Below are 55,708 nucleotides of genomic sequence, written 5' to 3' on the forward strand. Positions count from 1 at the left end.
CACGGTGACAGTCGATAGCAGCAAGCGCCCGCTGTTCATTCTGCTCGATGCGACCTGGACGGAGGCGCGCAAGATCTTTCGCAAGAGTCCGTATTTCGACCGCTTGCCGATCCTCAGCCTGCTGCCCGACAAACTCTCGCGCTATCGCTTGCGCCGTTCGACCCGCAGCGAGCACCTGTGCACCGCCGAAGTCGCGGCGTTGTGCCTGGAACTGGCCGGTGACAGCGAAGCCGCTTCGGCGCTGGACGCCTATTTCGATGTGTTCAGCCAGCATTACCTCGGTGCCAAGCAGCAACTGGACATGAATGAATCGACGCCCGCCCATGCCGAGCTGCTGCCCTATATACGAAAGCCGCAGCCGGCGTTGGCCCGATAGTGGCCCATACTGTCGACAGCGCTGGCCATCTTGCTTGACCACCCCGGCTGCGCTGGGCATGCTTGGCGCCGATTAGGGTGCGGCCAAGGTTTGAGACGCCGTGTTTGCTGTTGATTGGCGTCGAACGTGCCCCTGTGGATATCGCTTCCAAGCGTTGTCTCGAGTTGCTTTGGCCAGGCCGGAATCTACCGCGTCTGCCATCAAAAACAGGATCATTTGAAAAATGGCCACATACGACATCCTGATTGCCGATGATCACCCCCTGTTTCGCAGCGCCCTGCACCAAGCGGTGACGCTGGGCCTTGGCCCGGACGTGCGACTGGTGGAGGTGGCGAGCATTGCCGAACTGGAAGCTCGCCTGACTGAAAAGGCTGACTGGGATCTGGTCCTGCTGGACCTGAACATGCCCGGCGCCTACGGTTTTTCCGGGCTGGTGCTGCTGCGCGGGCAGTATCCGCAGATTCCGGTGGTGATGGTCTCTGCCCAGGAAGAAGCCTCGGTGATGGTCAAATCCCGCGAGTTCGGCGCCAGTGGTTTCATTCCCAAGTCCAGCGATCTGAGCGTGATTCAGGAAGCGGTGCGCAAGGTGCTCGATGGCGACGTGTTCTGGCCGCCGCAAGCGTTCGAAGCAGTCAGCGTGTCGGATGAGGCCAAAGCTGCCAGTGATGGCCTCGCCAGCCTGACGCCGCAACAGTTCCGGGTGCTGACCATGGTCTGCGAAGGTCTGCTGAACAAGCAGATCGCTTATGAGCTGAGCGTGTCGGAAGCGACCATCAAGGCCCACGTCACGGCGATCTTTCGCAAATTGAACGTGCGCACTCGCACGCAAGCGGCTTTACTGCTGCAACAACTTGAGTCAATTCCGAGCCAGTGATGGCTGGCGGTTTCACGCTTTTTTGACTTTCGTTGATCTAGCTTCCCCACACCTTTTTGGCTGGTTTCTTTCTTATGTCACCTTTCAAGGGCCAGACCGGCCTGAAACGCATCCTCAACGCGTCCGGCTATTCGCTCGATGGCCTGCGCGCCGCCTTCACTGGCGAAGCGGCATTCCGCCAACTGGTGCTGCTCAACGTGGTGCTGATTCCGCTGACATTCTTCCTCAATGTCAGCCGGGTCGAGCAGGCGGTGTTGATCGCGGTTTGCTTGCTGGCGCTGATTGTCGAGCTGCTCAATTCGGCGGTGGAAGCGGCCATTGACCGCATCTCGCTGGAATTGCACCCGCTGTCGAAGAACGCCAAGGACATGGGCAGCGCCGCGCAGTTCGTGGCGCTGAGCATGATCGGACTGGTGTGGGCGGTGATTCTGCTTTAAGCGATGGTCGGCAAGACGATCTCGTCGCTGCGCTGCACCCCGGCGGTGAACGCGCGACACAGCTCGAGAAACTCGCGCATGGCCGAGGTCTGGTATTTCTGTTTGTGCCAGATGAAATAGAACTGCCGGGCCAGGTCCAGATCCGGCGTCTCCACCGGCACCAGACTGCCGCGCCGGAAGGCATCGCGCAGCGCCAGCCGCGAAATGCAGCCAATCCCCAGCCCTGATTCCACTGCGCGCTTGATCGCTTCGGTGTGTTCCAGCTCGAGACGAATATTCAGCGCGCTGCGATGGTGACGCATAGCCTGGTCGAAGGTCAGCCGCGTGCCGGAACCCTGTTCCCGCAGAATCCATGCCTCATGGGTCAGCTCTTCCATTGTCGCACTGCCGCGTTTGGCCAACGGATGCTGCGGCGCGCAAAACACCACCAACTCATCCTCGACCCAACTCTGCACTTCGATGTCCGGGTGGCTGCAATCGCCTTCGATTAGACCCAGATCAATTTCGTAGTGGGCGACCTGCTGCACGATATTGGCAGTGTTCTGCACGTGCAGCTTGACCTGACTTTCGGGGTGGCGCTGCATGAAACTGCCGATCAGCAGGGTGGCCAGATAGTTGCCAATGGTCAGCGTCGCCCCCACTGATAACGAGCCGAAACCGGATTTGCCATTAAGCAGGTCTTCGATTTCCTTGGCCTGGTCGAGCAGGGCCACCGCTTGCGGCAACAGTTGTTTGCCGAGGGCGTTGAGGCTCAGGCGTTTGCCGGCGCGGTCGAACAGCTGGCAACTGGACTGGCGCTCAAGCTCGGTGATCGAAGTACTCGCCGCCGATTGCGAGAGGTTGAGCAGACCCGCAGCACGGGATACGCTTTCCTGCTGGGCGACGGCGACGAAGACTTGCAGTTGACGGAGAGTAAATCGCATATCGATATAACCGATAACCCTTATCTTAATAATCCAGTTAACAGATATTGTCGTCGCTATTAGAATGCGATGCAATTGCGCACGTTGAGCCTCATTGAGCCGCGCAGACCAATCTCCAGGAGTCAAACGTACATGAGCAACATGAACCACGAGCGTGTCCTCAGTGTTCATCACTGGAACGACACTCTGTTCAGCTTCAAGTGCACCCGCGATCCGGGCCTGCGCTTCGAGAACGGTCAGTTCGTGATGATCGGCCTGCAACAGCCCAATGGCCGCCCGCTTATGCGCGCTTACTCGATCGCCAGCCCGAACTGGGAAGAGCATCTCGAGTTCTTCAGCATCAAAGTGCAGGACGGTCCGCTGACCTCCCAATTGCAGCACTTGAAGGAAGGCGACGAGATCATCATCTCGAAGAAGCCTACCGGCACGCTGGTTCTTGATGACCTGAACCCGGGCAAGCACCTGTACCTGCTGAGCACCGGCACCGGTCTGGCGCCTTTCATGAGCGTGATTCAGGACCCGGAAACCTACGAGCGCTTTGAGAAAGTGATCCTGGTTCACGGTGTGCGCTACGTCAACGAAGTCGCTTACCGCGAATTCATCACTGAGCACCTGCCGCAGAACGAGTTCTTCGGCGAAGCGCTGCGTGACAAGCTGATCTACTACCCGACCGTGACCCGCGAGCCGTTCGAGAATCAGGGACGCCTGACTGACCTGATGCGCAGCGGCAAGCTGTTCAGCGACATCGGCCTGCCACCGATCAACCCGCAGGACGATCGCGCGATGATCTGCGGCAGCCCGAGCATGCTCGACGAGACCAGCGAAGTGCTCGACAGCTTCGGCCTGAAAATCTCGGCGCGGATGCGCGAGCCGGGTGATTACCTGATCGAGCGTGCGTTCGTAGAGAAGTAAGCGCCACAGAGAGCCCCCATTGCCTTGGCAGGCAATGGGGGCTTTTTTATGCCCGAAGCATTTCCTTCATGCCTGCCACGATCCAAGGAGCTGCCGAAGGCTGCGATCTTTTGATCTTGCTTTTTAAAATCAAGATCAAAAGATCGCAGCCTTCGGCAGCTCCTACACTGGGCGCGGTTTCAGGCTGTGGCCGGGATGACTTCCAGCACGCGGATCTGTTCGGGCGTCGGGTAATGCCAGCGCACGTCCAGATCCCAGAACTGCGCACCATATTCACGTTCCGGCGCCGGTGTCTGATACGCCGGACGCGGATCCTGAGCCAGACATTGTTCAATCAGCTCAACCAATGGCTCTTCAAGCCGCTGAGCGTGGGTGTGCGCTTGTTTCAAGGCTGACTCCGCCCACTGCACGTCGATCAACTGCGGCGCGGCGCTGGCGATGTCATTGGTCGCCCCAGGGATGATGTCGGCATACGGCACATACGGTTTGATATCCAGCACCGGTGTGCCGTCGAGAAGATCGATCCCGGAGATAAACAGCCGATTACCTTCGACCCTGTCCAGCTTCACCACCGACTGGCCAATGCCGTTCGGCCGGTGCGTGGCGCGGGTGGCGAACACGCCCATCGACTTGTTGCCGCCCAGGCGTGGCGGGCGCACTTTCAGTCGCGGTTTGTCTTCCAGGGCTTGGTGGAACAGAAACAACAGCCACACATGGCTGACCTGCTCCAGCCCCTGCACGGCGTCACCCTGGTCGAACGGCGCGACCAGTTCCAGCACGCCACGGGCGGCCGGGGCCAGTTGTGGCTGGCGGGGGATGGCGAACTTCTCCTTGAAGCAGGAGCGCACGAAGCCGATGGGGGAGACGCTGTAAGTCATGGTCTGGGATCGAAGCGGGTAGGGCGGGCATGATAACCCGGCTCGCTTCAAGTCTGGTGGTGACAGGGCGGACGCCATCGCTGGCAAGCCAGCTCCCACAGGTTTTTGAGTGAACCCGGATTGTTCAAACACCCAAGAACCCTGTGGGAGCTGGCTTGCCAGCGATAGTCACACCGCCGATGTCAGAGGCTGAACCCACCATCAAGAGGAATGATATTCCCGGTCATATAAGCCCCCGCCGTACTCGCCAGGCTGATCGCCAGCGCCGCCATCTCTTCCTCACGCCCCCAGCGCTTCATCGGAATCAGCGCAGTATCCTCAGCCAATGCCTGTTCATCATTACCAATATGGTGGGTCATCTTGCTCGGAAAGCGACCCGGCGCAATCACGTTGACGTTGATGTGCTGGCTCACCAGTTCTCGCGCCAGAATGCGCGACAACTGATGCAGAGCGGCCTTGCTCGGCCCATAGGCATATGCCTGCTCGCCAAACGAAGAAATCCCCGCCACCGAACCGATATTGATGATCCGCGCCGGATTCGCCGCCGAACCAGCCTTGCGCAGTAACGGCAGAAACTGCTGGATGCAACTGAACACCGACGTCACGTTGAGCTGCATGACCTTTTCCCAGCCCTTGACCGGATAGCTCTCCAGCGGCGCGCCCCACGTGGTGCCGGCATTGTTCACCAGAATGTCCAGATGAGTGATCTGCTCACCCAGGCGCGCGGCCAGTTCCTGCACGCCTTCTTCAGTGGCCAGATTCGCCGCCACGCCGTGGCAAGTGCCGAAGGCACTGAGTTCTTGCGCCGTTTGATGACAGGCTTCGGCGTCGCGGGAGCAGACGAACACTCGGGCGCCAGCCTCGACAAAGGCCTTGGCGATCATTTTGCCGATACCACGGGTGCCGCCGGTCACCAGAGCGGTGCGGCCTTGCAGGGAAAAGTACGGGTGCATGGCGAATCCTGAGGGCTAGGGGTCAATACACCCTAGTCGCCAGCCGCAAAAAACGGAGCCACTATTTTCGAAGGGAATGAACGGTCATGCGCTGCGGTGGCGACCATCAGTCGCCACCGCAGAAGGGCATCAGGCCGGGCGAACGCGCAGGGTCAGACCCTTGAGGAAGTTACGCAGCAACTGATCGCCACACGGCCGATAGTTGGTGTGGCCGACCTTGCGGAACAGCGCGCTCAGTTCAGGCTTGGATACCGGAAACTCGGCGGCCTTGAGGATCGCGTGCATGTCGTCTTCTTTCAGTTCGAAGGCCACACGCAGTTTTTTCAGGATGATGTTGTTGGTCACCGGCACTTCGATCGGCTGCGGCGGACGGCTTTCGTCCTTGCCGCGTTTGAAGATCACCAGACCGTCGAGGAAGTGCGCGATGACTTCGTCCGGGCAGCGTACGAAGCCTTCTTCGTCTTCTTCTTTCTTGTCGAGCCAGGTGATTACATCGGCGAGCGTGACGTCCATGCCGCCCAGTTTGATGATCTCGACAACTTTCTTGTCGCTGATGTCGAGCATGTAGCGCACGCTGCGCAGTACGTCGTTATGAACCATGTCGGTATTCCTGATGCGTTGTGGGCAGCGCTCGCGGGCGCTGCCGGAATGTGTGGCGGCAATGGAAGTTCTAGAACTTCTCTTTGCCGGACAGGTAGCGCCATTGGCCAACCGGGACCTTGCCGATCGAGACGCCGCCGATGCGGATGCGGCGGATGCCGATGACCTTCAGGCCGACCGCTTCGCAGAACTGCGCGATGATTCCCGGCTGCGGGTTTTTCATAGCGAAGCGCAGGCGGTTTTCGTTCTGCCAGCTGGCCTTGACCGGCGGCAGCTCCTTGCCCTTGTGCGTCAGGCCATGTTGCAGGCGGTTGAGGCCGTGGGCAGCCATCTCACCTTCGACTTCGACGATGTATTCCTGCTCGATCTTCGCCGCGTCGGCGGTGAGTTTGCGCAGGATTTTCCAGTCCTGGGTGAACACCAGCAGGCCGCTGGCCTTGGGCTGCAGGTCGGCGCTGGCGGTCAGGCGCAGGAAATGCCCGCGCAACGGACGCTTGCCGTAGCGATGCTCTTCGCTGAGGGTTTCGGCGCTGAGCGATTGCATGGCGCTGTCGACATCCATGCCGGCGGGCGCGTTAAGCAGGATGGTCACCGGCTCCGGCGCGGTGGCCTTGGCGTCCTTGTCGAGCTCGACCTTTTGCTCGCCGACCTTGAATTGCGGCTCATCGATGACTTCGCCGTCCACGGTGACCCAGCCGCCCTCGATGAACAGCTCGGCCTCCCGGCGGGAGCAACCGACCAGTTCGATGAGGCGTTTGGAGAGGCGGATCGGGTCAGTCATGACGGGGCCGTAACAAAAAAGGGGTGGGCATTGTACCTGTGTGGAAGCGGTTAAGCCCGGTTCCATTTGCAGGCGCTGTATTCAATGTGGGAGCGAGCCTGCTCGCGAAGGCGTTCTGCCAGTCAATGTTTGCATTGACGGGTACACCGCATTCGCGAGCAGGCTCGCTCCCACAGGGGTTTCATGGTGTGTCAGCCGTTGCCTGAGCGCTGCTGGGACTGCCGCAAGCGCATATGCAGCAACGGATACGGCTGGCCCATGCCGTCGACCTCGGAGCGGCCGATCACCTCGAAGCCCTGTTTCTCGTAAAAACCCAAGGCTTGCGGATTTTGTTCGTTGACGTCGAGTTCATCGGCGTTGAGCCGTTCGATCGCATAGCGCAGCAACTGCTTGCCCAGTCCCTGACCACGATGGTCAGGATCGATGAACAGCATTTCAATCTTGCCCGCCGCCACACCGGCAAACCCGGTGATGCGCTGCTGGCGGTCCTTGGTGCAGATCAGCATTACCGCGTCGAGATAGCGGGTGAGCACCAGATTGCGCAGCAGCTCGATATAGCTGTCCGGCAGGAACCGATGAGTTGCACGGACCGAGGCCTCCCAGACCCGGGTCAGTTCTTCGTAATCGCTGATTTTCGGTGTGTGGATGACCGAATGCTGACGCATGTGCGTGTGCCTCTTGTGCGGTTCAAGGGAGTCCGTCCCCCGCTAAACGATAGCCGCAAAAAAGCCCCGTATCTCGGAAAAGAGCGGGGCTTTTTGGATTTGTTGCGGTGTCTGGCTGGCTATTTCTGTCGCCAGCAAGATCTCTCCCCCTCACCCCAACCCTCTCCCCCAGAGGGGGCGAGGGGGAAGGGAGCTGATCTTCGTGCTGTTCAAAGCCTGAGTTCGACTCGATATTTCAAGTCGCCGTCATTCTGAAGAGCACCTCGATCAGTCCCTTCTCCCCCAGAGAGGGCGAGGGGGAAGGGAGCTGAACTTCGTGCTTTTCGAACCTGAGTTCGACCGGATAGCTCAGGTCGATGTACCTAGAAAGAACAACACGGTCAGCTCCCTCTCCCTCTGGGAGAGGGCTGGGGTGAGGGGCTTTTGATCTTCAGATCAGATCTGCTCAGCCCACAGATCATATTCGTCAGCGTCAGTCACCTTGCACCAGACCTTGTCGCCCGGCTTCAGGTTGCTGCCGTTGTCGATAAACACGTTACCATCGATTTCCGGGGCGTCGAAGAAGCAACGGCCGACCGCGCCTTGCTCGTCCACCTCATCCACCAGCACTTCAATCTCACGACCAATGCGCATCTGCAGGCGTGCCGAGCTGATCGCCTGCTGGTGCGCCATGAAGCGCTCCCAACGATCCTGCTTGACGTCGTCCGGGACCACTTCCAGATCCAGATCGTTGGCCGGTGCGCCATCCACCGGCGAGTACTGGAAGCAGCCGACGCGGTCGAGCTGGGCTTCGGTCAGCCAGTTGAGCAGGTACTGGAAGTCTTCTTCGGTTTCGCCCGGGAAGCCGACGATGAAGGTCGAACGGATGATCAGGTCCGGGCAGATTTCGCGCCAGTTCTTGATGCGTGCCAGGGTCTTGTCTTCGAACGCCGGACGTTTCATCGACTTCAGGACTTTCGGGCTGGCGTGCTGGAACGGGATATCCAGGTACGGCAGGATCTTGCCGGCGGCCATCAGCGGGATCAGCTCGTCGACGTGCGGGTACGGGTAAACGTAGTGCAGGCGCACCCAGACGCCCAGCGTGCTCAGCGCTTCGCAAAGCTCGGTCATGCGGGTTTTCACCGGCGCGCCGTTCCAGAAGCCGGTGCGGTATTTCACGTCGACGCCGTAGGCGCTGGTGTCTTGCGAGATCACCAGCAGCTCTTTGACTCCGGATTTGACCAGGCGCTGCGCCTCGTCGAGCACATCACCGACCGGACGGCTGACCAGTTTGCCGCGCATCGACGGGATGATGCAGAACGAGCAGCTGTGGTTGCAGCCTTCGGAAATCTTCAGGTACGCGTAGTGGCGCGGGGTCAGTTTGATGCCTTGCGGCGGCACCAGGTCGATCAGCGGGTTGTGATCCTGACGCGGCGGCACCACTTCGTGCACGGCGTTGACCACTTGCTCGTACTGCTGCGGACCGGTCACGGCCAGCACGCTCGGGTGTACGTCGCGGATGTTGCCTTCTTCCACGCCCATGCAGCCGGTAACGATGACCTTGCCGTTTTCCTTGATCGCTTCGCCGATCACTTCCAGCGACTCAGCCTTGGCCGAATCGATGAAACCGCAGGTGTTGACCACCACGACGTCGGCGTCCTGATAGGTGGACACCACGTCATAGCCTTCCATGCGCAGCTGGGTCAGGATGCGCTCGGAGTCGACCAGTGCTTTCGGGCAACCCAGAGATACAAAGCCAACCTTTGGATTGGCCGGCGCAGGAGTGGTGGACATGTCTAACCTCGGTGTTTTGTGACGTCGCTTGCTTGGTGCGCAAGCCGACGGATGGGCGCTTAGGGCGCGCCTCTGATCAAAAAGTGCGCAATTCTAGCGGCGGGCAACGCACTTGACCAGCTTTATACGGGGAAATACGACGAGTGCTGCGCTATGCTTCGCGCCGTTGAGCTTTACCGATTTCTTGCAGTCAATCATTGGTCTGTAACAACAGGTAAAACAGCGCATGCTGCAACTCAAAGCATAGTGCTTCCTTCAAAGAAGCCGGTATCGAGATCAGGAGTGTTGGATGGGTCAGGCAAGTAGTCATGCGGCGGGCGCCGAGGGTTCGGCAAGCAGACCGCTGAGCATGCTGGTCGCGGCGGTCGGGGTGGTTTATGGCGACATCGGCACGAGCCCGTTGTACACCCTCAAGGAAGTGTTTTCCGGCGGTTACGGTGTGGCGGTCAATCACGACGGCGTGCTGGGCATTCTGTCGTTGATCTTCTGGTCGCTGATCTGGGTGGTATCGATCAAGTACATGATGTTCGTCCTGCGCGCCGACAACCAGGGCGAGGGCGGCATCATGGCCCTGACCGCACTGGCTCGGCGGGCAGCGGCGGGGCGCAAGCGCCTGCGCACGCTGTTGGTGGTGTGCGGGCTGATCGGCGCGGCGCTGTTCTATGGCGACAGCATGATCACCCCGGCCATTTCGGTGCTGTCGGCGATCGAAGGCCTTGGCCTGGCGTTTGACGGCATTGATCACTGGGTGGTGCCGCTGTCGCTGGTGGTGCTGGTCGCCTTGTTTCTGATTCAGCGCCACGGTACCGCGCGGATCGGTATTCTGTTCGGGCCGATCATGGTTACCTGGTTCCTCGTCCTCGGCGCGCTCGGTGTGTACGGCATCAGCCACACGCCGGAAGTGCTGCATGCGCTTAACCCGATGTGGGCGGTGAATTTTTTCGTCGTGCACCCAGGCATGGGCGTAGCGATCCTCGGCGCGGTAGTGCTGGCGCTGACCGGCGCGGAAGCGCTCTACGCCGACATGGGCCACTTCGGTCGCAAGCCGATCGCCCGCGCCTGGTTTCTGCTGGTGCTGCCGGCCCTGGTGCTCAACTACTTCGGCCAGGGCGCATTGCTGCTGGAAAACCCGGACGCCGCGCGCAACCCGTTCTATCTGCTGGCGCCGAGTTGGGCGCTGATTCCGCTGGTCGGCCTGTCGACCCTGGCCACGGTGATCGCTTCGCAAGCGGTGATTTCCGGCGCGTTCTCCCTGACCCGTCAGGCGATCCAGCTCGGTTACATCCCGCGCATGTACATCCAGCACACCTCCAGCGACGAACAAGGCCAGATCTACATCGGCGCGGTGAACTGGGCGCTGATGGTCGGCGTGGTCCTGTTGGTGCTGGGCTTCGAATCCTCCGGTGCACTGGCCTCGGCCTACGGCGTGGCAGTGACCGGCACTATGCTGATGACCACCATTCTGGTGTCGGCGGTCATGCTGCTGCTGTGGAAATGGCCACCGATCCTTGCGGTCCCGGTGCTGCTTGGCTTCCTGTTGGTGGATGGTCTGTATTTCGCTGCCAACGTACCGAAGATCGTCCAGGGCGGCGCTTTCCCGGTGATCGCCGGTATCGCCCTGTTCGTGCTGATGACCACCTGGAAGCGCGGCAAACAGCTGCTGGTCGAACGCCTCGACGAAGGCGCGCTGCCGCTGCCGATCTTCATCAGCAGCATCCGCGTGCAACCCCCGCATCGGGTGCAAGGCACCGCGGTGTTCCTCACCGCGCGCTCCGACGCCGTGCCGCATGCCCTGTTGCACAACCTGCTGCATAACCAGGTGTTGCATGAGCAAGTGGTGTTGCTGACCGTGGTCTACGAAGACATCCCGCGCGTACCGCCATCGCGACGCTTCGAGGTCGAGGCCCACGGCGAGGGCTTCTTCCGGGTGATCCTGCACTTCGGCTTCACCGACGAGCCAGACGTGCCGCAAGCGCTGAAGCTGTGTCATCTGGATGATCTGGACTTCAGTCCGATGCGTACCACCTACTTCCTCAGCCGTGAGACGGTGATTGCCTCGAAACTGGAAGGTATGGCCCGTTGGCGTGAGGCGCTGTTTGCGTTCATGTTGAAGAATGCCAATGGCAATTTGCGGTTCTTTAATCTGCCGCTGAACCGAGTGATTGAGTTGGGGACGCAGGTGGAGATGTAAGCCTGGCCTCAACTGAAAAGCCCCCGTCAGCCTTGTGGTTGGCGGGGGCTTTTTTGTGCCTGTGCCCAATCCCTCAAACCACCGCTGATTCCCTGTGGGAGCGAGCCTGCTCGCGAAGGCGTAGTGTCAGTCGAAGCATGTGGTGGCTGAACCACCGCATTCGCGAGCAGGCTCGCTCCCACAGGGTATTGGGTTGAATCAAGAGGTGCGTTCAGACAGATCAGCTTCAGATTCAGTCTTCGTCCGCGCAGGTCGTGGGATCAGCGCTTGGATCACGTCATCAACCAAGGCTTTGCCCATCACGGTCAGGTAATGCGCGGCCCAGGCATGGCGGTCGGTGTCTTTGATGAAGGCAGCGTCCTCGGCGAAGGATTTGGCGAGGGACAGCAGGTCGGAGGATTGGGACAAGGCATTCATGATCGGGACGCCGGAGCGGACGTTGAAGAACGCTTGATCCGAGTTGTAGAGGAAAGGGGTGAAGCCGATTGTTGTAAGGTCTGAAGGCGTTGACGGAATTTCTTTGCTCATTGTTTTGCTCCCTAAAACGAGGAGCTGCCGCATTCGTTACCACACGAATGGGTGGCAGCTGTACGCAGGGTGGTAAACCGGGAGAGCAAAGAAACCGGCAGACCCGAAGGTCTCCCACGTACAGCTGCCATGACAGTAAATTACAGGCGTAAAAGAACGCCTGATGTCGTGATGGAGGCACTGTTGCACTTTGCTTAACCGGGTTACCACACCCGATCGCTGAATGGGTCAGCGACGTCCGGAGAGTATCCCGTCGAAAAACAGCGCAATAGAGCGGCACAGCGCCCCAACAAGAGTTTCGGAGTTTGCCTACAAGGTCTGTGGGCGTCATCTGATATTGCGAGACCGGAAGTAAACGAAACTAAACGTTGCTGGCGATTTTGTGGGTATTTGTTCGGTAGATGAATGAGTGTGGAGTTGACGATTCGATAATGCCAATTAAGCAGGTGTCCACGTTTTATGGAATGTGGGCATTTGGTGATTTTAGTTTCCTGAAGAGTCAAGAAATTTACGAGCCTTGCCACAAAACCGCTGAATCCAGCGCAATTCCCCTGTGGGAGCGAGCCTGCTCGCGAAGGCGTAGTGTCAGTCGCCGAATCTGTAAACTGACCCACCGCTTTCGCGAGCAGGCTCGCTCCCACAGGGATTTTGGTGGCTGTTGGGATGTAAAAAGCCCCCGCAACCGTGAAGTTGCGGGGGCTTTTTGTGGATGCGCTTCAGATCACTCTTCGGCGACCGAGTCCTTGCTCTGGCGCTTCTGAATCAAGTCCACCAAACGCTTGGCCAGCGCTGGATAGTTCTCATCGAAGTGATGCCCGCCGGGCAGTTTCACCGCTTCGCCGACAGCAGTCTTGTCGGTGCAGCCACTTTCATCCGTCTCTTCTTCGCCATAGATGCACACAACCTTGGCCGCTGGCAGCTTGGCCATTTCCGGGCCGGTCGCGGCTTCTTTGCCGGCGTTGCCCAGCCAGCCTTCGACTTCGATTTCGAAGCTGCCGGTGCGGGCGAAGGCGAGCAGGATGATCGCGTCGACGCGTTGCTGTTCGTTCTCTGGCAGGCGGTTGTAGATCGCCGGCAGGACGTCAGCGCCGAACGAATAGCCGGTGAGGATGAAGCGCTTGGTGCCCCATTTCTGCCGGTAGTGCTGCATCAGTTCGGTGAGGTCGAGTGCGCTTTGCTCCGGGCTCTTGTGCTGCCAGTAGTAGCGCAGGGTGTCGATGCCGACCACCGGGTAGCCGATCTTGGCCATTTCGCCCGCCACGTCGCGGTCGAGGTCGCGCCAGCCGCCGTCGCCGGAGAGGAACAGGGTGACGGTGTCGTTGGCCTGACCGGCCGGCACTTCAACTACCGGGATCGCCAGGCCGCCGTTGGCCTTGTCGCCACCGACGAGGATTTTGCGCAGTTCGTTGTTCAGCACTTGCGACAGGTTGATGTCGTAGTCGCTGATGCTGGTTTCTGCGTTCGGCTGATCGCGCACGAAGCCTGCGCTGGCATCGTCCGGGTTGTCGTTCCACGCCACCAGCCAGTGGCCGTGGGCGGCGGATTTCGGCAGCAGGTGGGTGCAGCCGGGTTTTTCCAGGGCCAGATCGACGGAGACGGCCTGGGCCTTGTCGTCTTTCTGTTCCGCCAGCCAGCGCCACGCCAGCACAGCGCCCGGGCCGATGCCGCTGACCAGGGTGGCCGGGCCATTCAGTTCACGCAGGCCCGACTGCAGGGCGCGGCTTTGCAGCAGGCAGTCCTTGGGCAGAATCACCTGAACGATCTGCGCCGAAGCGCTGCGGCTGAGGGTGGTCAGTTGTTTCTCGGAAAGCTTCTGTTCGTCGGTGACGGCCACCAGCACCTGAGCCTTCGGCTTGTTGCCGGGGATCACGCGGGTCATGGCCGTGCCATCGGCGGGTTTCAGTTGTTCGACGGTCGGTTCCGGTGCCGGACGTTTGAGGTACCAGTAACCGCCGCCGGCAATCACGGCCAGCACCAGCAGGGCGGCCAGGATGTACTTCAGGGAGCGTTGAATCATCAGCGTTTCACCAATCCGGTCAAGCCGCCCGCGATCAGGGCAGCAGTGTCGGCCAGTGCCACGAGCGGATCGAGTCCGGCGGGCACGGCCATATAACGGGGTTCCCAGTCAGGCTGGAACTTGTCTTTGAAACGGCGCAAGCCTTGGAAGTTGTACAGCTGCTCACCACGGCGGAAGACCATCGAGCCCAGGCGCTGGGTCAGTGGTGCGCCGCGCCGGGGTTGCAGCCCCGACAACGGCACCATGCCCAGGCTGAAGCGCGCGTATCCGTGACTCTTATAGTGTTGAATCAGGCCGACCATCATGAATTCCATGGTCAGCTTCGGCGCTTCCGGGTGCGCGCGCATCAGGTCGAGACTGGCCAGATCGTGGCTGTAGGTCTCGAGCAGATTGGCGAACGCCACCGGGCGGCCTTCGAAGCGAATCACCGCAATGCGGAAATGCTTCAGGTAATCGTCGCTGAAACGGCCGAGGGAGAAGCCTTTCTCGCGCACGTTCTTGCCGGTCAGCCAGGCATCGGAAATCACTTTCAGCTCGTCCATCGGCGCCTGGCCCGGCTCATGGATTTCCAGCGACAGACCATCGCGAGTGCCACGGTTCCAGGTGTAGCGCAGATCCTTCATCTCCTTGCCCTTGGCTTCCAAGTCGAAGCGTTGCAGATCGACCCTGGCTTCTTCGCCGAGCTTGATCGCTGTCAGGCCGATGTCCATGTAGTACGGCAGATTCTCCGCGCGCACCTGATAGAACACGGGGCGGGTGTGATGGATGTCGCAGAGATCGCGGAACTGCCAGATCATTTCCGCGCGTTGCTGGCTCGGCCCGATCGGGTCGTACAGCGCCACCAGACTGCGGCCACGGCGGGCGTACATCAGGAACGCCTCATCGTTGGGGTGAAACAGCAACGCCTTGTCACCGGTCAGCGCGAGGCCGCCGTCGGGTTGCGACGAGGCCATGAGAATCTTTGCCGCGCGATCCAGTTCCTCCGGCGTCGGCAAATGAATCACCGGGCGCGCCGTGCGCAGCAGCCAGGTCAGCGAGATGATCACCAGCAACACCGCCGCGCCGAGCAGCGAGCGCAGACCGCGCGGCGCGTCAGCATCGAGGGTGAACTGCCACCACAGTTGATGGCTGTAGGGTACGTCCTGATAGGCGAACAGCAGCAACCAGGCCGAAGCGCCCAGTACGCACAGGCTGGCGACCAGATACAGCGGCGAAAACGGCAGTTCGGTCAAACGGCTCGGACGGTAGAAGGAGCGGCGGAACACGCCGAGCAGCGCGGCCGTCAACGTCATCAGCGTGGCTTCTTCCCAGTCGAAGCCTTTGAGCAGCGAGAGCAGGGCGCCAACCAGCAGCAGAATGGTGGTCAGCATCCACGCCGCCGACAGGCGCCGGCGCAGACCTTGTGCGAGCAACAGACAGAGGACGCCGATCAGGCTGGCGCCGAAGTGCGAGGCGTCGACCAGACGATGCGGGATCAGAAAACCGATGTGCTCCAGGCGCGTGTCGATTTCCGGGGTCGCGCCGGAAAACAGCAGCACCACGCCAGACAGGAACACCAGCACCGCCAGAACCGGCGCGGCCAGACCGGACGCCGCGCGCATGGTCTGGGATTGAAACAGGCGCTGGCCTTCGTTGATCAGCAGCAATACGCAAGCGACCAGCAGCGGCAGCACCACGTAGATCAGGCGATACAGCAGCAGTGCAGCGGCCAGCGGCGCGGCGCCAAGCTTGTCGGCAAACGCGGCGAGCAGAATCGCTTCGAACACACCGACGCCGCCAGGTACATGACTGAGCACACCGGCGGCCAGGGCCAGCAGATACACCAGCAGGAACGGCGCAAACGGCGGCGCTTCCGGCAGCAACAAGTAGAGAACGGTGGCGGCAGCCGCGACATCGAGGGCGGTGATCACCAGTTGCAGAAAGGTCAGACGACGACCCGGCAGGCGCAGGGTGCGCCGCCCGGCACGGACCAGCAGATTGTCGGGGTAGGGTTGTTCCGGCAGGCGACGACGATAGATGCCGATCGCCAGCACCGTACCAAGGATCAATATGGCAGCGGCAACCGAGCCCAGCAAGATTTCGGACAGCCCCAGCGCTTGCGAGGCGGCGGGCAGGTTGCTCAGGGTGGCCAGCGCTGCCAGTGGCGGCAAGGCGCAGCCCAGCGAGAGGCTGGCAAATAGCGTCATGTGCGCAACTTCCGACGCACCGACGCCCAGTCGCGCATATAAACGATAACGAACCGAGCCGCCGGACAGCAGCGACAGGCCGATCGCATTGCCAATCGCAAATGCGGTGAAGCCGCCGAGCGCGAGGGTGCGCGGCGGCAGTTTCACACCAGCGTAGCGGCTGGCCGACCATTCATAGCCGAGCAGAATGATGAACCCGACCACGGTCGCACCGATGGCGCCGAGCAGGGCAGGTTTGGGCACGTCCAGAATCGAGTCATGCAGCGCGTCGAGATCGAGCTCGGCGAGCAGATGGCGGCAGGCAATCAGGGCAATGGCAAACAGCAGCAACGTGACGGCCAGACCGATCGGCTGACGGTATTTGCTTAATCGATCCAGCCAGCGCAAACGCTCGGGTTTGATCGGTTGTTCTGCTGTAACGGTGTCTTGTGGATCAGACGAGTTGGCGCGCATCAATCACCTCTTGGATTGTGCGCGACAGGATGGAGGTATCCAGCCAAGTTACCAATCCCTGTAGAAAAAAATAATCACAAAATACTACGCCTCTCGTCGGGCATCGGCGAGGGCAGTTCCTGGATTGCAGAAACCCTGTCTGCGACTCAAGCATAGTCGCAAGTCAGTGGTTCTGATGATCCCCAGCGGTTCACTGCACAGTGACAGATCATTGTTGCGAAAGGACTTTTTCAACAGATACAAAAAAGGCCACTCTTTCGAGTAGCCTTTTTTGATGTTTGGTTGCGGGAGCCGGATTTGAACCGACGACCTTCGGGTTATGAGCCCGACGAGCTACCAGACTGCTCCATCCCGCGTCTGTGTGGCGGCATTCTACAGGCGAACGACGAGGTGTCAACCGCTAATCCTGGAATGGGCCAAATAACTGCGAAATCGCGGCGAACGGTCGCAGGTAATGCGTAAGTTTCGGAAATGCAACAAATTGCCGTTTCGCTGGCGATTGAGCAGGGCGCGCGTTTGCAAAACAGACGCGCACAAAAAAGGCCACTCTTTCGAGTAGCCTTTTCTGATGTTTGGTTGCGGGAGCCGGATTTGAACCGACGACCTTCGGGTTATGAGCCCGACGAGCTACCAGACTGCTCCATCCCGCGTCTGTGTGGCGGCATTCTACAGAGGTTCGCGAGCGTGTCAACCGTAGATCCGGATAAATCTGTTGAGGTTCAAGCGCTTAGCGTATTTTCGCGGCGGGAGGCCGGCGCGCAGGGCAAGTGGCGCAAGGCTTTCAGCTCTATTGCGCGCGGATCTTTGATTGAAAAAATAAATTCATCGGAAATCTCCTACGGTCGGAAAAGAACATTCAACCACTGGTGCTATATACAGGTACCAATGAGATACTGCCGCTCCGGCTTGCCACGTTGTCTTTTTCCGACATGACCCAGCGAAAAATCATCCACGTCGACTGTGACTGTTTCTATGCCGCCATCGAGATGCGCGATGACCCGCGTCTGGCCGGCAAGCCACTGGCGGTGGGTGGTTCAGCGGATCGACGCGGGGTGATCGCCACCTGCAACTATGAAGCGCGCGCCTATGGTGTGCGCTCGGCCATGGCTTCCGGTCACGCGTTGAAATTGTGCCCGGACCTGACCATCGTCAAGCCGCGCATGGACGCTTATCGGGAAGCGTCGAAGGAAATTCATACGATCTTTGCCGACTACACCGACCTGATCGAGCCGCTGTCGCTGGACGAGGCCTATCTGGATGTGTCCGACAGCGCGCATTTCGGTGGCAGCGCTACGCGCATCGCCCAGGACATTCGCCGCCGGGTCTCCAACCAATTGCACATCACCGTTTCCGCAGGCGTTGCGCCAAACAAATTTCTGGCGAAGATCGCCAGCGACTGGAAAAAACCCAACGGTTTGTTTGTGATCACGCCGGATCAGGTCGAAGACTTTGTCAGTGGCTTGCCGGTGAGCAAGTTGCACGGTGTCGGCAAGGTCACGGCCGACAAACTGGGCAGGCTCGGCATCATTGACTGCTCGCAGTTGCGCGAGTGGGACAAGCTGGCGCTGGTACGCGAATTCGGTAGCTTCGGCGAGCGATTGTGGAGTCTCGCCCGTGGGATCGATGACCGGCTGGTGCATAACGACAGTCGGCGTCAGTCGATCAGTGTGGAAAATACCTACGACGTTGATCTGCCGGATCTGCGCAGTTGCCTCGACAAGCTACCAGAGCTGTTGGAAACCCTGAAAACCCGTATGGCAAGGATCGACAGCAGCTATCGGCCGGGCAAGCCGTTCGTCAAAGTGAAGTTTCATGACTTTACCCAGACCACGCTGGAGCAAGCCGGGGCAGGGCGGGACCTTGGCAGTTACCAGTTGATGCTGACGCAGGCGTTCAACCGCGGCGGCAAGCCGGTGCGGCTGTTGGGGGTGGGAGTGAGACTGGAGGATTTGCGCGGCGGGTTTGAGCAGATGGAGTTGTTTGAGCGGTAGATTCGCGGTGCCTGGCAGGGCCTCTTCGCGAGCAGGCTCGCTCCCACATTGGATCTTTGTCGTTCACAAATCCCTTGTGGGAGCGAGCCTGCTCGCGAAGCTTTTAAGCTTTAATTCGGTCCCGGATCAGCCACTAAACGCCCGGCATCCTTGGCCAGAGACTTGAGAAACTCAGCCTGCAACTCCGGATCGTTGCGCGTCAGTTCGATCAGGCTCTGTTCCAGCTCACTGGCTTCTTCTTCCAGACCCAGCTCCGACAGGCGTTTGACCCGGTGCACCCACTGGCTCACCTCGTCATCTTCCAGATCGTCATAAATCAGCCCATGCGCCTCAATCAACTTGCCGCGCAGGTGGCCGCTGAGCATCAGGGTCGAGTCGGAATGCACATCGTCCTTGGCGTCTTCGACACTGATCTGCAAGCGGCCGACATGGTTGAGGTCATGTTCGGCGAAAGGGCTATCGAGCAGATTCAAGCGCAGCACACCGTTGCGATCAGTGGTCATGTCGAATGTCTGCTTGCCGGCCTTGACCTGCACCGGTCGTTCGCTCCACGGCAGGCTCGAATACTCCGTGCGCTTGTCGCGCTGGACTTCGTCGATGCCCGCGAGGTTTTGCTGCGCGCGACCATTGGACTGCACGTTCATGAACGGGTTGAGCCCGGCGAAACCGTAGCTCAGCCAATCCCGGGTGACGCTATCCGGCAGGTTACCGAGGGCAAACACGTTGACCACGTTCGCACCGACACCACCGACCACGGCCACCGCGCCCAGCGGAATCTCGTAGACTTCGCGCCAGGGTTGGTAAGGCGTGTAGCGGTCGTAACGACGGGTGACCTCGAACTCGGTGACTTCGAAAGTCTTCTGCTCGTTGATCTTCACGCGTCGCTGCGGCAGCTCGAGCACCTTGGGCTCGCCGACATCGATCTGCAGGCTGTGATCGAGCAACTTTCGCTCGACCCGCTCTTCGTGCTCGCTGCGTTGCGACATGTGATTGGCGCAGCCGCTGACCAGCAGGGCGCCGCACAGGGCGGCGCCACCGAGGCCTAAGGTGTTTCGCTTGAACATGACGTCTCTATCTGGTTTCAGCGGCGGATACGGGCCTGAAGGAAGGACACAACATCGGCCACCGGCAGTGCTTGCGCCTCTGCTTCGGAACGACTCTTGTATTCCAGGTTGCCTTCGGCGAGGCCGCGGTCGCTGACCACGATCCGGTGTGGAATGCCGATCAGCTCCATGTCCGCGAACTTGATGCCCGGGCTGGTTTTCTTGTCGCGATCGTCCAGCAGCACTTCGAAGCCGGCCGCCGTCAGTTCGGCATAGAGCTTGTCGGTGGCTTCGCGCACCTGCTCGGTTTCATAGCGCAGCGGTACCAGCGCGATCTGGAACGGCGCCAGGGTGTCGCTCCAGATGATGCCGTTGGCGTCGTTGTTCTGCTCGATAGCCGCAGCGACCACGCGGGAAACGCCAATGCCGTAGCAACCCATTTCCAGAGTCACCGGCTTGCCGTTTTCGCCCAGCACTTCGCACTTCATCGCCTTGCTGTACTTGTTGCCCAGCTGGAAGATGTGGCCGACTTCGATGCCGCGCTTGATTTCCAGCGTGCCTTTGCCGTCCGGGCTTGGGTCGCCAGCGACGACGTTGCGCAGGTCGGCAACGGTCGGAACCGGTAGATCACGCTCCCAGTTAACGCCGAAATAGTGCTTGTCGTCGATGTTCGCGCCAATACCGAAGTCGCTCATCATCGCGACCGAGCGGTCGATGATGATCGGCAGCGGCAGGTTCAGCGGGCCGAGCGAGCCGGCGCCGGCGCCAATCGCGTCACGCAGTTCGGCATCGGAGGCCATCACCAGCGGGCTGGCCACGCCAGCCTGGTTGGCAGCCTTGATCTCGTTCAGTTCGTGGTCGCCACGAATCACCAGCGCGATCAGCTTGCCTTCTTCTTCGGCGTGCACGATCAGGGTCTTGATGGTCTTTTCAATCGGCAGATTGAATTTTTCCACCAGGGCGGCGATGGTTTTGGTGTCCGGCGTGTCGACCAGACGCAGTTCTTCGGTTGGCGCAGGGCGCGAGGTTTCCCGTGGCACCGCTTCGGCTTTTTCGATGTTCGCCGCGTAGTCGGAGCCGTTGCTGAAGACGATATCGTCTTCGCCGGACTCGGCCAGCACGTGGAATTCGTGGGAGCCGGCACCACCGATCGAACCGTTGTCGGCTTCTACCGGGCGGAATTTCAGGCCCAGACGCGTGAAGATGTTGCAGTAGGCTTCATGCATGCGGTCGTAAGTGACCTGCAGCGACGCCTGATCAGCGTGGAAGGAGTAGGCGTCCTTCATGATGAATTCGCGGCCGCGCATCAAACCGAAGCGTGGGCGGATTTCGTCGCGGAATTTGGTCTGGATCTGATACAGGTTGATTGGCAGCTGTTTGTAGCTGCTCAACTCGTTGCGCATCAGATCGGTGATCACTTCTTCGTGAGTCGGGCCCGCGCAGAAATCACGACCATGGCGGTCTTTGATGCGCAGCAGCTCAGGGCCGTATTCTTCCCAGCGCCCCGATTCCTGCCACAGCTCGGCCGGTTGGGTGCTCGGCATCAACACTTCCAGAGAACCGGCAGCGTTCATCTCTTCGCGAACGATGGCTTCGACCTTGCGCATGACCCGCAGGCCCATCGGCAGCCAGGTGTACAGGCCCGAGGCAAGCTTGCGGATCATGCCGGCGCGCAGCATCAGCTGGTGGCTGATCACGACCGCGTCGGAAGGCGTTTCTTTCTGTGTGGCGAGCAAAAATTGACTGGTGCGCATGGTTGGCCGTTGTCGGTTGCTATGACTGGAAATGACGGAGCAGTGTACCGGCGAGTTTTGCTGACGTACAGAAGTGTGGCCGGCGGAAGGCGCCAGCGGCGGGATTCCTCCCGCCATTGGCGAAGCGTCCTACGATTCTTCGGTGACGGGCGTCGGTGCAGGCTCGGGCGTCGGTGTTTGTCCTTCGCGGCGGCGCTCCTGAAACCAGTGCAGCGCGATCAGTAGCAGCGTCGGCACGCCGAGCAGGGCAGTGATGAGGAAGAAGCTGTGATAGCCGAACTTCTCGACCAGCACGCCGGAATAGCCGCCCATCAGGCGCGGCAGCAGCAACATGATCGAGCTGAGCAGGGCATATTGCGTAGCGGAAAACTTCAGGTTGGTCAGGCTCGACAGGTAGGCAACGAACGCCGATGTCGCCAGGCCCGAGCTGAAGTTGTCGAGGGAAATGGTCACCACCAGCATCTGCAGGTTCGGGCCCATGTCCGCGAGCATGACGAACAGCAGGTTGGTCGCTGCCGAAGACACACCACCGATAAACAGGATCGGCAGAATGCCGAAACGCACGATCAACAGGCCACCCATGCCGGCACCGACGAGGGTCATGATCAGGCCGAAAATCTTGCTGACACTGGCGATCTGATCCTTGGTGAAGCCTTGGTCGATGTAGAACACGTTGGCCATCACGCCCATTACCGTGTCGGACATCCGGTAAGTGGCGATCAGGCCCAGTAGCAAAAGCGCCTGCCAGCGATAACGCAGGATGAAGTCATTGATCGGCGTCAGCACTGGTGCCAATCCGCGCCGGCCCATGGCCGACAGGCACATGCCGGTGAGCAATATGTAGAGGATGGCGCGCAGAAAGGCGCGGTCTTCGAGGAGCAGGTCGAGCGGGCTCATGTCACCGAACAGCACGCCGGCGAAATCGGTGTTGTATAGCTGGGTGAACATCGCCGGTACGGAAACCAGCAGCACGATCAGCACGAACACCGACATCAATTGATGCATGAACGTGTAGCGCCCGGCCTGCAACTGCGTGCGCAGCGGCACCGGTGGTTCACGCATGAACAGCGTGGTCAGCAGCGCAGGCACCATCAATGCGCCGAACAGCACATAGGTGCCGGTCCATGCCGCGTGCTTATAGTTGAAGCCGGTTGAGCCGAAACCTTCGGCGAAGAACAGCGCGCCGGCGGTGGCGAGCAGGGCGGCAACGCGGTAACCGGACATGTAGCTGGCGGCGAGAGCGGCCTGGCGGCTGTCATCGGCGATTTCCAGGCGATAGGCGTCGACCGCAATATCTTGCGTGGCGGAGGCGAAGGCAACCACGACAGCAATGGCGATCAGCCAGGACAAATGCTTCTGCGGATCACAGAAACCCATGCCGATCAGCCCGAGAATCACCAGTGCCTGGGAGAGCACCAGCCAGGAACGGCGGCGGCCGAGCTTGCCCAGCAAGGGCAGGCGCCATTGGTCGAGCAGCGGCGACCAGACCCATTTGAACGCGTACGCCAGGCCGATCAGGCTGGCATAGCCGATGGTTTCACGGGCCACGCCTGCTTCACGCAGCCATACGGAGAGCGTCGAGAACACCAGCATGTACGGCAGGCCGGCGGCAAAACCGAGCAACAACAGCACGAGCGTCGAAGGACTGGCATAGGCGGCGAGCGCGGCGCGCCAGGTTTTACGGGGCATGGGCTGAAGTCTGCCTCAAAATTGCGAAAACAAAGCGCGCACTCTAACCGCTGTGCTCTACCGGACGCCAGCCATGGCGCCGAATATCCACACGATTGTTCTGGATGGTGATGCCTTCCATGCGCAATCGCGCACGTTGTTCATCACCGGAGGGGCTGCCGACCGGCAGGCTGATGCGCCCGCCGGCGCCGAGCACGCGGTGCCAAGGCAGCCTGGTGTCGCCGGGCAACTGGCTCAAAGTCCGCCCGACCCAGCGCGCGGCGCGGCCCAGCCCCGCAAGTTCGGCCAACTGGCCATAACTGACGACTTTGCCTTCGGGCACTTGCGCGAGCGTCGAGTAGAGTGCCGTGCGTCGGATTTGCGCATCGTTTTCGACGCTGTCGAGCGGGTCTTTCACGTACGCGGCTCCTGAGCATTGGCGTGATGATGGCGACAAGGGTAATCGCTCGTGGCGCGGTTGAGAAATGAACTCAATTGAAATAGTCCGGTCAGTCCTTGTCATGGGCAAAATCCTACGGATAATGCCGACCCTTTTCGCCAACTCTGAGCCCCCGATCTGCTTATGTTCCCCAGAACCCTGTTGTGCCTTGCTGTTTTCAGCGCGTCCACGCCCCTGCTTGCCGACACCGTCTGGTTGAAAAACGGCGACAAGCTGAGTGGCACTATCACGGTATTCGATGGCGGCAAGCTGCTGATCCAGACCAAATACGCCGGCGCAGTGGCGATTGACTGGAAAGAGGTCAAGACCCTCGACAGCGATCAGCATCTGTTGGTGAAGCAGGACGCCTATGCCGGCGAAGTGTCGAAGTCGCTCACCGCGGCCGACGATGGCAAGGTCACCTTGGCCAACGGCGAGGCGCCGAAGACGGTCGAGCTGGCGAGCATTCAGCAGATTCTCAAGCCCAAGCCGATCGTCACCGACCTGGTATGGAAGGGTAACGTCGATCTGGCGCTGGACTATCAGCGCGCCGAAAAGGACACCGACGATTACGACGTCGCCTTCAAGACTTCGGCTCGCCATGGTCGCTGGCGCCATACCGGCGAGGGCGAGTACAACCGCGAAGTCCAGGATGCGGAAACCACCACCAACAACTGGCGCGCCGAATACTCCCTCGACCGCTTCCTTACCGATCAGTGGTTCTGGCAAGGGCGCATCAACTACAAGCGTGATCACATCGAAGAGCTGGCGCGTCAGCGTGTGGTCGGTACCGGTCCGGGTTACCAGTTCTGGGACGATGAACTGGGTGCGTTCTCGCTGGGCTCGTTGCTCAACCGCACCGACTATGAATACCGCGATGGCAGCAAGGACAACTTCTACTCCGTCGCGATGAAGTGGGACTACAACCGCTACCTGATCGGCAAGAAGGTCGAGTTCTTCACCAATGGCGAAGTCGGCAAGCCGCTGTCGGGTGTTGCCGATTACGCACTGGATGCCGAGCTGGGCCTGCGCTACAAGGTCACCGACTGGGCCTCGCTCAACCTCAAGGCCGAGCGCGACATCATCAGTGGCACCAACGATGCGGATCTGAACAAGACCCGTTATACCGCAGGGTTTGGCGTCGCCTGGTAAGGGCTGAAACAAAAAAATCGCGGCCTCAAGGGTCGCGATTTTTTTTGCCAGCGCAAAACAGGCGCCCACAAAAAAGCCCCGCTTTTAAGGGCGGGGCTCTTTTCTAAAGAAGCTACAAGTTAGATAACTTGTACTTCTTCAGCTTGCATGCCTTTCTGACCGCGGGTAGCGATGAAAGAAACCTGTTGGCCTTCTTTCAGGCTTTTGAAGCCGTCGGATTGGATAGCTTTGAAGTGAACGAACAGGTCGTCACCGGATTGTGGAGTGATGAAGCCGAAGCCTTTTTCATCGTTGAACCACTTAACGGTACCGGTTTGGCGATTAGACATGGTGTAACTCCTTGAACAAAGATAACTGCGACTCAGGAAGAACCCTGGCCGAGACTGAGTGCAAAGAGCAGGAAAAATTCTTGTAGATGGTTGGATCGAAATTCAACATATCGTGTAGAGATTCTCAGTGACACAAGCAACACAGTGACGCCACCTTAACCCTTTTTCCGGAACGTGCCAATGTTTCTTGCAAAGGATTCTGTGTTTTAGGGATCGGCGGTGCGACGGTTCGTCGCCACATCGCGTAAATACGGGGTGTTCGCCGAGAATTGCGTTGCGCACTTTGAACGAGACGACGCGCCCGGTAAGATGCCGGACAGAATTTTTCCACCTCGCTATTCAGGACAAACCCGCCATGAGCATCAAATCGGACAAGTGGATTCGCCGCATGGCGCAGGAACACGGCATGATCGAACCGTTCGTCGAGCGCCAGATGCGCGGCAGCGACGACAGCCGGGTGATTTCCTACGGCGTGTCGAGCTACGGCTACGACGTGCGTTGCACCAACCACTTCAAGGTGTTCACCAACATCAACTCGGCCATTGTTGACCCGAAGAACTTCGACGCCGGCAGCTTCGTCGACATCCACAGCGACGTCTGCATCATTCCGCCGAACTCCTTCGCCCTGGCCAGCACCGTCGAATACTTCCGCATTCCGCGCAACGTGCTGACCATCTGCCTGGGTAAAAGCACCTACGCGCGCTGCGGCATCATCGTCAACGTCACTCCGCTCGAGCCTGAGTGGGAAGGTCATGTGACCCTGGAATTCTCCAATACCACCAACCTGCCGGCGAAAATCTACGCCAACGAAGGTGTGGCGCAGATGCTCTTCCTCGAATCCGATGAAGAATGTGAAGTTTCCTACAAGGATCGTGGCGGCAAGTACCAGGGCCAGCGTGGCGTGACCTTGCCGCGTACCTGATCGACCATCCGGCGGATGTCGGGAATTCTTTGGCGGGCAGACACTCTATGGGGTGTACTGCCCGTTTTTGTTACACACAGATTCGGGCCTTCACTGAGGAGTGCCCTATGAAGATCGACCCGCGAATCAGCGCTGAACTGGCAAGGCTTGAGCCCAATCAGATAGGCGTTCTGGCCTGGTCGTTACTGGCGAATCCGTCTTTGAGCCTGTCCGGCGGCGTGCCCGGCCAGCCCGATCCCGATACTCCCAACGAACAACCGACCGAACCAGGCGAACCGACGCTGCCGGACGAGCCGCCTCCGGCGCCTGTGGCCTGATCCACTGTCATGAATATGGCCCGTCAGTCTGATCGATTTGCGATCTAGCTGACGGGCCATATTTCGTTGTCGCCGATCACGAAGACTCTGCAGCTGTCGTCGCGCTCGACCTGATAGCCGCCGGTGAACGCACCGAATGCCGGCATCAGGCTGATGCGCTCACCGAGTCTGAAACAGGCCAGGCGCAGGCTCTGCCGACCTTTGCCGTGCAATCGATAAACCGGATGCACGTGGCCCGCGAGCACGTGCCGTTCCGGATGCGGATCGGGCTCATGCTGCAGGGCGAATGGCCCTAGTAACAGCGGCTCTGGTACCACGCGAATATTCAGCGAGGCTGGTGGGTCGCCTGCGCGTTTATCGTGGTTGCCGCGAATCAGTGTCATCGGCAGGTCAGCGTGCCGTGCGCGCCACTCTGCCAGCGCATTCAGCGTGGCCGGGACATGTGAACCAGGCCCATGCAGAAAATCCCCGAGGAAGATCAACTGGCGACACGGCAACCGCGCCAGCAACGCGTCGATTACCTCGATGTTGCTCGCCGTCGTGCCATGCGGTACCGGCTGGCCGAGGCTGCGATAGGCCGCCGCCTTACCGAAATGCACATCGGCGATCAGCAATGCTTCCTGCGCTGGCCAGTACAGCGCTTTCTCCGGCAGCAGCCACAACTCCTCACCGGCCAAACGCACCGGGTACGCACTCACGACGATTTCCCGTTATCAGCGGTTTTTTCCAGGTCACCAACCATTCTTCTGATCCTGTCAGCCAGTTTTTCCGAACTCATGCTCTCGCGCATCCGCTCCACCAGCAGCGGAAAGCCCAACGGTGTAGGACGTTTAACCTGATGCACGTCCAGTTTCATCTGATTGATGCGCTCCAGTGTCTGTTCCAGACGGCGAATATCCAGCTCTTCGCGTAGGACTTCTTCCCCAGCCTGGGCTAGCAGCAGGTTGTCGGCGTCATATTGTTTGAACACCTGGAAGAACAAGCCACTCGACGCCTGCACTTGGCGGGTGCTTTTTGGTGCGCCCGGATACCCGGCGAACACCAGCCCGGCGATCCGCGCGATTTCGCGGAAGCGGCGCAACGCCAGTTCACCGGCATTGAGGCTGGCGAGCACGTCCAGCAACAAGTCATCGGCATTGAACAGGTGAGCGTCGAGATGCGTGGCCCAATCCACCGGCGTGGCGCTGAGCAGTTCCAGGCCGTAATCATTCACGGCAATCGAGAAGGTCACCGGCTGGCGCTGACTGACGCGCCATGCCAGCAGGCTCGCCAGTCCCAGATGCACCTGCCGCCCGGCAAACGGATAAAGGAAAAGGTGCCAGCCTTCGCGGGATTTCAGCACCTCGGCCAGCAGATTCTCCGTGGTGGGCAAACCGGACCAGCGTATCTGCGTCTCCAGCAGCGGCCGCAACGCGTGCATTTCCGGGCCTTTGAATTGACCTTGAGCAGCGGCGCTGAAGCGCGTGACCACCGCTTCGGCCAGTTCGTTGGATAACGGCATGCGTCCGCCATTCCAGCGCGGCACGGCAGCCTTTTTCGCGGTGCTGCGTTTGACGTAGGCGGTCATGTTTTCCACCCGCACCAGTTCCAGCAGGCGGCCGGCGAAGAGGAAACCATCGCCGGGTTTCAGTCGCGCGATAAAGCCCTCCTCGACGCTGCCCAGTTGTTTGCCACCGCCGCCCTTGCTCCAGAATTTCAGGTTGATGCTCGCGTCGCTGACGATGGTGCCAATGCTCATGCGATGGCGCCGCGCCAGACGCGCATCCGGCACACGCCAGACGCCGTGTTCGTCCGGCTCGACCCGGCGGTAATCCGGATACGCTGTAAGAGACATCCCGCCATGGCGTACGAACGCCAGCGCCCAGGCCCAGTCTGCCGCTGTCAGGTCGCGATAGGCCCAGGCGCCTCGGACTTCTTCGTACAAGTCTTCAGGAATAAAGCCACCGCCAAGGGCCATGCTGACCAAATGCTGGACCAGCACATCCAGCGGCTTGTGCGGTGACAGGCGCGGCTCGATGCGCCGTTGCTCGACGGCATCGCGTGCGGCGACCGCTTCGATCAGTTCCAGGCTGTGGGTCGGCACCAGCGTCACCCGCGAGGTGCGCCCCGGCGCGTGACCGGAACGTCCGGCACGTTGCATCAGACGCGCGACGCCTTTCGCCGAGCCGATTTGCAGTACGCGCTCGACCGGGAGGAAATCCACACCCAAGTCCAGGCTCGAGGTGCACACCACCGCTTTCAATTGGCCATTCTTCAGCGCCTGCTCGACCCAGTCGCGGGTATCGCGTGACAGTGAGCTGTGGTGCAGCGCGATCAACCCGGCCCAGTCCGGCCGCGCTTCCAGCAGCGCCTGATACCAGGTCTCCGATTGCGCACGGGTGTTGGTGAACACCAGGCTGCTGGCACAGGCGTCAAGTTCGGCGACCACCTGCGGCAGCATCTTCAGACCGATGTGGCCGGCCCAGGGAAAACGCTCGATGGCCGGTGGGAGCAGGGTGTCGACTTGCAGGGTTTTTTCGCTTTTGCCTTGGACACTGGCGCCGCCGCCCTGTGGGATCAGCACTTGCTCCGCGTGGGATTGATTGCCGAGGGTGGCGGATACCCCCCAGACAATCAGTTCCGGCTGCCAATGACGCAGGCGGGCGAGGGCCAGTTGCAATTGCACGCCGCGTTTGTTGCCGAGCAATTCGTGCCATTCATCCACGACGATCATGCGCAGGGTCGACAACGCCGTGCGCGCATCGGCGCGGGCTAGTAGCAGAGTGAGGCTTTCCGGGGTGGTGATCAGCGTCGTTGGCAAACGCCGGCCCTGACGCGCGCGTTCGCTGCTGCTGGTATCGCCGGTGCGCAGGCCGATGCTCCACGGAATCTGCAATTCATCGACCGGGCTTTGTAAAGCGCGGGCGGTATCGGCGGCGAGGGCGCGCATCGGCGTGATCCACAGCACCGTCAGCGGTTCGGCCGGCGGTTTGCGTTTGCGCGGTGTAGCCACGGGCGGTTGCAAGCGGGCGAAGCGGTTGAGCGCAGCAAACCATACCGCATAAGTTTTGCCGGCGCCGGTGCTGGCGTGGAGCAACCCGGATTCGCCGGTTTTCACCGCCGCCCACACCTGTTTCTGAAAGGCGAACGGCTTCCAGTCGCGGGCGCTGAACCAGGTTTTTGCAAAGTCGGGGGATTTCGCCATGCCGGCTGCGTGCGCTCTGGAGGTGTTGTTTCAGAGACAGCGAAGCGGGGCGACAAGTTTAACTTTGTCGGTCGATGGATTCCCCCTGTGGGAGCGAGCCTGCTCGCGAATGCGATTGCACATTCAACATTGATGTTGACTGATAAACCGCTTTCGCGAGCAGGCTCGCTCCCACACAGGGGTGGGTTGCCAACCTTATTTAAGATTGCCGCTGAGGAACTGCTTCAGGCGTTCACTCTTGGGATTGCCCAGCACTTCTTCGGGCGCACCTTCTTCTTCCACCAGACCCTGATGCAGAAACAGCACCTGATTCGACACCTTGCGCGCGAAACTCATTTCGTGGGTGACCATGATCATCGTCCGGCCTTCTTCGGCCAGGCCCTGAATCACTTTCAGCACTTCGCCGACCAGTTCCGGGTCGAGTGCCGAGGTCGGTTCGTCGAACAGCATCACTTCCGGTTCCATCGCCAGTGCCCGGGCGATCGCCACGCGTTGTTGCTGGCCGCCGGACAGAAACGCCGGGTATTGATCGGCGACCCGCGCCGGCAAGCCGACTTTGTCCAGATAACGTCGGGCGCGATCCTCGGCTTCCTGTTTGCTGCAGCCCAGCACCCGGCGCGGGGCCATGGTGATGTTTTCCAGCACGGTCATGTGGCTCCACAGGTTGAAATGCTGGAACACCATCGCCAGCCGCGTGCGCAGGCGTTGCAGTTCATCGGCGTCGGCAACGTGCATGCCGTGGCGGTCGGTGACCATGCGGATCGCCTGGCCATCAAGGCTCATGGCGCCGTCATTGGGTTGTTCAAGGAAATTGATGCAGCGCAAAAAGGTGCTTTTGCCCGAGCCGCTGGCGCCGATCAGGCTGATCACGTCGCCGGTTTTGGCCTTGAGCGAAACGCCTTTGAGCACCTGATGATCGCCATAGCTTTTGTGCAGGCCTTCAACGGTCAGTTTGTACATGGACGAGCATCCTCAAGGCGAAAGTAGGTAGCCGCTGCGATAGGCCTGGGCGCCCGCGACGTGGGCGATGACCATGCCGGCAGTGGCCATGCGCCGCAGCGAGCGCGCATACAGCAGGCCGGCGGCGGTGCAATGAATGGGGGTGACCTTGTCGTGGACCGGGTCGATGATTTCTGCGATCTGCTGGCCGGCTTCCAGGTATTGGCCGGGCGTGGCGCAGTACACCAGCAGGCCGCCGACTGGTGTGGTCACCGGTTCGACCCCGGCCAGCGGCGTGGCCGGGTATGGCAGCGGCGGTTGCGGCTTGGTCTCGCCGACGATGGCATCGAACTGGATCAGATAATCGATCAGCGCCTGACAATCGCGGCTGGCCAGCGGGTGATTGACGTCGCCCTGGCCGCGCAATTCGACGGTCACCGAGAAGCTGCCCAGCGGAATCTCGAACTGCTCACCGAAGCGCTCGCGCAGTTGCCACCAGAGCAGGGTGAAGCACTCGTCGAACGATTGCCCGCCGGAATCGGTAGCGAGCAGGCTGGCCTGCGCTTCCAAGTAGCGCGCCAAGGGCTCGACCTGTGGCCACGCCTCGGGCGTGGTGTACAGGTGCACCACCGATTCGAAGTCACAATGCAAGTCCAGCACCATGTCGGCATCGCAGGCCAGGCGTTGCAGGGTCAGACGCTGGGATTGCAGTTGTGTGGTCGGCTTCTGACGGTCGAGGGCGTTGCGCAGGCTGGCGCGGATCAGTTCGAGGTTGTGCTGCGCGTCGTCGTTGAGTTGGCCTTCGATGGCGTTGCCGATTTCTTCGCTGAGGTCGACGAACCAGCGATTGAAGTTCTGCCCGCTCTCCAGGTCGTAACGGCCCAGCGGCACGTCCATCAGCACTTGTTCGAGGCCGACCGGGTTGGCCACCGGCACCAGGACGATTTCGCTGCGCAGGCGGCCGGCAGCTTCCAGTTCGGCCAGACGCTGTTTCAGGTGCCAGGCGACCAGCATGCCCGGCAGTTCGTCAGCGTGCAGCGACGCCTGGATGTAAACCTTGCCCTTGGCCTGCGGTGGGCCGAAGTGGAAGCTGTGAATCTGCCGTGCGGTCCCCGGCAGCGGGGCCAGCAAGTCATGGATCTGGTGGCGCATTGTTTTCTCTTTATTTTTGAAACCAGTGCTAGTGAGTCGGCCCGAGGAAGGCCAGCCAGCGGCGTTCGGCGAGGCGGAACAGACCGACCAGCGCAAAAGTAATGGTCAGGTAGATCAGCGCGGCGATGCCGAATGACTGGAAGGTCAGGAAGGTCGCCGAGTTGGCATCCCGCGCGACTTTCAGAATATCGGGAATGGTCGCGGTGAACGCCACGGTGGTCGAGTGCAGCATCAGGATCACTTCGTTGCTGTAGTAAGGCAACGAGCGGCGCAATGCCGACGGCATGATCACGTAGGCGTACAACTTCCAGCCGGTCAGGCCATAAGCCTTGGCCGCTTCGACTTCGCCATGGTTCATGCTGCGAATCGCCCCGGCGAAAATTTCCGTGGTGTACGCGCAGGTATTGAGAGCGAAAGCGAGGATCGTGCAGTTCATCGCGTCGCGAAAGAAACTGTCGAGGATCGGCTGTTCGCGCACGGCGGCGAGGCTGTAGATGCCCGTGTAGCAGATCAGCAGCTGGATATACAGCGGCGTGCCCCGGAACAGGTAGGTGTAGAACTGCACCGGCCAGCGAATGTAGAAGTGCGGCGAGACGCGGGCAATCGACAGCGGAATCGAGACGACGAAGCCGATGCAGATCGACGCGGTCAGCAGCCACATCGTCATCGCCAGCCCGGTGATGTTCTGGCCGTCGGTATAAAGGAAGGCGCGCCAATATTCCTGGAGAAGTTCGATCATCGTACGGCCTCCCGGGCACCGGCGGCGTAGCGGCGTTCGAGCCAGCGCAGGATAAAGTTCGAAGCACTGGTGATCAGCAGATAGATCAATGCGGCAAGGACCAGAAAGTAGAACAGTTGATAGGTGCTTTTACCGGCGTCCTGCGCTGCCTTGACCAGATCGGCGAGGCCAATGATCGACACCAGCGCGGTGGCCTTGAGCATGACCATCCAGTTGTTGCCGATGCCCGGCAAAGCGAAGCGCATCATTTGCGGAAACACCACGAAGCGAAAACGCTGGCCACGTTTGAGGCCATACGCGGTGGCGGCTTCGACCTGACCACGCGGCACCGCGAGGATGGCGCCACGGAAGGTCTCGGTGAAATACGCGCCATAAATGAAGCCCAGCGTCAGCACGCCGGCGCTGAACGGGTCGATTTCGATGTATTCCCATTCCATGTAGTCGGTCAGCGACGTCAACCAGGTTTGCAGGCTGTAGAAGATCAACAGCATCAGCACCAGATCCGGCACGCCGCGAATCAGCGTGGTGTAGAGCTGCGCGGGCAGGCGCACCAGTTTGACTTTCGACAGTTTGGCACTGGCGCCGAGCAGGCCGAGCAACACGGCCACCAGCAGCGACATTGCCGATAATTTGATGGTCATCCAGGTGCCTTGCAGCAGCAACGGGCCGAAGCCCTGCAGACTGAACGAGGCCAGCCCCAGATTTTGCAGGAGGGTTTCAAACATAAATCAGCAACCTGAGCGGATGGAAAAGGCGCCCATCGAGGATGGGCGCCGGGGCATTATTTGCCGCTGTACAGATTCAGGTCACCAAAGTGTTTCTTTTGAATCTCGGCGTATTTGCCGTCGTCGTGTAACGCTTTGATACCTTTATCCAAAAGTGCTTTCAGCTCAGTGTTACCTTTCTTGATACCGACAGCGGTTTTGGCTGGCAGCAATTCGCTGTCGACCGGCTGGCTGATTTCATAATCAGCGCCTTTTGGCGACTTCAGAAAGCCCAGTTCGGCTTGCAGCATGTCCTGGATACCGGCGTCGAGACGACCGGAGGTCAGGTCGGAATACACCTGATCCTGGTTCTGATAGGCCTGGGTTTTCACGCCAGCCTTGTCCAGCACGGCTTTGGCGTAGGCTTCCTGAATGGTGCCTTGCTCGTAACCGACGGTTTTGCCCTTGAGTGAAGTGACGTCGGCGGTGATGCCGGAGCCTTTCTTGAACACGTAAGCGGTCGGGCCGGAAAACAGTTCGCTGGAGAAGTCGATGACCTTCTCGCGAGCCGGGGTCACGGTCATCGACGAGATCACACCATCGAACTTGTTGGCCTTGAGGCCCGGAATCATGCCGTCGAAATCGCTTTCGACCCATTTGCACTTGACCTTCAGTTCGGCGCAGATCGCGTTGCCCAGATCGATATCGAACCCGACCAGGCTGCCATCGGCCGCTTTCGACTCGAACGGTGCGTACGAAGGGTCAACGCCAAAGCGCAGCTCTTTGTATTCCTTGGCCAGCGCGGAGCCGGCGGCCATGCACAACGCCAGTGCAGAAAGGGTCAGCAATGCTTTTTTCATTATTCAATCCCTAAGAACCAATATGAGCGCTTGTGGCGCAGAATTATTGTTACTGCAACGCTTACGACCTATAGAAAGTAGCAATTTCCGAACCAGAGTGCCGAACAGGTGTTTTAAAAGGTTGAGCGCAGAGAGGCAAGGGTAGTTGAATGCACGGAAACGGGCATTGCTGTTTGCATGCACTGTTTCGGTTCAAACGCGTAGCTCAGAGCAGGGAAAAACTGTGGCAAGGGATTTGTCCCCGATCGGCTGCGCAGCAGTCGCAAAAACCTGAGTGCACGATTTCAGGTGGGAATTGCTGGGGGCCGCTGCGCAGCCCAGCGGGGATAAATCCCCTCGCCACAGGGTTCTGCGATGTGTCGAGAATGAATCAGGCCAATAAGTCTTGCAGGGTAGCGAGGCTGTCCGCTTCTTCGACGGTCTTGTCCTTGCGCCAGCGCAGCATGCGCGGGAAACGCACGGCGATGCCGCTCTTGTGCCGGCGCGACAGGGCGATGCCTTCGAAGCCGAGTTCGAACACCAGGCTCGGCTTGACGCTGCTGACCGGGCCGAATTTCTCCACGGTGGTCTTGCGCACGATGCTGTCGACCTGACGCATCTCTTCATCGGTCAGCCCCGAATACGCCTTGGCGAACGGCACCAGCGAGCGTTGACTGGATTCCGGCGGGCCGTCCCACACGGCGAAGGTGTAATCGCTGTACAGACTGGCGCGACGGCCGTGTCCGCGCTGGGCATAAATCAGTACCGCGTCGACGCTGAACGGGTCGACCTTCCACTTCCACCACACGCCCATGTCCTTGGTCCGGCCGACGCCATAAAGCGATTCGCGCGCCTTGAGCATCATGCCTTCGACGCCGAGTTTGCGTGACGCTTCGCGCTGGCGGCCGAGGTCGAGCCAGTCTTCGCCGGTCAATACGGGGGAGGGCAGCAGTACCGGGCTGTTGCAGCGCGCGATGACTTCCTCGAGTTGCGCCCGCCGCTTGACCTGCGGCTGGTTGCGCCAGTCTTCGCCCTGCCATTCCAGCAGGTCGTAGGCCAGCACCACCACTGGCACTTCTTCGAGAATCTTCTTGTCGAGCGTCTTGCGACCGATGCGTTGCTGCAGCAGGGCGAACGGTTGCACGGCCGGCGGCTCATCGGATTGCGGATCGAAGGCATCTTCAGTAGTCGGATGGGTGCTCTTCCACACGACGATTTCGCCGTCGATCACCGTGCCGTCCGGCAAGCCGTGGACCAGCACATCGAACTCGGGGAAGCGCTCGGTCACCAGTTCCTCGCCGCGCGACCACACCCACAGCTTGCCGTCGCGCTTGACCACTTGCGCGCGAATACCATCCCACTTCCATTCCACCTGCCAGTCGCTGGCCGGGCCGAGCAGCGCTTCGAATTCCTCGACCGGTTGCGCCAAGGCGTGGGCAAGAAAGAACGGGTAGGGCTGGCCGCCGCGCTGGGCATGTTCGTCGGCGGATTCCGGGGCGATCAGTTTCAGATAGCTGGCGGCGTTGGGCCGGTTCGACAGATCGGTGTAACCGACCAGACGCTGGGCCACGCGTTTGCTGTCCAGTCCCGCCATCGAGGCGAGAGCGCGAGTGACCAGCAGCTTCGACACGCCAACGCGGAAGCTGCCGGTGATCAACTTGATGCACAGCATCAGGCTCGGCCGGTCCAGTTGCGCCCACAACATCGGCAGTTGGCGCGCCAGATATTCCGGGGTTTCACCGCGAAGTGGCAGCAGCCTGTCTTCGATCCATTCGGCTAGACCGGCCTCGGAGCTGTGGGAATTTTCCGGCAGCACCAGAGAAATGGTCTCGGCCAGATCGCCGACGGCCTGATAGCTTTCTTCGAACAGCCATGGCTCCAGCCCCGAAACTTCCACCGCGAGCTCTCGGAGGATGCGCACCGGTACCAGTTGTCGCGGCCGACCACCGGAGAGGAAATACACCGCCCACGCGGCATCTGCTGGCGCGGCCTGCGCGAAGTACACCTGCATCGCCGCCAGCTTGGCGTTGCTCGACGTGGTGGCGTCGAGTTCGGCATATAACTCGGCGAACGCTTTCATGGGGACGTCTCGGCAACGGTGGGTTCGGTGGCGATGTTGTCGTCTTCGTCATCGCCGTATTCAGTGGTGAAGCCTTGTGCATCAAGACCCTGTTCGCGCAGATGACGTACGAGCACGCCGATCGAGCCATGAGTGACCATCACCCGCTCCGCGCCGGTCTGGTTGATCGCCCAGAGCAGGCCGGGCCAGTCGGCGTGATCGGAGAGGACGAAACCGCGATCGACACCGCGCCGCCGCCGGGTTCCGCGCAAGCGCATCCAGCCGCTGGCGAAGGCATCGCTGAAGTCGCCAAAACGGCGCATCCACGTGCTGCCGCCCGCCGATGGCGGAGCAATGACCAGCGCCTGGCGCATGATCGGATCGCTTTTTTTCACGTCGCCTGCGTAAATCGTCGGCGGCAGGTACACACCGGCGTCGCGGTAGACGCGGTTCAGCGGTTCGACTGCGCCGTGGCTGAGGATCGGCCCGAGGGTTTCGTCGATGCCGTGGAGGATGCGTTGGGCCTTGCCGAAGGAGTAGCAGAACAGCACGCTGGCCTTGCCGGCGGCGATATTGGCCGCCCACCACTGATTGATCTCGGCGAAGATCTGCGCCTGCGGCTGCCAACGATAGATCGGCAGGCCGAAGGTCGATTCGGTGATGAAGGTGTGGCAGCGCACCGGTTCGAATGGGGCGCACGTGCCATCCGGCTCGACCTTGTAATCCCCCGACGCGACCCAGACTTCGCCGCCGTATTCCAGGCGCACCTGCGCCGAACCGAGGACATGCCCGGCGGGGTGAAAGCTCAGGGTCACGCCGTGGTGGGTCAGGCGCTGGCCGTAGTCGAGTGTTTGCAACTGGATGTCCTGACCCAGGCGCGCGCGCAGAATCCCGGCGCTGGCGCTGCTCGACAGGTAGTGCTGATTACCGGTGCGCGCGTGATCGCCATGGGCATGGGTGATCACCGAACGCTCGACCGGCCGCCACGGATCGATATAGAAATCTCCGGCGGGGCAGTAGAGACCTTCAGGTCGGGCAATAACAAGATCCATGTCGTGACCGGAATGGGGGGCTTGTTAGCTATGAGGCGGGCGTGAGGCTGGAAGTTCGATCGGCTTTGAAGCGCTACCCTCACCCCAGCCCTCTCCCAGAGGGAGAGGGGGCCGACCGAAGTGTCTGGTTAGGTACATCGACCTGGGGGACCGAGTTGAATATGGATCCGGCACAGCCTTGAGCCTGATCCAACGTTGGATTCACCTCGCTTTGTAGAGGGGCCGACCGAAGTGTCTGGTGAGGTACATCGACCTGGGGGACCGAGTTGAATATGGATCCGGCACAGCCTTGAGCCTGATCCAATGTTGGATTCACCTCGCTTTGTAGAGGGGCCGACCGAGGTGCCTGGTGAGGTCATCGACCTGGGGGGCCGAGTTGAATATGGATCCGGCACAGCCTTGAGCCTGATCCAATGTTGGATTCACCATCTCTCTTTCAGGTCGGCGCAAGACCCAAGCATCCCCCAATCAGTCCCCTCTCCCTCAGGGAGAGGGCTAGGGTGAGGGGCTGTTGATCTTGCTCTATTTCCCGGGGGTGAGGGTCAAGCGGGTCTTGCCATACACCCGATCAAAGTTCTGCGGCTGCATCGGCAGGCCGATGTACTGACCTTTCAGCCACGCATCGATCCCGTTCAGGTAGTTCGGACTCAGCGGGTTGCCCGACTGCCCCGTACCGTTCTGCGCCATCAGTGGCTCGCTCTGGCCGAAGTCGACGATAAAACGCATCGACGGCGCGCGCGTGGTGACGAAGTCCTGGCCCCAGGCAAACGCCGAGTTGTTCAGCGTGGTGTGATCGCCACCGGCTGCCAGTGGTCCGCGCACGGTCTGGCCGTTGCTGTTTTTCCACGCATAGCTGTGCAATTTGCCCCACTGCCAGGCGCGATGATCGCCGCCCAACTGGCTGTCACCGGCAGTAATCGCCGCAGCGAGGCTGCGGGCGAGAATCACGGATTTGTCTTCCTTCTGCGGCGTGCGCAGGTCATCCCAGAACGGACTGTCCTCACGCCCCAAGAGATGATCGGCCTGCGCCGCGTAGGACAGATCGCCATTGGCGAGAAAGGCCTTCCACGCCGGGCTCGACTCAGGACCCAGTTCATCGAGGAAGATCTGCTTCATGCTTTCCTGCAGAAACAGTTCATAAATCGCCGCATCCGCCGAGGTCGGGCTGAGCTTGCCGTCGAACGCCATCAAGCGCGTGAAGGCTTCGCGGGCCTTGCTGCGCTCCGCTTCCGGCAAAGCGTCGATCGCTTGTTTCAGCGGTTGCTTCATCCCCGGCGCTTCGAAGACTTTTTTCAGCTTGGCGGCGAGCGTGGTGGTCTGGTCGTACTGCATGGCGATCACGCTGCGGCTGTCGTGCTTGCCGCTGCCGGCCATTTCCGCCAGGCGCTCGCCGCGCTCCGGTGCCGCCCAGGATTTCGACAACTGCATGCCGTAGCCGTCGGGAATTACACGCTGGTTGGCGGTGCCGAGCCAGCCTTGTGCCGGGTCCTGATCGTAGGGGTGCAGCATCGGGTCGGCGTAACCGTCCCAGTCGTAGCGACCGTCCCAACCCGGCGAGGGCAGCAGGCCTTCACCTTCGCGACGGTTGGGGAAGCGCCCGGTGACTTGCCAGCCGATATTGCTTGCATCGGCAAAGACCAGATTCAGGGTAATGGCGCGGATTTCGCGGCTGGCGTCCGAGGCGCGCTCGACGTTTTGCGCCCGGGTCAGATCGAAGAAGGCATCCAGCGTTTTGTCGTCGGTGAAGCTTGGCGTCTGTAAAGCGAGACCGAAACCGCTGCCCTGCGCCGCTGCCTGGGCACTGTTGAGCAGCGCGCCGTGGCGGGTTTCGTAAACGGCTTCACGAATCGGCCGCTGGCCTTTGACGAAATAGGTTTCGTTGCGCACGCCCAGCGGCTGCCATTTGCCGTTGACTTCATAAGTGAGGCTGCTGCCCTGACGGCGGATTTTCTCGAGGAACAGATCCTGGTTATCGCCGAGCACGCTGGTCATGCTCCACGCCACTTTGCCGTTGAAGCCGCCGAGCACCATCGGCAGACCGGCAACCGTGACGCCGGCGGCCTGATATTTCGGCGCGCGGATCTGCACGAAACTCCACAGCGAAGGCGCGGCCAGCGGCCCGTGCGCATCGCTGGCCAGCAGGCTTTTGCCGCTACGGCTGCGTTGCGGGGCGATTGCCCAGTTGTTCGCAGTCGGCGTGGCGAGCAGGTTCAGCGCCGACAGTTGCTGGCTGGCGTTGCTCAATTCCGTCAGCCCCGGAATTTGTCCGTTGAGCTTGAGGCCTTGCAGTTTGTCGGCTTCGGCAACCGGCAGGTTTTCATCGGGCGCCGACGGGCTCAGCCAGGCGAGTTTGTCAGTGGTCACGGTTTGCGCGAGCACCAGCGACTGGATTTCCTCCGGCAGGTTGGCCGACTGGCTGAAATTCAGCAGGGCGAAAATCAGCGCCGAATCTTCCGGTTTCCAGTATTCGGGCTTGTAACCGCTGGCGGCGAGGTCGCCCGGCAACTTGTCGGCATAGCGGAACAGATAAGCGTTGACGCCTCGTGCGTAGACTTCGAAGAAGCGCTTGAGCCGTGGCGACGAGGCCTTGTACAGCTCGCCGGCGCTCTTCTTCAGATTGACCGCGCGCATGTAGCGGTCGGCATCGAGCATCGACGCGCCAGACATTTCCGCCAGCCGGCCCTGGGCCAACAGGCGCAGGGTGACCATCTGGTTGATGCGGTCGCTGGCGTGGACATAGCCGAGGCTGAACAGTGCGTCATGGAAGCTGTTGCTCTCGATCAGCGGCATGCCCATCGCATTGCGCCGCACCGACACATTCTGCGCCAGGCCCTTGAGCGGTTGTACGCCGGAGGTCGGCGGCAGGCTGTCCTGGGCGTTCCAGGTCTGGCAACCGGACAGGCCGAGAACACCGGCCACTGCTGCGGCAACGCCGAACCGGGGAAGAAAATGTGTAAGGGCTGGCGAGGCCATGGCGAAGCTCCTGCGGGGGTATAAGGCTGGGGGCGCAATAAAGCCGCTACGTTAGTGAGGGCGCGAGGGCCGCGCAAGCGGGGCGAGCGGTTATTTGTGCTGTTGTCGGCTGATCGGTCAGAGCTGTGACAGTTGCTTGTGGGAAAGCGCTGATGTTGAACTGCGGAATGAGTCCCCAGACCTGTCAGGAGAAAGATCGCTATGGAGCTTCAAAGCAACGCTGCGCTGATCATCATCGACCAGCAGAAAGGCATTCTGCATCCGCGTCTGGGGCGGCGGAATAATCCTCAGGCCGAAGAGCGAATGCTTGAGTTATTGGCGCTGTGGCGCCTGCGCGGGCGCCCGGTGATTCACGTGCAGCATTTGTCGCGCTCACCTGATTCGGTGTTCTGGCCGGAGCAGGACGGAGTGGAGTTTCAGCCGCGCTTTATGCCGCAGGACGCTGAATGGCTGATCCAGAAACAGGTGCCCGATGCGTTTTGTGCCAGTGGGCTGGAGGCGCAGTTGCGTGAGGCCGGGATCGGGCAACTGATCATCGTTGGTGTGGCGACCAATAACTCTGTTGAGTCGACGGCGCGCACTGCGGGCAACCTGGGTTTCGACACATGGGTGGCAGAGGATGCGTGCTTTACCTTCGACAAGGCCGATTATTTCGGCAAACCGCGTACCGCTGAAGAGGTGCACGGGATGTCGCTGGGCAATCTGCATGGGGAGTACGCGACGGTGGTCAGTGCTGCCCTGATTCTGACAGTCAACTGATAGACCTGTGGGAGCTGGCTTGCCAGCGATTGCGGTGAATCAGGCGACATCAATGCAGGGATGTGCCGCCCTATCGCTGGCAAGCCAGCTCCCACAGGGCTGCGCAGGTTCACAAAAATGTGTTGAGTGCAGATCAACTGTGGGAGCGAGCCTGCTCGCGAAGCGGTGTGTCAGGCGAAGAAGATCTTCGCCAGTGACATCAAGCGCCGTGGCACTTCTTGAATTTCTTGCCGTTGCCGCATGGGCAAGGGTCGTTGCGGCCGACGTCTTTCAGGGCGTTGCGCACCGGTTCCTGGTGGGCGTGGCCGCAGTTCGGGCCGTGGACATGGCCATGGTCGTGATCATGATGGTGGTCATGATCGTGGTTGCAGTCAGGGCCATGGACATGGGGTTGCTGGGTCATCGAGGTCACTCCGGAGTTAGATCGGCGGGGATTATCACGCCATTGCGCTCAAGGTGCACGTAGTGGGCGATGAATAAACCGGTTTCCATTTCCCCCTGCAATCGATAGGGAATCTGCTGGTTCGGATTTTTCAGCAGTTTCACTACGTGTTTGACCTTCGGCCACAGGTTGGTGCGGATCGGCACTTTGAAGTAAGCGCTGCGCTTGGGACCCACGGTAAACCAGTGCTCATGCTCGCCTTCGGTGAGCAGCATGTCGGCCAGGTGAATCCGGTATTCAAGGCCGCGCACGGTCAGGTCGCTGTCGTTGGGATTGTCGACGCGAAAGTGCAGGATGAATTTTTGCTCGAGCAGTTTGGCCCGCACCACCTCGACTTTCACCAGATGCACGGCGGGCTCGACGCTTTCGTCGCTGAACCACGAGGCACAGCCGCCGAGGTTTACGATCAGCATCAACAGCAGGAAATGTAATGTGCGCCGACGACCGAGCATGAAATTGACTCCCTTTGTGCCCAGTCTAGACCTTAAAAGATTTCAGCCTTCGGCTAATCCCGTGGAGCTGCCGAAGGCTGCGATCTTTTGATCTTGGCTTTCAAGCGCCGAAATAACCCGAACAACACTTCTTGAACTTCTGCCCGCTGCCGCAAGGGCAGCCGTCATTGCGCCCCAGCTTCAGCTGCACCGTGGGATCGATGAAGTACCAGCGCCCGCCGTTCTGCACAAACGAAGAGCGCTCGCGATGGCTGTGCTCGCCCTGGCTGTCATGCCAGCGCGCGGTGAATGTCACAAAAGCGTGTTCCGGCTGGCCGCCGAAAACCTCCGAGCTTTCCACCTCAAGGCCGAGCCAGGTACTTTGCGCACTCCAGTCGCTGATCGATTGTCGGTTCAGCCCCGCCTGCTGCGCGGGCAGGGTGGTCGCCACCAGATAGTCGATCAGCCCCAGCACATAAGCGCTGTACCGCGAACGCATCAAGGCTTCGGCACACGGCGCCGGGTGGCCGTCATGATAAGGGCCGCAGCAGGCATCCAGCAGATTGCCGCTGCCGCAAGGGCAAATGGCTGTACTCATTGCATTACCACCAGTATTTCCCGAAGTTTTCCGGATTGGCCCAGAAGCGTGAATTGAGCCAGTCGGGGACTTGTTTGTAGTCAAGCAGATCGTAGGTGAACAGGGTCAGCACCTGCGCGTCGCGCTGAAAACGCTCGCTGGCCTGCAGTGCCAGCGAATAGAAGTCGGTTTCCTGCCAGCCGCTGGCCGCCAGATCCGCCAGCACTGCGATGCGACTGGTGTTGAGATTGCGGATGCCGCCCAACAGATTCAGGCCATCGCGTTTGGGCAAATGTTCCAGGCAATCGACCACCAGCGCCAGATCGAAGCGTTGCGCGGCCAGTTCGGCGGGCAGACCGCCGGGTGCGGCATGGGCGACCACGGTATCTGGATGCGCGTCCTTGAAAGCGCTCAAGGCGGGAAACTCGCTGGCGCCGATCAGCAGCAGTCGGGCCGGGGCGTAGCGATCCAGCAAAGCGGCCAACGCCTGTTGTGGCGTGCGCGAAGAAATGGCGACGTTCATCGAAGCTCCTCAGTCAGACCGCCAAGACTAGCCTGCCAGACTGCGTCGGCAAAGCGCCCGGTGGCGGTGGTTTTCGCCAAAAGAGGCAAACCCCTGTGAACACGGTCGCAAACAGCGGTGGCCTATTGCTGGCGGAGATTAAAACTCCGGTCTTTACTCCCTGAATCGGTTTTAAGCCGATCCCTCAGGAGAAAACTAGATGAGCATAGTTCGGACAGCATTACCCTTGGTTCTGCTAACCAGTGTGTTGACTGGTTGTGCAGGTTTGCAGAAAACCGACTGGCCGACCTGTGCGGCGGTCGGCGGTGTGGTCGGTGCCGGTCTCGGCGCGACGGAAAGCGCATCGTGGGCTGGCTACGGTGCACTGATCGTCGGCGGTACGGCAGCGGCTTACTGCTGGGTGCATGGCGATGGCGATGAAGACGGCGATGGCGTGCCGGACAGTCGCGACAAGTGCCCGGGCACGCCAAAAGGCGTGCAGGTCGATGCTGACGGTTGCCCGCCACCGACGCCTGCGCCAGTGGTCGAAGAAGCGGTTGTGGTCAAGGAAGAAACCATCGTCATTCGTGATGTGCATTTCGAGTTCGACAAAGCCACGCTGACCGGCCCTGACAAGCAAGTGCTGGACAAGGTCGCCGATCGCCTGAAACAGGAATTCTCTACCGCGCAACTGACCGTGACCGGTCACACCGACAGTGTCGGCAGCGATGCCTACAACAAGAAACTGTCGGATCGTCGTGCGCACTCGGTGGTGGAATACCTGATCCAGCAGGGCGTGCCACGTGCCAGCTTCGTTTCGGTGTCGGGCCTTGGTGAAAGCCAGCCTGTGGCTGACAACAAGTCGGCTGATGGTCGTGCGCAGAATCGTCGCACCGAAATCAAAATCGTCCGCTAGCCCCTCTCGCATCCGCGGCTTGTGCAGTCGCGGATGCGGGTCTTTACTCCTGTGTAACCGGTATGGGCCGGTACACAGGAGCGTTCACAAATGCGTCTTTTCTCAAGGTCCGTCTTGCCGGTGCTGCTGCTTGGCAGCTTGCTCACCGGTTGTGCCACTCACAGCGATGGCACCGCCCCCCTCAATCAACGTACGTGGCCGATCTGCAGCCTGCTTGGCGGTCTGGTCGGCGGCGGTCTTGGCGCCATTGAAAGCGCCGGCTGGGCCGGCGGCGGCGCGGCATTGGGTATCGTCACCGGCGGGCTGATCTGTTACGCCCAGGATGGCGACGAAGACAGCGACGGCGTCTTCGACCGCCGCGACCGCTGCCCGGACACTCCGGAAAACACCGAAGTCGATCACCGTGGCTGCCCGCTGCCGCAATATCCGGTGGCAGTCAAACCGGTCGAACCGGCGCCGCAATCTGAAGTGATCACCTTGAGCGATGCCGGCAACGTGCTGTTCGATTTCGACAAGTCCGATCTGACCCCGGCGGCCAAAGCCCAGCTCGACACCTTGATGGACAAGCTGCGCAATGCCGATGTGGTCAGCATCAAGGTCATCGGGCACACCGACAGTAAAGGCTCCGACGCCTATAACCAGGCTTTGTCCGAGCGGCGCGCGAGCAGTGTCGCGGCGTATCTGTTGAGTCAGGGGCTGGCGCCGAACAAGCTCACCAGCGAGGGCCGAGGCGAGAGTGAGCCGGTCGCCGATAACGCCAGCGATGAAGGCCGCGCGGAAAATAGACGGGTCGAGCTGCACATCAATCGTTAGCAACCGTCTGTAGTACGCAGGCTAGAGCTGCCGGGTCGAGATCGTCGCCCCGGCAGCCATTTCATCCGCGTTTGCACAAATTTCATTTTTCCCTCTGGCTTATCCCCCGCAGAAGCCGGTACTGTGCGTGCAAAGAATAATTCGCAACACGGGGGAGCGTATGAAGGTGTTCTGGGGGCTGGGGCGTTTGCTGACCCTGCTGTTCTGCTGCGTGGTACTGGCCAATCAACTGGTGCCGTTTGTTCATCCGCTGCATCTGCTGGTCAATCTGGCCGGCGCTCTGTTGTTGCTGATTCATCTACTCGAAGTGCTGCTGTGCAATCGCAGCCTCAAGGGTCGTCCGCACCCTTGGCGTGATCGTGGCCGCATTCTGTTGTTCGGCGTTTTCCACCTGCAAACCATCCCGGCCCCGGCCGCTCCGGAGGCTTCTTCCCATGCGTAAACTCTGCCTGCTCGCTGCATTCATCAGTCCACTGGCCTGCGCCCAGGTGGTCAACGTGCAAAGCAATTCTTTGATGCGCTTGCCCAACACCACCAGCACGCTGCAACTGGAGAAACTGGAAGTCGCCGATTACGGCACCTTGCTGATCCCGTCCAACGTGACTGAATTGAACATTGATGAACTGCGTCTGGGCCACGAAGCACGTATTGCTATCGTTCCGGCTGAACAGGCGCTGGAAGTGAAGGTCAAGCGCGCTGAATTGAGCGAGGGCAGCCAGATCACCGCGCGCGGCGCCCCCGGCACTTATGAAAAAGCGGCCCGGGCCGGGCGCAATCTGAACCTGCAATTTCAGGCCCTGAGCGCGCCGCAACTGACGGTCGATGCCCGTGGCGGCAGGGGCGCGCCGGGTTTCGTCGGCCTCGACGGCGGCAACGGTGAAGATCCGGGCTGCACCTATGGCTCGGCCGGCCACGGTGCCGATGGCAGTGACGGCAGCGATGGTCAGCCAGGCGCGCCGGGTGCGCTGGTGCGCCTCGCCGTACCACGGGATTTCCCAGTCGAGCTGATCAAGGTCAACGTGGCTGGCGGTGCCGGCGGACCGGCGGGTGTCGGCGGCAAGGCGGGCAAGGGTGGCAAGTCCAAGGGCTGCCTGGTCTATCGCGCTGATGGCGGCAAGAACGGCAAGGCCGGCGCGGATGGCCAGCCTGGGCCGGTGGGGGCGGCGGGTTCGGTTACCGTGCAACGGCTCTAAAACTGCGACCCGCTCTCTGATCAATAAAATGCTTTGGTGAGTGAAGATCTTTGGTGAGTGAAATTATGTGGCGAGGGGATTTATCCCCGCTGGGCTGCGTAGCAGTCCCGCTTTTGATTTTTAGAGCGGGGCCGCTTCGCGACCCAGCGGGGATAAATCCCCTCGCCACAACTGTGTTCACAGCAGAACAAGAGTGCGATTCAGAGCATCGGTCTCGCCGCCGCCACAGCCACCAGCACCAACCCGACAAGCAGATTAAGCCCCACCACCCGGCGAATCCGCCCCAGCACTGCCGCACCCGCCGGCCAATCCTTCGCCTCAACCGCCTTGCGCAACTCCGGCAGCATCAACCCCTGAATGCGGATGAACAGCGCCGTCATCACCACATACAAACCGATCATCACCTGCACGTACTTCGGCGCGGTTTCAAATCCGACCTGCTGCAGATGCAACATGCCCACGCCGCTTATCGGCAACAGGATCACCGCGACCCAGACCCAACGGAAAAAACCTTGAAACACTTCCACCCACAGGGTCAGGCGAGCGGGGCCGTCCAGGGCCTTCACAGCCGCAGGGCGCAAGACCATCCAGGCGAAAAACATACCGCCGACCCACACCAGAGCGGCGAGGACATGCAGGGGGTAAACGAGGCTAAAAGGTGTCATTGGGTCACTCCGTTCTGCGCGGGATCGATTAGCGGGGTATGATAGCCGCCGAATCAAACCACTGAAAATTTATCCAGCGTTTTGCGCCCGACACTCAATGATCAGCACTGAACTCAAAACCACGATCCAGGGCGCCTATTCGCGTTTTCTAGAGGCCAAGAGCCTCAAGCCGCGTTACGGCCAGCGCCTGATGATCGCCGAAATCGCCAAGGTCCTCGGGGATATCGACACCGATGACGAAGGCCGGCGCAGTGGCGACCCCGCGATCGTCGCGGTGGAAGCCGGCACCGGTACCGGCAAGACGGTGGCCTACAGCCTGGCGGCGATCCCTACGGCGAAACTGGCCGGCAAGCGTTTGGTGATAGCCACCGCGACCGTCGCCCTGCAAGAGCAGATCGTCTACAAGGATTTGCCTGACCTGATGCGCAACAGCGGGCTGAATTTCAGTTTCGCCCTGGCCAAGGGCCGTGGCCGCTACATGTGCCTGTCCAAGCTCGACATGCTGTTGCAGGAAGGCCACGCACAAACCGCCACCGCGCAGTTGTTCGAAGAAGAAGGCTTCAAGATCGAAGTCGACGAGGCCAGTCAGAAGCTGTTCACCAGCATGATCGAAAAGCTCGCCGGCAATAAATGGGACGGCGACCGCGACAGCTGGCCGAACGCGCTGGAAGACGCCGACTGGGCGCGCCTGACCACCGATCACAGCCAGTGCACCAACCGTCATTGCCCGAACTTCGGCCAGTGTGCCTTCTACAAGGCCCGCGAAGGCATGGGCAAGGTTGACGTGATCGTTACCAACCACGACATGGTCCTGGCGGATCTGGCACTGGGCGGCGGCGCCGTGTTGCCGGATCCGCGCGACACCATTTACGTGTTCGACGAAGGTCACCACCTGCCGGACAAAGCCATCGGCCACTTCGCCCATTACACGCGCCTGCGCTCCACTGCTGACTGGCTGGAAACCACCGCAAAGAATCTGACCAAACTGCTGGCCCAGCATCCGTTGCCGGGTGATCTCGGCAAGCTGATCGAGCAGGTGCCCGAGCTGGCACGGGAGATCAAGACCCAGCAGCAGTTCATGTTCACCGCCTGCGAGCAGATCGCCGATTTCAAACCGGGCGAAGACGTCGAAGGCCGCGAGCGCCCGCGTCATCGCTTTGTCGGCGGGGTGATTCCGGAGGACATGCGCGAGATGGGCATCGAGCTGAAAAAAGGCTATTCGCGCCTAAACGACCTGTTTCAACGCCTGACCGACCTGCTCAAGGAGGGCATGGACGGCGAGGTCAACATCGGTATCGCCAGCAATCAGGCCGAAGAATGGTATCCGCTGTTCGGCAGCCTGCTGTCCCGCGCTTCCGGCAACTGGGAATTGTGGACCGCGTTCACCGCCGAAGACCCGGAAGACAGCCCGCCCATGGCACGCTGGCTGACCCTGGCCGAAAGCGGCTCGCTGTTCGACATCGAGGTCAACGCCAGCCCGATTCTGGCGGCGGAAACCTTGCGTCGCAGTTTGTGGAACGTCGCTTACGGCTGCCTGGTGACGTCGGCGACGCTGACGGCGCTGGGCACCTTCGACCGTTTCCGCATGCGCGCCGGTCTGCCGAAAAAAGCCGTCACCGCCGTAGTGCCGAGCCCGTTCCATCATGCCGATGCCGGCGTGTTGCGTGTGCCGGACCTGAAGGCCGACCCGCGCGATGCTGCTGCTCACACGGCGGCGATCATTCGCGAACTGCCGGATCTGGTCGACGGTTCGCGTGGCACGCTGGTGCTGTTCTCCTCGCGCAAGCAAATGCAGGACGTATTCGACGGTCTCGACCGCGACTGGCGCAAGCAAGTGTTCATTCAGGGCAACCTGTCGAAACAGGAAACCCTGAACAAGCACAAGGCGCGGGTCGATGGCGGTGATTCCAGCGTTCTGTTCGGGCTGGCCAGTTTTGCGGAGGGTGTCGATTTGCCGGGTGCCTACTGCGAGCACGTGGTGATCGCCAAGATTCCGTTCTCGGTGCCCGATGATCCGGTCGAGGCCGCGTTGTCGGAGTGGATCGAGGCGCGCGGCGGCAATCCGTTCATGGAAATCTCAGTGCCCGATGCCTCGCTGAAACTGGTTCAGGCCTGCGGGCGTCTGCTGCGCACCGAAGAAGACCGCGGCACCATCACCTTGCTCGACCGGCGTCTGGTCACTCAGCGCTACGGCAAGGCGATCCTCAATGCGTTGCCTCCTTTCCGTCGTGAAATATCCTGAGACACGGGTGGGCCGATTGGCCCGCCGCGTTGTCTATCTCTCTGCCACCGCTTTTCCACTGGCCTTGACTGGTCGTTAGGGAGAACTCCGTTCTTATGATCCGCCGTTCGTTGCCCGCTGTTTTCGCCTTGATCTTTGCCGCGCCGTTGCTGGCTGCGCCCGCCGGTCAGCAGACGCTGTTCAACTTCGTACGCCCGGCCGACGTGGTCAAGGTCGCCACGGAAAACGCCGACCTGCCGCAGGCCAATGCCGAACAGACCGCGGAAGGCGAAGTGCTGCGCCGGGTGACGTTCAACCCGGTCGCCCGGCCGACCTTGCGCCTGACCCCGCAGACCGGCGCTTGGGACTGGTCGCAGTCCGACATGATGACCCTGCGTCTGCAAAGTGCGATGAATTGGGCGGTCACAGTCTATGTGCAGATCCAGAGCAACGATGGCCGCACTCTGGTCAGCCGCGTCGATCTGCCGGCCGGCCCCGCGCAGACCTTGTTGGTGCCGCTGGTGGCTTCGACGCCGCTGAGCCAGGGCATGAAAGCCGGGCCGCCGATGCCGATGACCGTCGATGGCCAACGCATCCTGCTGGCCAGCAGCACTGGCGAGATCGACCGCAGCCAAGTGGTCTCGGTGAGTCTGTCGATGGATCAGCCGAAAGTTGCGCAGAGCCTGTTGCTCGAGCGGTTCGGCGTGCAGGACGGCGAATCGGTGACGCGGGCGGTGTACGGCAATCTGGTCGACGCCTACGGTCAGTCAACCCGTAGTAAATGGCCGGAAAAAGTCAGCAGCGACGAACAACTGAAAAGCGCCGCCAGCAAAGAGCAGCAACAGCTGAATACGTGGCTGGCCGAGCGTGAAAAGGCTTCGCTGGACAAGTTCGGCGGCTGGAACAAAGGCCCGGCGTTCAAGGCCAGCGGATTCTTCCGCACGGAAAAACGCGATGGCCGTTGGTATCTGGTGACTCCTGAAGGCCACCCGTTCTATTCGCTGGGCGTCAATACAGTCAGCCCGCAGGTCAACCAGACCTACGTCGCCGGCCGTGAATACATGTTCGAATCGTTGCCGAAGAACGACGACCCGCTGGCCGCGCATTTTGGCGAGGGTGACAACCGTGGCGGCAATGGCGCCGACCAGGGGCGTGGCTACGGCAACGGCCGCTGGTACGACTTCTATGGCGCCAATCTGCAACGCCTGTACGGCGAACCGTGCAAGGCAGACAGCGACAACAAGGCCGGGATTGCCGAAGCGGCGAAGGCTGGGGCGGCTGAGGCCGGTTCGGTGCAGGCCGCTGAAACCGCAGCGGTGCCTGCCGAGCCAAAATCCGGTATTGCCGAAGCGGCGCAGACCGATGCGGTGCAAGCGTCCAGCGCGCAAACCACTCCGTGCACAGCCGCAATTGATGAAGAACGCTGGACCCGGCATACCCTCGATCGGCTGCAAGCCTGGGGCTTCAACACAGTGGGCAACTGGAGCGCGCCGTCGCTGGCGGATGCTGAGCGCGTACCGTACACCTTGCCGCTGTCGATCGTCGGCGATTACACCAGCATCAGCACCGGCAGCGATTGGTGGGGCGGCATGCCGGATCCGTTCGATCCGCGTTTCGCCATGGCCACCGAGCGTGCCGTGGCCATTGCCGCCCGCGATCACCGTGACGATCCGTGGCTGATCGGTTATTACGCCGACAACGAACTGGCCTGGGCTGGCCCTGGCGACGATCCAAAGGCTCGCTACGCACTGGCCTACGGCACGTTGAAAATGACCACCGACGTGCCGGCCAAACGCGCCTTTCTCAAGCAATTGCGCGACAAGTACCGCAATCAGGCCGGACTGTCCAAGGCCTGGGGCATCGAGTTGCCGGCGTGGGAATTGATGGAAGACCCTGGCTTCGTGCCGCCACTGCCGAACCCGGAGCATCCGGAGATCGAAGCGGATTTCAAATACTTCCAGAAGGTCTTCGCCGATACCTATTTCAAGACCATTTCCGATTCGCTGAAATGGCACGCGCCGAACCAGATGCTCCTTGGCGGTCGTTTCGCCATCAGTACCCCTGAAGCCGTGGCGTCCTGCGCACAGTATTGCGATGTGTTGAGCTTCAACATGTACACGCTCAAGCCGCAGGACGGCTACGACTTCGCCGCGCTGGCAGCCCTGGACAAACCGGTGCTGATCACCGAATTCAACTTCGGCTCGGCCGACCGAGGTCCTTTCTGGGGCGGCGTGACGCAGCTGGCCAAGGAGGAAGATCGCGGCCCGGCCTATGCCAACTTCCTCAAACAGGCGCTGAGCGAACCGTCGATTGTCGGCGTGCACTGGTTCCAGTATCTGGACCAACCGGTGACCGGGCGTTTGCTCGACGGCGAGAACGGCCATTTCGGTCTGGTAGGTGTGACCGATCTGCCGTATCAGGGATTTGTCGAGGCAGTGCGCAAAAGCAATCTGCAGGCGCTTGAGCAACTGGGCAAGGAGGCGCAGAAAACCCCGGCTGCGGAAGTTGAAGGCGGGCGCAAGGCCGAGGCTGGCAAAGCTGCGGAGGCTGCACAGGCGGGTGGGCATTCGGGGAATGGTCACTAGGTTTCAGACCGCGTTATCGTTCTTCGCGAGCAGGCTCGCTCCCACACTGGATATCAACAGCAGCGGAGATCCCCTGTGGGAGCGAGCCTGCTCGCGAAGGGATCGCCACAAATTGCCGATCAACCGTCTGGCCCGCGCCTGTTCCCAAATCCCTCAAGGGCTGGAACAATGCGGGCCACTTTGTAGAGCGTTTTCGCGGGGGAGTTGCGGGTGCAGATTCAGGGACATTACGAGCTTCAATTCGAAGCGGTGCGCGAGGCTTTCGCCGCACTGTTCGACGATCCCCAGGAACGCGGCGCAGCCCTGTGCATCCAGGTCGGTGGAGAAACCGTCCTCGACCTCTGGTCCGGTACCGCCGACAAGGACGGCAGCGAAGCCTGGCACAGCGACACCATCGCCAACCTGTTCTCCTGCACCAAGACCTTCACCGCCGTTACCGCGCTGCAACTGGTGGCTGAAGGCAAGTTGCAACTCGATGCCCCGGTTGCCCGCTACTGGCCGGAATTCGCCGCCGCCGGCAAAGAATCCGTCACCCTGCGCCAATTGCTCTGCCATCAGGCCGGCTTGCCGGCGCTGCGCGAACTGCTCGCCCCTGAAGCCCTTTACGACTGGCAAACCATGGTCGACGCCCTCGCCGCCGAAGCGCCATGGTGGACGCCGGGCACCGGTCACGGTTATGCCGCGATCACCTACGGCTGGCTGGTCGGCGAATTGCTGCGCCGCGCTGACGGGCGTGGGCCGGGCGAGTCGATCGTCGCTCGGGTCGCCAAACCGTTGGGCCTGGATTTCCATGTGGGCCTGGCCGACGAAGAGTTTCATCGCGTGGCGCACATCGCCCGTGGCAAGGGCAACGCCGGCGACGCTGCGGCTCAGCGCCTGCTGCAAGTGACCATGCGCGAACCGACGGCCATGACTACCCGCGCCTTCACCAATCCGCCGTCAGTGCTGACCAGCACCAACAAGCCGGAATGGCGCCGCATGCACCAGCCTGCGGCTAACGGCCACGGCAATGCGCGCAGCCTCGCCGGGTTTTACGCCGGCCTGCTGGACGGCAGCCTGCTCGAAAGCGAGATGCTCGAAGAGCTGACCCGCGAGCACAGCCTTGGCGATGACAAGACCTTGCTCACCCGCACCCGTTTCGGCCTCGGCTGCATGCTCGATCAACCGGACGTGCCCAACGCCACCTACGGCCTCGGACCACGCGCGTTCGGTCATCCGGGAGCGGGCGGCTCGATCGGTTTTGCTGATCCGGAGCACGATGTGGCTTTCGGTTTCGTGACAAATACCCTGGGGCCTTACGTTTTGATGGATCCGCGTGCACAAAAGCTGGCGCGGGTGCTTGCCACTTGTCTGTAAAGCTTCAACTGAGGTTCCAGGGTCGGAACCTCGAAGGGATTTTCGTTTCAAAACGGCTGTTTATCCGGGCGAAAGTGCTCTGATTTTTCATTACTTCATTTTGTGGATTTTCAATGTCATCTAAAAAGACCCTCGCCCTGGCCCTGTGTGTAGCGATCACCGGTTGCGCACAGACTCCGAAAAACGATGCAGATGGCGGCAGTTGGTGGCCGTTCGGTTCTTCCGACAAAGTCGCGGCCAAAGATTCGGCCCCGGCTCCGGCTCCTTTGAAACCTGCGGCGACTGCGCCAGTGGCCAAGGCCGAAAGCAGCAACCCGTGGTACTGGCCGTTCGGTTCCAGCGATGAAGCGGCCAAGGCTGATCTGAAAGCCGAGGTCAAACCTGAAGCCAAACCGGTCGAGGTGGCCAAAGCCGAGGCGCAGTCCAATGGCAAATGGTGGTGGCCGTTCGGCGGCAAGGATCAGCCAACCGCCAAAGCCGTGCCGATGCCCGATCCGAAGGTGACTCAGGCCTGGCTGGATGACTACGAACCGCGTCTGCGTGAAGCGGTGAAGGACAGCAATCTGCAACTCGAACGTCGCGACAATGTGCTGGTAGTGACGGCGCCGGTCGAAGGCTCGTTCAACCCGGATCGCCCGGCGATGCTGCTGCCGGTCACTCTTGGCCCGTTCACTCGCGTAGCGAAAATCCTTGAAGCCGACCCGAAAACCGCAGTGCTGGTGCTCGGTCACAGCGATACCAGCGGTGCTGCGCCGGCCAACGTCAAACTGAGCCAGGAGCGTGCGCAATCGGTGGCGGCGATCTTCCGCCTCAGCGGCTTGCAACGTGATCGCCTGATGCTGCGCGGTATGGGTTCCGAAGCGCCGCGTGCGGCCAACGACAGCGTTGAAGGCCGCGCCTTGAACCGTCGTGTCGAGCTGCTGGTGACTCCGCAGAACACCATGGTTGCACTGCTGAGCAAATACAACATGCCAGCACCGAAGCCTGTAACGATGGTCGCTGCGCAAGACGTCAAGCCAGTGGCCAAACCGGTTACCCCGGCGCCTGCGGCGAAAAAAGCCGCTGTGCCGGCGGCGAAAAAGGCGCCAGCCAAGAAAACCGCCGCCAAGGCTCCTGCGAAGAAGGCCCCGGCCAAGGCTCCAGCGAAAAAAACTGCACCAGCCAAAGCCGCCGCGACCGACAAGAAAGTCGCCGCAGCCGACGCCGCCAAGAAGTGATCCGCTAACGAAAAGGAATCCGCCATGACCCAGGCTCTGGCCGATATGCGTCGCGACTACACCCGTGACGGTTTGACCGAGGCGCAAGCCCCGGCCGAGCCGTTTGCGCTGTTTCACCAGTGGTTCGCCGATGCGGTGAAAACCGAGCAGGCGCCGGTGGAAGCCAATGCCATGACCCTGGCCACGGTCGATGCCGACGGTCGTCCGCATTGCCGCATTTTGTTGCTCAAGGGCCTGGACGAGCAGGGCTTCACCTTCTTCACCAACTACGACAGCGCCAAGGGCCAGCATCTGGCGGCCAACCCGTTTGCCGCCATGACCTTCTTCTGGCCCACCCTGGAGCGCCAGGTGCGCATCGAAGGGCGGGTGGTCAAGGTCACGGCGCAAGAGTCCGACGCGTATTATCAGGTGCGTCCGCTGGGTAGCCGCCTCGGCGCCTGGGCCTCGCCGCAGAGCCGGGTCATCAACGGTCGTGGCGAACTGGAGGATTTGCTCAAGGCCACCGAGCAACGCTTCAGCGACAGCCAGCCGCACTGCCCGGAACATTGGGGCGGTTACCGCTTGTTGCCTGAGCGCATCGAGTTCTGGCAGGGCCGTCCGAGCCGCCTGCACGATCGCCTCAACTACCGCCTCCAGGGCGCCGAGTGGATTCTGGAACGACTGGCACCCTGAGCAGTCTACCGAGCGAGATAAACGCGGATGGCGCAGGATCGCTGATTTGACGCTACCTTGAGTGGACGCTTGCGGGCATCTGTACCAGGCCTGAATGGAAGCCAATTTTATCCGGATGGTGTCGTGACAGGCGCCAGGCCACGGGGTTTAATGAACACATGTTTTTTTGGAGTTGATGCTATGCGTAAGTCTGTTCTGCTGGTTGCTTCCTTTTCGACGATGGCGATGTTGCTGACCGGCTGCCAATCGAGCCTCACTGGCGACTCCTACTCCCGTGACGAAGCGCGTCGTGTGCAGACGATTCGCATGGGCACCATCGAATCCCTGCGACCGGTAAAAATCGAAGGCACCAAGACCCCGATCGGCGGCGCAGCAGGCGCAGTGGTCGGCGGCGTCGGCGGCAGCGCTATCGGCGGCGGCAAGGGCAGCATTGTGGCTGCGGTCATCGGCGCAGTGGCCGGCGGCCTGCTTGGCTCGGCCACCGAAGAAGGCCTGACCCGCACCCAGGGCGTGGAAATCACCGTCCGCGAAGACGACGGCAGCATGCGCGCCTATGTGCAGCAGGTTCAGGAGAATGAAGTATTCCGCGTTGGCGAGCGGGTACGGATTTCCACCGTTGGCGGAACCAGCCGCGTTTCGCACTAAGCGGGAAGCCGGGTAAAGGAAAACCCCGATCAGGTGACTGGTCGGGGTTTTTCTTTGTTTGTGAATTGCTCATTCAGTATGTTGCGCAGGTGCCCATGAAGTATTCGAGGCCCTTTGGAAAACTGACGTTGAGCAGGTTTTCCAATGCGGTTACCTGATCCTGAGTCAACAACAGCTCGCCGGGTTCCACCTCATCCAAGGGCTTTGATTCAATGAGCTGAGCCACTTTTTCATTCATCTCGCTGCCTGTGATATCCAGCTCGAATTGCACGGAGTCGTCTTGGGCTTCGTCAGGGAAAAAACCGGTAATTAAAAGAAAGTGCATGGAGCTAATACTTCCGGGGCTGTTAGCCGTAGTCAAACGAAATTTGATAGTCGTGAACTCTCAAATCGATTTGATGTTGAAAATACGGCTGAATGGTGGCGAGCCAATTTTGAGCGACGTTGAAACTGCCATTGTTGATGTTGTCCGCGGCGGGAATCCCCAAGGCGTTTAACACTGACTCGTCACCACCCAGGTCTTTTGACGACTCTTCCCCCTGAAACTCCAAGGTTGCTGTGTCGTTCCATTCCAATCTCAGTTCCAGTCCCATCTACCATTGATCCCGGTAAACGAACGATACCTGATAGTCGTAAGAAGAAAATTGAATGGAATGCTGGAAGTGGGGCTGGAGAGTCTTGATCCAATCGGCTTTTACATCAAATCCGCCGTTATTGAAGCTTTTCGACGGTAGGCCTAATGCTTCCATTAATGAGCCGTCCTCGCCAAAGTCTTTCGACAGTTCCTCCCCCTCACCCAGTTCGGTTTGTTGGTCGTACCATTCGAGTCTGGCTTTGAGTCCCATGTAATCCTCATAAATATTTTTTAATACTACGGTTTTTTTTGGGTGGATCTATCTGTTCACCAGTTC

The 55,708-nt window shown here is 60.6% G+C and carries 54 protein-coding genes and 2 tRNA genes (2 of these 56 only partly in view); 20 read left to right on the plus strand and 36 right to left on the minus strand.

The annotated features are described in order from the left end of the window. From AB4N85_RS01050 to AB4N85_RS01060, 3 genes are all read left to right on the plus strand, one after another. A protein-coding gene (locus AB4N85_RS01050; RefSeq protein ID WP_041478083.1) for a tRNA-uridine aminocarboxypropyltransferase crosses the window boundary here: on the plus strand, positions 1 to 376 show its 3' portion. Its footprint begins 371 nt before the window's first position; only the last 376 of its 747 coding nucleotides appear in the window; the start codon falls outside the window, past its left edge; its stop codon occupies positions 374 to 376. A 223-nt stretch (positions 377 to 599) separates the two neighbouring features. Next, a complete protein-coding gene (gene erdR / locus AB4N85_RS01055) occupies positions 600 to 1,250 on the plus strand; it encodes a response regulator transcription factor ErdR (RefSeq protein ID WP_016771412.1) in 651 nt (216 codons plus the stop codon). 74 nt (positions 1,251 to 1,324) lie between these two features. Beyond that, the gene (locus tag AB4N85_RS01060; RefSeq protein ID WP_016771411.1) at positions 1,325 to 1,687 is read left to right on the plus strand and encodes a diacylglycerol kinase; all 363 of its coding nucleotides are present in this window, start codon (positions 1,325 to 1,327) and stop codon (positions 1,685 to 1,687) included. Here the strand turns inward: AB4N85_RS01060 and AB4N85_RS01065 are convergent. Beyond that, entirely contained in the window at positions 1,684 to 2,610 is a 927-nt protein-coding gene (locus AB4N85_RS01065; RefSeq protein ID WP_024011881.1) for a LysR family transcriptional regulator, read from the minus strand. The two genes, AB4N85_RS01060 and AB4N85_RS01065, sit on opposite strands and share 4 nt — an antisense overlap. Before the next feature lie 132 nt (positions 2,611 to 2,742). On the opposite strand from AB4N85_RS01065, the gene fpr reads away from it, so the two are divergent. Then, complete coding sequence (gene fpr / locus AB4N85_RS01070; protein ID WP_007908723.1) at positions 2,743 to 3,522, plus strand: ferredoxin-NADP reductase; 780 nt, start codon at positions 2,743 to 2,745, stop codon at positions 3,520 to 3,522. A gap of 179 nt (positions 3,523 to 3,701) precedes the next feature. On the opposite strand, the gene tsaA is transcribed toward fpr, so the two are convergent. The 6 genes from tsaA to rimO form a co-directional block, all read right to left on the minus strand. Beyond that, entirely contained in the window at positions 3,702 to 4,400 is a 699-nt protein-coding gene (gene tsaA, locus AB4N85_RS01075) for a tRNA (N6-threonylcarbamoyladenosine(37)-N6)-methyltransferase TrmO (RefSeq protein WP_236168038.1), read from the minus strand. A 182-nt stretch (positions 4,401 to 4,582) separates the two neighbouring features. Then, a complete protein-coding gene (locus AB4N85_RS01080) occupies positions 4,583 to 5,353 on the minus strand; it encodes an SDR family oxidoreductase (protein ID WP_252868891.1) in 771 nt (256 codons plus the stop codon). A 129-nt stretch (positions 5,354 to 5,482) separates the two neighbouring features. Continuing rightward, positions 5,483 to 5,953 (minus strand): YehS family protein, encoded by a 471-nt coding sequence (locus AB4N85_RS01085; RefSeq protein ID WP_056783315.1) that lies wholly within the window; start codon positions 5,951 to 5,953, stop codon positions 5,483 to 5,485. A gap of 70 nt (positions 5,954 to 6,023) precedes the next feature. Then, on the minus strand, positions 6,024 to 6,734 hold the full coding sequence (locus AB4N85_RS01090; protein WP_056783317.1) for an rRNA pseudouridine synthase: 711 nt from the start codon (positions 6,732 to 6,734) through the stop codon (positions 6,024 to 6,026). A gap of 191 nt (positions 6,735 to 6,925) precedes the next feature. Next, a complete protein-coding gene (locus tag AB4N85_RS01095; protein WP_041478078.1) occupies positions 6,926 to 7,399 on the minus strand; it encodes a GNAT family N-acetyltransferase in 474 nt (157 codons plus the stop codon). A gap of 435 nt (positions 7,400 to 7,834) precedes the next feature. Then, positions 7,835 to 9,172, minus strand: a complete 1,338-nt coding sequence (gene rimO, locus AB4N85_RS01100) for a 30S ribosomal protein S12 methylthiotransferase RimO (protein WP_024011887.1) — start codon at positions 9,170 to 9,172, stop codon at positions 7,835 to 7,837. Between the two features lie 349 nt (positions 9,173 to 9,521). Here rimO and AB4N85_RS01105 point away from each other — a divergent pair, with 349 nt between their 5' ends. Beyond that, positions 9,522 to 11,363, plus strand: coding sequence for a potassium transporter Kup (locus tag AB4N85_RS01105; RefSeq protein WP_460068403.1), 1,842 nt, complete (start codon positions 9,522 to 9,524; stop codon positions 11,361 to 11,363). A gap of 198 nt (positions 11,364 to 11,561) precedes the next feature. On the opposite strand, the gene AB4N85_RS01110 is transcribed toward AB4N85_RS01105, so the two are convergent. The 5 genes from AB4N85_RS01110 to AB4N85_RS01130 all read right to left on the minus strand — a co-directional run bounded on the left by AB4N85_RS01110 (position 11,562) and on the right by AB4N85_RS01130 (position 17,197). After that, positions 11,562 to 11,891, minus strand: coding sequence for a DUF3077 domain-containing protein (locus AB4N85_RS01110; protein ID WP_460066624.1), 330 nt, complete (start codon positions 11,889 to 11,891; stop codon positions 11,562 to 11,564). Between the two features lie 721 nt (positions 11,892 to 12,612). Further along, positions 12,613 to 13,908 carry a virulence factor family protein gene (locus tag AB4N85_RS01115; protein WP_150743344.1) on the minus strand — a complete coding sequence of 432 codons (1,296 nt, stop codon included), beginning with the start codon at positions 13,906 to 13,908 and terminating at the stop codon, positions 12,613 to 12,615. Then, positions 13,908 to 16,547 carry a bifunctional lysylphosphatidylglycerol flippase/synthetase MprF gene (gene mprF / locus AB4N85_RS01120; protein WP_460066626.1) on the minus strand — a complete coding sequence of 880 codons (2,640 nt, stop codon included), beginning with the start codon at positions 16,545 to 16,547 and terminating at the stop codon, positions 13,908 to 13,910. Before mprF ends, AB4N85_RS01115 begins: the two co-directional genes overlap by 1 nt. Positions 16,548 to 16,826: 279 nt before the next feature. Further along, positions 16,827 to 16,903: transfer RNA gene (locus AB4N85_RS01125), tRNA-Met, on the minus strand. A 217-nt stretch (positions 16,904 to 17,120) separates the two neighbouring features. Then, positions 17,121 to 17,197, minus strand: a tRNA-Met gene (locus tag AB4N85_RS01130). 279 nt (positions 17,198 to 17,476) lie between these two features. On the opposite strand from AB4N85_RS01130, the gene dinB reads away from it, so the two are divergent. Further along, entirely contained in the window at positions 17,477 to 18,538 is a 1,062-nt protein-coding gene (gene dinB / locus AB4N85_RS01135; protein WP_252868895.1) for a DNA polymerase IV, read from the plus strand. Between the two features lie 110 nt (positions 18,539 to 18,648). Here the strand turns inward: dinB and AB4N85_RS01140 are convergent, their stop codons facing one another. The 4 genes from AB4N85_RS01140 to AB4N85_RS01155 all read right to left on the minus strand — a co-directional run bounded on the left by AB4N85_RS01140 (position 18,649) and on the right by AB4N85_RS01155 (position 23,421). Further along, positions 18,649 to 19,602, minus strand: coding sequence for a hypothetical protein (locus AB4N85_RS01140; protein ID WP_056783330.1), 954 nt, complete (start codon positions 19,600 to 19,602; stop codon positions 18,649 to 18,651). Between the two features lie 17 nt (positions 19,603 to 19,619). Next, a complete protein-coding gene (locus AB4N85_RS01145) occupies positions 19,620 to 21,335 on the minus strand; it encodes a proline--tRNA ligase (RefSeq protein ID WP_252868896.1) in 1,716 nt (571 codons plus the stop codon). Positions 21,336 to 21,464: 129 nt separating this feature from the next. Next, entirely contained in the window at positions 21,465 to 23,024 is a 1,560-nt protein-coding gene (locus AB4N85_RS01150) for an AmpG family muropeptide MFS transporter (protein WP_024011895.1), read from the minus strand. Between the two features lie 43 nt (positions 23,025 to 23,067). Continuing rightward, positions 23,068 to 23,421 carry an MGMT family protein gene (locus tag AB4N85_RS01155; RefSeq protein ID WP_083352143.1) on the minus strand — a complete coding sequence of 118 codons (354 nt, stop codon included), beginning with the start codon at positions 23,419 to 23,421 and terminating at the stop codon, positions 23,068 to 23,070. Positions 23,422 to 23,586: 165 nt separating this feature from the next. On the opposite strand from AB4N85_RS01155, the gene AB4N85_RS01160 reads away from it, so the two are divergent. Beyond that, positions 23,587 to 24,594: a DUF481 domain-containing protein gene (locus AB4N85_RS01160; RefSeq protein ID WP_024011896.1), complete on the plus strand. Its 1,008-nt coding sequence runs from the start codon at positions 23,587 to 23,589 to the stop codon at positions 24,592 to 24,594. Positions 24,595 to 24,713: 119 nt separating this feature from the next. On the opposite strand, the gene AB4N85_RS01165 is transcribed toward AB4N85_RS01160, so the two are convergent. After that, the gene (locus AB4N85_RS01165) at positions 24,714 to 24,923 is read right to left on the minus strand and encodes a cold-shock protein (protein WP_002554837.1); all 210 of its coding nucleotides are present in this window, start codon (positions 24,921 to 24,923) and stop codon (positions 24,714 to 24,716) included. Positions 24,924 to 25,278: 355 nt separating this feature from the next. Here AB4N85_RS01165 and dcd point away from each other — a divergent pair, with 355 nt between their 5' ends. Continuing rightward, positions 25,279 to 25,845, plus strand: coding sequence for a dCTP deaminase (gene dcd, locus AB4N85_RS01170; protein WP_007940589.1), 567 nt, complete (start codon positions 25,279 to 25,281; stop codon positions 25,843 to 25,845). 107 nt (positions 25,846 to 25,952) lie between these two features. Then, positions 25,953 to 26,162, plus strand: coding sequence for a hypothetical protein (locus tag AB4N85_RS01175; protein ID WP_016771389.1), 210 nt, complete (start codon positions 25,953 to 25,955; stop codon positions 26,160 to 26,162). A 44-nt stretch (positions 26,163 to 26,206) separates the two neighbouring features. On the opposite strand, the gene pdeM is transcribed toward AB4N85_RS01175, so the two are convergent. From pdeM to AB4N85_RS01225, 10 genes are all read right to left on the minus strand, one after another. Continuing rightward, positions 26,207 to 26,860 (minus strand): ligase-associated DNA damage response endonuclease PdeM, encoded by a 654-nt coding sequence (gene pdeM / locus AB4N85_RS01180; protein WP_460066632.1) that lies wholly within the window; start codon positions 26,858 to 26,860, stop codon positions 26,207 to 26,209. Then, positions 26,857 to 29,346 (minus strand): ligase-associated DNA damage response DEXH box helicase, encoded by a 2,490-nt coding sequence (locus tag AB4N85_RS01185; RefSeq protein WP_460066636.1) that lies wholly within the window; start codon positions 29,344 to 29,346, stop codon positions 26,857 to 26,859. Before AB4N85_RS01185 ends, pdeM begins: the two co-directional genes overlap by 4 nt. A 195-nt stretch (positions 29,347 to 29,541) precedes the next feature. Continuing rightward, positions 29,542 to 30,306, minus strand: a complete 765-nt coding sequence (locus AB4N85_RS01190) for an ABC transporter ATP-binding protein (RefSeq protein WP_056783337.1) — start codon at positions 30,304 to 30,306, stop codon at positions 29,542 to 29,544. A 12-nt stretch (positions 30,307 to 30,318) separates the two neighbouring features. Then, positions 30,319 to 31,437, minus strand: a complete 1,119-nt coding sequence (locus tag AB4N85_RS01195) for a succinylglutamate desuccinylase/aspartoacylase family protein (RefSeq protein WP_252868898.1) — start codon at positions 31,435 to 31,437, stop codon at positions 30,319 to 30,321. Between the two features lie 28 nt (positions 31,438 to 31,465). Beyond that, the gene (locus AB4N85_RS01200; protein ID WP_016771384.1) at positions 31,466 to 32,176 is read right to left on the minus strand and encodes an ABC transporter permease; all 711 of its coding nucleotides are present in this window, start codon (positions 32,174 to 32,176) and stop codon (positions 31,466 to 31,468) included. After that, positions 32,173 to 32,901, minus strand: a complete 729-nt coding sequence (locus tag AB4N85_RS01205; protein WP_016771383.1) for an ABC transporter permease — start codon at positions 32,899 to 32,901, stop codon at positions 32,173 to 32,175. The genes AB4N85_RS01200 and AB4N85_RS01205 overlap by 4 nt, the downstream gene beginning before the upstream one ends. A 56-nt stretch (positions 32,902 to 32,957) precedes the next feature. Further along, positions 32,958 to 33,740 carry a transporter substrate-binding domain-containing protein gene (locus tag AB4N85_RS01210; RefSeq protein ID WP_041478063.1) on the minus strand — a complete coding sequence of 261 codons (783 nt, stop codon included), beginning with the start codon at positions 33,738 to 33,740 and terminating at the stop codon, positions 32,958 to 32,960. A 370-nt stretch (positions 33,741 to 34,110) separates the two neighbouring features. After that, entirely contained in the window at positions 34,111 to 35,799 is a 1,689-nt protein-coding gene (locus AB4N85_RS01215; RefSeq protein ID WP_460066643.1) for an ATP-dependent DNA ligase, read from the minus strand. After that, positions 35,796 to 36,830, minus strand: a complete 1,035-nt coding sequence (locus tag AB4N85_RS01220) for a ligase-associated DNA damage response exonuclease (RefSeq protein WP_041478061.1) — start codon at positions 36,828 to 36,830, stop codon at positions 35,796 to 35,798. The genes AB4N85_RS01215 and AB4N85_RS01220 overlap by 4 nt, the downstream gene beginning before the upstream one ends. Before the next feature lie 522 nt (positions 36,831 to 37,352). Beyond that, a complete protein-coding gene (locus AB4N85_RS01225) occupies positions 37,353 to 39,803 on the minus strand; it encodes a penicillin acylase family protein (protein ID WP_460066646.1) in 2,451 nt (816 codons plus the stop codon). A 201-nt stretch (positions 39,804 to 40,004) separates the two neighbouring features. Between AB4N85_RS01225 and AB4N85_RS01230 the strand changes: the two genes are divergently transcribed. Next, the gene (locus AB4N85_RS01230) at positions 40,005 to 40,562 is read left to right on the plus strand and encodes a cysteine hydrolase family protein (RefSeq protein ID WP_252868902.1); all 558 of its coding nucleotides are present in this window, start codon (positions 40,005 to 40,007) and stop codon (positions 40,560 to 40,562) included. A gap of 199 nt (positions 40,563 to 40,761) precedes the next feature. Here AB4N85_RS01230 and AB4N85_RS01235 read toward each other — a convergent pair whose 3' ends face one another. The 4 genes from AB4N85_RS01235 to AB4N85_RS01250 form a co-directional block, all read right to left on the minus strand. Further along, positions 40,762 to 40,965: an SEC-C metal-binding domain-containing protein gene (locus AB4N85_RS01235; protein ID WP_003198420.1), complete on the minus strand. Its 204-nt coding sequence runs from the start codon at positions 40,963 to 40,965 to the stop codon at positions 40,762 to 40,764. Positions 40,966 to 40,970: 5 nt separating this feature from the next. Beyond that, on the minus strand, positions 40,971 to 41,456 hold the full coding sequence (locus tag AB4N85_RS01240; protein WP_252868903.1) for an LEA/WHy family protein: 486 nt from the start codon (positions 41,454 to 41,456) through the stop codon (positions 40,971 to 40,973). A gap of 100 nt (positions 41,457 to 41,556) precedes the next feature. After that, on the minus strand, positions 41,557 to 42,033 hold the full coding sequence (locus tag AB4N85_RS01245) for a YchJ family protein (RefSeq protein ID WP_041478058.1): 477 nt from the start codon (positions 42,031 to 42,033) through the stop codon (positions 41,557 to 41,559). Positions 42,034 to 42,037: 4 nt separating this feature from the next. Then, positions 42,038 to 42,535 carry a DUF6231 family protein gene (locus AB4N85_RS01250; protein WP_252868904.1) on the minus strand — a complete coding sequence of 166 codons (498 nt, stop codon included), beginning with the start codon at positions 42,533 to 42,535 and terminating at the stop codon, positions 42,038 to 42,040. A gap of 199 nt (positions 42,536 to 42,734) precedes the next feature. Here AB4N85_RS01250 and AB4N85_RS01255 point away from each other — a divergent pair, with 199 nt between their 5' ends. The 4 genes from AB4N85_RS01255 to AB4N85_RS01270 all read left to right on the plus strand — a co-directional run bounded on the left by AB4N85_RS01255 (position 42,735) and on the right by AB4N85_RS01270 (position 45,436). Next, positions 42,735 to 43,430, plus strand: a complete 696-nt coding sequence (locus AB4N85_RS01255; protein ID WP_252868905.1) for an OmpA family protein — start codon at positions 42,735 to 42,737, stop codon at positions 43,428 to 43,430. Between the two features lie 90 nt (positions 43,431 to 43,520). Then, entirely contained in the window at positions 43,521 to 44,243 is a 723-nt protein-coding gene (locus AB4N85_RS01260; protein ID WP_150636395.1) for an OmpA family protein, read from the plus strand. 160 nt (positions 44,244 to 44,403) lie between these two features. Continuing rightward, on the plus strand, positions 44,404 to 44,685 hold the full coding sequence (locus tag AB4N85_RS01265) for a DUF1145 domain-containing protein (protein ID WP_016771375.1): 282 nt from the start codon (positions 44,404 to 44,406) through the stop codon (positions 44,683 to 44,685). Then, the gene (locus tag AB4N85_RS01270) at positions 44,678 to 45,436 is read left to right on the plus strand and encodes a collagen-like triple helix repeat-containing protein (RefSeq protein ID WP_150636396.1); all 759 of its coding nucleotides are present in this window, start codon (positions 44,678 to 44,680) and stop codon (positions 45,434 to 45,436) included. The genes AB4N85_RS01265 and AB4N85_RS01270 overlap by 8 nt, the downstream gene beginning before the upstream one ends. 200 nt (positions 45,437 to 45,636) lie before the next feature. On the opposite strand, the gene AB4N85_RS01275 is transcribed toward AB4N85_RS01270, so the two are convergent. Further along, positions 45,637 to 46,101 carry a CopD family protein gene (locus AB4N85_RS01275; protein ID WP_016771373.1) on the minus strand — a complete coding sequence of 155 codons (465 nt, stop codon included), beginning with the start codon at positions 46,099 to 46,101 and terminating at the stop codon, positions 45,637 to 45,639. A 97-nt stretch (positions 46,102 to 46,198) separates the two neighbouring features. Between AB4N85_RS01275 and dinG the strand changes: the two genes are divergently transcribed. The 6 genes from dinG to AB4N85_RS01305 all read left to right on the plus strand — a co-directional run bounded on the left by dinG (position 46,199) and on the right by AB4N85_RS01305 (position 54,797). Next, positions 46,199 to 48,343: an ATP-dependent DNA helicase DinG gene (gene dinG / locus AB4N85_RS01280; RefSeq protein ID WP_150636400.1), complete on the plus strand. Its 2,145-nt coding sequence runs from the start codon at positions 46,199 to 46,201 to the stop codon at positions 48,341 to 48,343. A gap of 95 nt (positions 48,344 to 48,438) precedes the next feature. Further along, positions 48,439 to 50,907, plus strand: a complete 2,469-nt coding sequence (locus tag AB4N85_RS01285) for a beta-galactosidase (protein WP_252868906.1) — start codon at positions 48,439 to 48,441, stop codon at positions 50,905 to 50,907. A gap of 210 nt (positions 50,908 to 51,117) precedes the next feature. Continuing rightward, positions 51,118 to 52,263 carry a serine hydrolase domain-containing protein gene (locus AB4N85_RS01290; protein WP_150636404.1) on the plus strand — a complete coding sequence of 382 codons (1,146 nt, stop codon included), beginning with the start codon at positions 51,118 to 51,120 and terminating at the stop codon, positions 52,261 to 52,263. A 113-nt stretch (positions 52,264 to 52,376) separates the two neighbouring features. Continuing rightward, the gene (locus AB4N85_RS01295) at positions 52,377 to 53,480 is read left to right on the plus strand and encodes an OmpA family protein (protein WP_095180546.1); all 1,104 of its coding nucleotides are present in this window, start codon (positions 52,377 to 52,379) and stop codon (positions 53,478 to 53,480) included. A 24-nt stretch (positions 53,481 to 53,504) separates the two neighbouring features. After that, complete coding sequence (pdxH, locus tag AB4N85_RS01300; protein ID WP_024011915.1) at positions 53,505 to 54,152, plus strand: pyridoxamine 5'-phosphate oxidase; 648 nt, start codon at positions 53,505 to 53,507, stop codon at positions 54,150 to 54,152. A 180-nt stretch (positions 54,153 to 54,332) separates the two neighbouring features. Continuing rightward, positions 54,333 to 54,797, plus strand: coding sequence for an outer membrane lipoprotein (locus AB4N85_RS01305; protein WP_016771369.1), 465 nt, complete (start codon positions 54,333 to 54,335; stop codon positions 54,795 to 54,797). Positions 54,798 to 54,870: 73 nt separating this feature from the next. Here AB4N85_RS01305 and AB4N85_RS01310 read toward each other — a convergent pair whose 3' ends face one another. The 4 genes in view from AB4N85_RS01310 to AB4N85_RS01325 are tightly spaced (at most 22 nt apart) and all read right to left on the minus strand, a layout consistent with a single transcriptional unit that may run on beyond the window. Further along, entirely contained in the window at positions 54,871 to 55,122 is a 252-nt protein-coding gene (locus tag AB4N85_RS01310) for a pyocin S6 family toxin immunity protein (RefSeq protein ID WP_252868907.1), read from the minus strand. A gap of 22 nt (positions 55,123 to 55,144) precedes the next feature. Then, positions 55,145 to 55,390 (minus strand): colicin E3-like toxin immunity protein, encoded by a 246-nt coding sequence (locus tag AB4N85_RS01315; protein WP_252868908.1) that lies wholly within the window; start codon positions 55,388 to 55,390, stop codon positions 55,145 to 55,147. After that, entirely contained in the window at positions 55,391 to 55,642 is a 252-nt protein-coding gene (locus tag AB4N85_RS01320; protein WP_095180548.1) for a colicin E3-like toxin immunity protein, read from the minus strand. Positions 55,643 to 55,649: 7 nt separating this feature from the next. Continuing rightward, positions 55,650 to 55,708: the final stretch of an S-type pyocin domain-containing protein gene (locus tag AB4N85_RS01325; protein ID WP_095180549.1), read on the minus strand. Its footprint extends 1,156 nt past the window's final position; only the last 59 of its 1,215 coding nucleotides appear in the window; the start codon falls outside the window, past its right edge — the gene reads right to left on this strand; it ends in the stop codon at positions 55,650 to 55,652.

Source organism: Pseudomonas sp. H1_G08 (assembly GCF_054681355.1).

Bases quoted from the DNA above. Each gene is read 5' to 3' on its own strand.
- erdR (WP_016771412.1), top strand. From the start codon at position 600: ATGGCCACATACGACATCCTGATTGCCGATGATCACCCCCTGTTTCGC.
- AB4N85_RS01060 (WP_016771411.1), top strand. From the start codon at position 1,325: ATGTCACCTTTCAAGGGCCAGACCGGCCTGAAACGCATCCTCAACGCG.
- AB4N85_RS01065 (WP_024011881.1), bottom strand. From the start codon at position 2,610: ATGCGATTTACTCTCCGTCAACTGCAAGTCTTCGTCGCCGTCGCCCAG.
- fpr (WP_007908723.1), top strand. From the start codon at position 2,743: ATGAGCAACATGAACCACGAGCGTGTCCTCAGTGTTCATCACTGGAAC.
- tsaA (WP_236168038.1), bottom strand. From the start codon at position 4,400: ATGACTTACAGCGTCTCCCCCATCGGCTTCGTGCGCTCCTGCTTCAAG.
- AB4N85_RS01080 (WP_252868891.1), bottom strand. From the start codon at position 5,353: ATGCACCCGTACTTTTCCCTGCAAGGCCGCACCGCTCTGGTGACCGGC.
- AB4N85_RS01085 (WP_056783315.1), bottom strand. From the start codon at position 5,953: ATGGTTCATAACGACGTACTGCGCAGCGTGCGCTACATGCTCGACATC.
- AB4N85_RS01090 (WP_056783317.1), bottom strand. From the start codon at position 6,734: ATGACTGACCCGATCCGCCTCTCCAAACGCCTCATCGAACTGGTCGGT.
- AB4N85_RS01095 (WP_041478078.1), bottom strand. From the start codon at position 7,399: ATGCGTCAGCATTCGGTCATCCACACACCGAAAATCAGCGATTACGAA.
- rimO (WP_024011887.1), bottom strand. From the start codon at position 9,172: ATGTCCACCACTCCTGCGCCGGCCAATCCAAAGGTTGGCTTTGTATCT.
- AB4N85_RS01105 (WP_460068403.1), top strand. From the start codon at position 9,522: ATGCTGGTCGCGGCGGTCGGGGTGGTTTATGGCGACATCGGCACGAGC.
- AB4N85_RS01110 (WP_460066624.1), bottom strand. From the start codon at position 11,891: ATGAGCAAAGAAATTCCGTCAACGCCTTCAGACCTTACAACAATCGGC.
- AB4N85_RS01115 (WP_150743344.1), bottom strand. From the start codon at position 13,908: ATGATTCAACGCTCCCTGAAGTACATCCTGGCCGCCCTGCTGGTGCTG.
- mprF (WP_460066626.1), bottom strand. From the start codon at position 16,547: ATGCGCGCCAACTCGTCTGATCCACAAGACACCGTTACAGCAGAACAA.
- dinB (WP_252868895.1), top strand. From the start codon at position 17,477: ATGACCCAGCGAAAAATCATCCACGTCGACTGTGACTGTTTCTATGCC.
- AB4N85_RS01140 (WP_056783330.1), bottom strand. From the start codon at position 19,602: ATGTTCAAGCGAAACACCTTAGGCCTCGGTGGCGCCGCCCTGTGCGGC.
- AB4N85_RS01145 (WP_252868896.1), bottom strand. From the start codon at position 21,335: ATGCGCACCAGTCAATTTTTGCTCGCCACACAGAAAGAAACGCCTTCC.
- AB4N85_RS01150 (WP_024011895.1), bottom strand. From the start codon at position 23,024: ATGCCCCGTAAAACCTGGCGCGCCGCGCTCGCCGCCTATGCCAGTCCT.
- AB4N85_RS01160 (WP_024011896.1), top strand. From the start codon at position 23,587: ATGTTCCCCAGAACCCTGTTGTGCCTTGCTGTTTTCAGCGCGTCCACG.
- AB4N85_RS01165 (WP_002554837.1), bottom strand. From the start codon at position 24,923: ATGTCTAATCGCCAAACCGGTACCGTTAAGTGGTTCAACGATGAAAAA.
- dcd (WP_007940589.1), top strand. From the start codon at position 25,279: ATGAGCATCAAATCGGACAAGTGGATTCGCCGCATGGCGCAGGAACAC.
- AB4N85_RS01175 (WP_016771389.1), top strand. From the start codon at position 25,953: ATGAAGATCGACCCGCGAATCAGCGCTGAACTGGCAAGGCTTGAGCCC.
- AB4N85_RS01185 (WP_460066636.1), bottom strand. From the start codon at position 29,346: ATGGCGAAATCCCCCGACTTTGCAAAAACCTGGTTCAGCGCCCGCGAC.
- AB4N85_RS01190 (WP_056783337.1), bottom strand. From the start codon at position 30,306: ATGTACAAACTGACCGTTGAAGGCCTGCACAAAAGCTATGGCGATCAT.
- AB4N85_RS01195 (WP_252868898.1), bottom strand. From the start codon at position 31,437: ATGCGCCACCAGATCCATGACTTGCTGGCCCCGCTGCCGGGGACCGCA.
- AB4N85_RS01200 (WP_016771384.1), bottom strand. From the start codon at position 32,176: ATGATCGAACTTCTCCAGGAATATTGGCGCGCCTTCCTTTATACCGAC.
- AB4N85_RS01205 (WP_016771383.1), bottom strand. From the start codon at position 32,901: ATGTTTGAAACCCTCCTGCAAAATCTGGGGCTGGCCTCGTTCAGTCTG.
- AB4N85_RS01210 (WP_041478063.1), bottom strand. From the start codon at position 33,740: ATGAAAAAAGCATTGCTGACCCTTTCTGCACTGGCGTTGTGCATGGCC.
- AB4N85_RS01215 (WP_460066643.1), bottom strand. From the start codon at position 35,799: ATGAAAGCGTTCGCCGAGTTATATGCCGAACTCGACGCCACCACGTCG.
- AB4N85_RS01220 (WP_041478061.1), bottom strand. From the start codon at position 36,830: ATGGATCTTGTTATTGCCCGACCTGAAGGTCTCTACTGCCCCGCCGGA.
- AB4N85_RS01225 (WP_460066646.1), bottom strand. From the start codon at position 39,803: ATGGCCTCGCCAGCCCTTACACATTTTCTTCCCCGGTTCGGCGTTGCC.
- AB4N85_RS01230 (WP_252868902.1), top strand. From the start codon at position 40,005: ATGGAGCTTCAAAGCAACGCTGCGCTGATCATCATCGACCAGCAGAAA.
- AB4N85_RS01235 (WP_003198420.1), bottom strand. From the start codon at position 40,965: ATGACCCAGCAACCCCATGTCCATGGCCCTGACTGCAACCACGATCAT.
- AB4N85_RS01240 (WP_252868903.1), bottom strand. From the start codon at position 41,456: ATGCTCGGTCGTCGGCGCACATTACATTTCCTGCTGTTGATGCTGATC.
- AB4N85_RS01245 (WP_041478058.1), bottom strand. From the start codon at position 42,033: ATGAGTACAGCCATTTGCCCTTGCGGCAGCGGCAATCTGCTGGATGCC.
- AB4N85_RS01250 (WP_252868904.1), bottom strand. From the start codon at position 42,535: ATGAACGTCGCCATTTCTTCGCGCACGCCACAACAGGCGTTGGCCGCT.
- AB4N85_RS01255 (WP_252868905.1), top strand. From the start codon at position 42,735: ATGAGCATAGTTCGGACAGCATTACCCTTGGTTCTGCTAACCAGTGTG.
- AB4N85_RS01260 (WP_150636395.1), top strand. From the start codon at position 43,521: ATGCGTCTTTTCTCAAGGTCCGTCTTGCCGGTGCTGCTGCTTGGCAGC.
- AB4N85_RS01265 (WP_016771375.1), top strand. From the start codon at position 44,404: ATGAAGGTGTTCTGGGGGCTGGGGCGTTTGCTGACCCTGCTGTTCTGC.
- AB4N85_RS01270 (WP_150636396.1), top strand. From the start codon at position 44,678: ATGCGTAAACTCTGCCTGCTCGCTGCATTCATCAGTCCACTGGCCTGC.
- AB4N85_RS01275 (WP_016771373.1), bottom strand. From the start codon at position 46,101: ATGACACCTTTTAGCCTCGTTTACCCCCTGCATGTCCTCGCCGCTCTG.
- dinG (WP_150636400.1), top strand. From the start codon at position 46,199: ATGATCAGCACTGAACTCAAAACCACGATCCAGGGCGCCTATTCGCGT.
- AB4N85_RS01285 (WP_252868906.1), top strand. From the start codon at position 48,439: ATGATCCGCCGTTCGTTGCCCGCTGTTTTCGCCTTGATCTTTGCCGCG.
- AB4N85_RS01295 (WP_095180546.1), top strand. From the start codon at position 52,377: ATGTCATCTAAAAAGACCCTCGCCCTGGCCCTGTGTGTAGCGATCACC.
- pdxH (WP_024011915.1), top strand. From the start codon at position 53,505: ATGACCCAGGCTCTGGCCGATATGCGTCGCGACTACACCCGTGACGGT.
- AB4N85_RS01305 (WP_016771369.1), top strand. From the start codon at position 54,333: ATGCGTAAGTCTGTTCTGCTGGTTGCTTCCTTTTCGACGATGGCGATG.
- AB4N85_RS01310 (WP_252868907.1), bottom strand. From the start codon at position 55,122: ATGCACTTTCTTTTAATTACCGGTTTTTTCCCTGACGAAGCCCAAGAC.
- AB4N85_RS01315 (WP_252868908.1), bottom strand. From the start codon at position 55,390: ATGGGACTGGAACTGAGATTGGAATGGAACGACACAGCAACCTTGGAG.
- AB4N85_RS01320 (WP_095180548.1), bottom strand. From the start codon at position 55,642: ATGGGACTCAAAGCCAGACTCGAATGGTACGACCAACAAACCGAACTG.